Origin of the sequence: Pusillimonas sp., from assembly GCF_029263785.1 — a bacterium.
In the GTDB taxonomy this organism is placed as follows: Bacteria; Pseudomonadota; Gammaproteobacteria; order Burkholderiales; family Burkholderiaceae_B; genus Pusillimonas.
The window spans coordinates 1-54752 of sequence record NZ_JAJUFE010000013.1 but is presented as its reverse complement, the minus strand read 5'-3'; the positions used below and the strand labels follow the sequence as shown (position 1 = coordinate 54752).

The window sequence follows — 54752 nt, the reverse complement described above, 5'->3', positions numbered from 1 at the left end:
TGCGGCCATTGGCGGGCAGTATGCACAACATTCAGTATTCGCACCTGCATTTCCACAATGTCATATACGACCATATAGCTGCTGTGGACGACCAGCTCAAAGGTGTCCGGCACCCTCCCGCCCCGGCCCATTCTTGGGAAATCCCGGAGCACTGCTGTTCTTTCTGCTATCAGGCCATCGAGTGCCAGGGCTGCAAGAGGGTTGTCTTCCTCAATGTAGTCATAAATGTCTTCACGATCCCTGACGGCTTCTGGCGTCCATAGCAGCTCCATCATTCAGGGGCAGCCATGCGAGCGCGGGTCGCTGTGCGGCGAGCGGCAAAGCGGGCTTCAACATCAGACGCAGGAATCAGGTTGCCCGCCTCCGCAGATGCCCGCGACTGCTCGACCTTCTTCGCCAGCCAGGCATCGTATTGCTGGACTTCTTCCTGTTTGGCCACGTAACTACGCATGAAGTCGCGAAGAAGCTGGGCTCCGGTACGGTCATTAGCTTTGGCGGCATTGGCAAACTCAGCCTTCAGGCCGTCATCGACTCGAAAAGTAAAAGTGGCATCACTCATGGCACCATCCTCATGTGTTACACGCAATGTGCAGTGTAGCACTACACCCTGAATGTCTCTATGTAGTTGGTGCTCATACTAGAGTTTGCGCTGTACCGGAATCCGCATGGCCAGCGGTACAGTAGCGGTACATACATCAGGTTTGTCCATCTGCGCATAAATACGCTAAACTACTGATGCACAAGTACTTTATACTTATTTCAATTACGCTCGTATACGCTTGATTTTCCTAGACATAGCGTGTCAGCGGCAAACTCATAATCCGTTGGTGCCGTGTTCGACTCTCGGGGGGGCACCACTATTCATGCGGGTTTCCAGAGAACTGGGAACCCGCATTTCTTTTTGCGCCGTCAGCAAATTGTCAACAAGGTGGCTCTTCCCTAAAGGAGATAGGCACTCAGGCTCGGCTCTTCTCCATAAACGGGTGCCCCAAGTATTACAAATACAGTGCTGCGTAGCTCATCGACTCTAGCCGCAGCCGCGACTCATATTCCGTTGCGTCCGCAAATGCGGCAGCGCTGCCAAGGCGTCAGGCACATGGCTTGCGCACTGCTACCCATTGCAAAGACAAAGGAGCAAATCATGACCAGTAAACAATCTGACGCCCCACCGCCTCACACCAAAGCCAAGACCAGCTCCCAACCTAAGTCCGCCCAAGAAGACGGCCGCGAGTTTCCCAGCGAACAGGGCGATGACCTGGATGCGCGACTCAATGAACCATACGGACCAGGCCAATACCGCTCTGGCATTGAAAGCCCGGAGCAGCCTTCGAAAAAGAACCCCGGTCATACGAATCCTGCCCACAATACACCGGGTCATGAGCGTGGGGATAAGCCGCAGCAAGCACGGCAGTCAACGGCCGGCGGGGAACACGCCAGTTATCCTGGTATCGAGGGAGAAGAAACGCGTCGGATGAAAAGGGAATCCAAACCCCCTGTTGAGCCGGCTTCGGAAAAGCATCCTGAGACGATACATCCCAAAAAACGCGAACTGGATTCGGGGTCCTGATCGCCCTGTACGCAAAAATCCCGCGTGGCCAACGCCCAAAGCGGGATTCTTGTCATCATTCGGTCAACTCGTATTCTGTAATCCTGCACAGATTTTGGGTATCTTCCAGGGTTTCGAAGCGTTCGTCGCGGAACTCGAATCGTAGGTCGTATTGGCAAGCACCCCGCTTGTCTTTGAAGCGCACCTGATAGCGACCACCGGGCGGAATGGCGTCATCACCCAGCAAGTCCTCCTCCCAATCGCTCGCGTCAGTTGGAGATGCGTAAAACTTCTCTACCACACCGGACGTCTTGTTCACAATCGCAAAAGAAAATACTTTGGCGCTCGCAACGGGAGCTGCCCGAATGGGCACCGCAGTGATACCAACTAACGCGTTTTCATTTTTATTCCGGGTCAAAAAGAGCCGGAATAATATCGGAAACGAAATTCGCTGAATAGTGTTGGGCTTGTCACGCACGATGAACGGCGTTCGAATGTCGTCCAGACCTGAAGATGCGCCGCCCCCAGCCAGAATCAGGAGCAGTTTCACATCGCCGGCCGAATATTCTGGTCATCTCAAGAGGCGACTCCACCTCGAGCCGCTCGAGCGTCTCAACAGGCAATTCCACCTCGAGCCGTTCCGGCTCCTCGCGCTTTTCTTGAAACCGCCGTTGCCCGAGCATGACGTGTTCGCCGCGCATCGTGACCCGCGGCACCGGATATACTTGTGGTCCGCCCGAAATACTCTGCTAACGTTGAATCCCGCTGATCTCCAGACCCTGGTCACACTCAAGATGCCATTTGGAAAGTACAAGGGCCGATTATTGGCCGACCTCCCGGGGCCGTATCTTGCATGGTTTGCACGGAAAGGGTTTCCACCCGGCCAGATCGGGCGGCTACTGGAACTGATGTACGAGATCGACCACAACGACTTGCGAAGTTTGCTTGTTCCCCTAAAAAAGACTGAACGTCGTCAGACGGGAAGCTGACGTTCCAGGGTGTCCAGCACCTCGTAGCAAGGAAGGACACTCGCTGCCGAAGAACGAGCTTCGCGACCTTCCCGAATCGCCGCCACAAATTCGCGGTCTTGCAGCTCGACCCCATTTATTGAAACGTCGATGCCACTGACGTCCACTTTCTCGTTCGCGCCTGTGTACAGGTCGTCGTACGATGCAATATAGGTAGCGCTATCGCCGATGTAGCGAAACGTCGTGCCAAGCGGCCCATCGTTGTTGAAGCTCAAGGCCAGGGTACACAACGCCCCGGTACTGCTTTTGAGCTGAATGGACATATCCATGGCAATGCCCAGTTCGGCATGTTGCGGGCCCTGCAAGATATGTGATTGGGTAATAGTGCCTCCGTCCTGATACAGGAAAAGGTCTACAGTGTGCGCAGCGTGATGCCAAAGCAGGTGATCCGTCCAGCTGCGAGCTTGGCCCAATGCGTTGATATTGCTTCGACGGAAGAAATAGGTTTGCGCGACCAGATGCTGCAAGTGGAACTCTCCGGCCTCGATTCGGCGGCGAACGTATTGATGACTTGGGTTATATCGCCGCGTGTGCCCACACATGGCTACCAACCCCTGACGCCTGGCTTCCTCTACAACTTCGCGCGCTTCGTCCAGCCGGTCTGCCAGCGGAATTTCAATCTGTACATGCTTGCCGGCTTTCAGACAAGCCAAGGCCTGTCGCGCATGCATGGGAGTGGGCGTACACAGAATGACCGCGTCCAGGCCTGGCAGGGCCAGAGTCTCAATAAGGTCACTGCTATGGTGAGGCGCTCCAAAACGCATGGCGACATCACGCGCCCTGTCGACTTCTGAATCCACCACAGACAATAGATTGACGCCATCAATCTGGCCCAGGGATTCCAAATGCTTGACGCCGAAAGCTCCGACACCTGCAACGGCTACATTGATGGGTTTCGTCATTGACCTGCTCCTGGATAAGTGCTGTGACGCCGTCCGGGCCACCTGACTATGATAGCGTCACCCGCCACGGCAATAAATGTAAAAACGGGCCCGATGGGGCCCGTTTGGAATTGCAAGGGGAAACTCCCCATCAAGCGACAAGCAACTTAATTGCCCTCGAGGAAGCTCTTGAGCTTGTCGGCACGACTGGGGTGCCGCAGTTTTCGCAGCGCCTTGGCCTCGATCTGGCGTATACGCTCGCGCGTTACATCGAACTGCTTGCCGACCTCTTCGAGAGTCTGGTCGGTGCTCATTTCGATACCGAAACGCATGCGCAACACCTTGGCTTCGCGAGGTGTGAGTGAATCGAGTACCTCTTTGACCACGTCACGCATCGAACCGTGCAAGGCCCACTCTGACGGCGACAACGTACCGGTGTCTTCGATGAAATCGCCCAGGTGGGAATCGTCATCGTCGCCAATGGGAGTTTCCATGGAAATGGGCTCTTTGGCGATTTTAAGGATCTTGCGAACCTTGTCTTCCGGCATATCCATTTTCTGCGCAAGGGTGGCCGGATCGGGTTCGGCTCCGGTTTCCTGCAGAATTTGGCGATTGATGCGATTCATCTTGTTGATGGTTTCAATCATGTGCACCGGAATACGAATGGTGCGGGCCTGGTCTGCAATCGAACGCGTAATAGCCTGACGAATCCACCACGTTGCATAGGTGGAGAACTTGTAGCCGCGACGATATTCAAACTTGTCGACGGCCTTCATCAAACCGATATTGCCTTCCTGAATAAGATCAAGGAACTGCAAGCCGCGGTTGGTGTATTTTTTGGCAATCGAAATGACCAGACGCAGGTTGGCCTCGGTCATTTCGCGCTTGGCCTTGCGAGCCTTTGCTTCGCCAGTGGCCATTCGCTTGTTGACGTCTTTGAGGTCCTTGAGCGGTAGTACGACACTGGCCTGGAGGTCGATGAGCTTTTGCTGCAGCTCTTGAACTGCCGGCACATGGCGCTCGAGAGTTTCAGAGTACGGGTGCCCCGCCGCAACTTCCTGAATGACCCAGTCGAGGTTGGTTTCGTTACCAGGAAAGGCCTTGATGAAATGCGCACGCGGCATGCCGGCGCGATCGACACAGATGTGCAGCACTTCGCGCTCGAGCTGCCGCACCTGGGCAACCTGTTCACGAAGGGTATCAGCGAGGCGTTCAACCATCTTGGCCGTGAAACGCACTCCCATGAGCTCGTCCAAAATGGCTTGCTGAGCCTCTTCGTACTCGGGAGTGTTATAGCCCTTGGTTTCGAAAGCCTTGCGCATTTTTTCGAACCACACAGCAACGTTCTCGAACTTCTTGAGCGCCTTGGTACGCAAATGTTCGAGCTGCTTGCTGCTCATGCCGCCGGCAGGACCGTCTTCGTTGTCGTCATTACCTACGGCTACGCCCGCGCCTGCGTATTCTTCGCCCTCTTCGTCAACCAGACCGTCAACCACCTCGTCGATCTGGGCATGTCCGTCGCGCACACGCTGTACGTAAGCCAGGATTTCATTGACAGTGGTAGGGCAAGCAGCGATGGCCATGACCATGTGCTTGAGGCCGTCTTCGATGCGCTTGGCAATTTCGATTTCGCCTTCGCGTGTCAGAAGTTCGACCGTGCCCATTTCGCGCATGTACATGCGAACGGGATCGGTAGTGCGACCGAAATCCGAGTCGACGGTAGTGAGGGCTGCTTCGGCCTCGTCCTCGACGTCGTCGTCGTTGGAAGCAACAGGCGCGTTGTCGTTGAGCAGAAGCGATTCGGCATCGGGGGCCTGGTCGTACACCGAGATGCCCATGTCGCTGAACGTGCTGATAATGCCATCGATAGCTTCTGCATCGACGAGGTCGTCAGGCAGGTGATCGTTGATTTCCCCGTATGTGAGGTAGCCTCGCTCTTTGCCAAGCTTGATCAAAACCTTGAGACGGTTGCGACGTGCTTCCTGTTCTTCGGGCGTCATCTGGCTGCGTGCAGGGGCATCTTTATCGCCCTTGCCGCGCTTGCCACCACGTTTGGGGGTCGGCTTGAAATCAGGAATGACTTCGAGTTCAACATCATCATCGTTGAAATCGACGGAATCATTGTTGGCTGATTTGGCGGGCCGGCCGGGCCGACGTCCCGAAGGTGCAGCACGGGTAGCCTTGACAGCCGTTTTCGCCGCCTTCTTGGCAGCAGTCTTCTTGACAGCGGCCTTTTTGGCAGCTGTCGTTTTCGCCGCAGCCTTTTTAGCAGCAGCCTTCTTGGCAGGCGCTTTTTTGGCGGCGGTGGATTGAGCCGTAGCTTCGGCCTTGGCATCCGCCTCGACCTTTACAGACGTCTTGGAAGTGCTTTTGGTCGCGGCAGCCGTCTTACGCTTCTTTTCGGCCTGTTCTTCGGCTACCAACGGGTTCTTACCTGTGGCTTTGGTCATAGTCGCTTCCGTAATTGCAAATAGGGCGCGCAGGATAACGGCCCATATTGCATGGCAAAACTACTCTCGCACGTCAGCGGACCAAAGCACTCAAGACCGACCTGTAACTCAGTGCCCATAGCGATAAAATCCTTGTCTTCGTGTGTGCAAGGCCAAAAGGGGCTAACCGGCGTAAGACCGCATCCTGGTGCATTGGCCACTGGGGCAATGCGAAAAACTCTTTATTTTACAACACTCAATGCGCAGAGGCACTATTCAAAAGTGCCAGTCTGCGCGTCAATTTCTGGTATCGCTGGCGAGACGCCTCGTCCTTGAGGCCCTTTGCGATCAATTCAGACTGTTCGGCCTTGATTGCCTCCAGTTCAATGCGATGCATCGCGTCGTTCCACTCAGCCAGCGGGTCAGGCAGATCATCCTGATCCAGCAACTCTGTACTTAGACTATTAAGAACCTGCGTCAGTTCCTCAGCTGGGTCTGCCGCCTGCAGCAGCGCACCCACATGACGGGCACCACTGGTATGGGCTAACGCAATCAGATCTCGTACAAGTACAAGATGGGGCCCTTGTTCAAGAATTTCAAGCTGCTGATCGCCCAAATGGTCAACGAGCTCGGGATGCGCCAGCAACAGCCTCAACAAGCGCTTGGCCATGGGCGTCACGGCGCGCGGCCGTTGAGGCCGGCTCGAACGCGAAGCCACCCGGCCCTGGGGCTCAGGCTCCCAGGGTACCGAAGGCTCATGATCGCCAAACGGGATGTTGTCGAAATGCGGCGGCTCTTCATGCGACGAACCGAATTGCGGTGGAGCTTCTGCTGAAATTGGCTGGTTCGCACGACCGCCCCCAGACGAGTCCGGCGCTGCTTCGAGCATGCTCGCAAGCTCTTCGGGCGTAAGTTTTACCATCTGGGCGAACTCGCGCTCGATCTGCATTCTCAAGGTGCCCGGAGGTATTGCAGCCAGAAGCGGTTTTGCCTCGTGCACACAGGCCGCCCTGCCCTCAGCTTCGTCAAGCGCATGATGCGATGCCAGTTCATCAAGCATGAACCGCGAAAGCGGATCTGCCTCGGCCAGGGAAGCCCTGAACGCTTCTGCACCAAACTCGCGCACATACGAATCCGGATCGTGCTCTGGTGGCAAGAACAGAAACCGTATGGATGCATCGTCCCGCAATAATGGCAGGCAAACCTGAAGTGCCCTCCAGGCCGCGCGGCGCCCCGCCTTGTCACCGTCGAAACTGAATACGACCTTGTCACTGACGCGCAACAATTTCTGAACATGTTCGGGCGTTGTCGCCGTGCCCAGGGTGGCTACTGCGTTCTCGATACCCTGCTGGGCCAGACCCACCACATCCATATAGCCTTCGACCACCAATACGCAGCCTTCAGTGCGCACGGCCGACCTGGCTTCCCACAAGCCATAAAGCTCGCGCCCTTTGGAAAAAACGGCTGTTTCGGGCGAATTGAGGTACTTGGGCTCACCCTTCGCGATCAGTCGACCGCCAAACCCGATGACCAGGCCGCGCGAGTTCCGGATAGGGAACATCACGCGTTCGCGAAACCGGTCGTACCGACGTCCGTCCTCGGACTCGATGACCAGGCCCGATTCCACCAACAATGGGTCTTCGTAGTTGGAAAAGACCGTCGCAAGGCCACGACGGTCGTTGCCGCTCCATCCCAGGCCGAAGCGAGCTGCCACCTGCCCGCTCAAGCCGCGCTGCTTGAGGTAGGCCACGGCAGCCGGAGACCCCTTCAGGGAGCGCTGGTAAAAGGCATTGGCGGCGTCGAGTATCTGCTGGTGACGCGATACTTCTTCCTTGCGACGCTTGGACGCAGCCTGCTGGGCGGGGCTGCGATTTTCTTCGGGCACAACCAGGCCGACCGACGCAGCCAGGCTGCGCACCGCCTCGGGGAAACTGGCCCCGGTGTGCTCCATCAGAAACGATATGGCGCTGCCATGTGCTCCGCAGCCAAAGCAGTGGTAAAACTGTTTGGTGGGGCTGACAGTGAATGAGGGGGATTTTTCGTTATGAAATGGACACAGGCCAAGCAAGTTGGCCCCGCCCTTGCGCAACTGCACATAGCGCCCGACGACGTCGACTACATCTACCCGGGCGAGAAGCTCTTGAACAAAAGAGTCTGGTATCAATAGAGGCGCGGGGGCAATTGTTGGCTGCGGATGCGCTTGTAATGACGCTTGACCGCGGCAGCATGCTTACGCTTGCGCTCGGCGGTGGGCTTTTCATAGAATTCGCGTGAACGCAGCTCGGTCAGCAGGCCGGTTTTTTCGATGGTACGTTTGAAGCGGCGAAGGGCAGCTTCAAATGGCTCGTTTTCTTTAAGACGAACGGTAGGCATGTATCAATAGGCCTCGTAAAAAAGGTGGGCGGTATTTTGTAAAGCATTAGATTCTACCATATTACTTACCGCTTCGCTTTCCTTTGCGCACCCAAGCTTCCAACTGATGCGGGCGCAGGCTGTCGTAATCTTCGAAGGGCTGGTGAATCCAGGGATTGGTCGGAAGCTTCTCGACATAGTAATCGGGAGTGGCCTTGGAGTGGCCTTTCCACCACAATACAGCGCTGCGCATTTCGGTAATGGCCGGGAACTGCTCGCGAAGATGTTCACCGACACGGATGAACGTCAGGCCCGTATCGACCATGTCGTCGACCAGCAGGACACGCCCATCGAGCGTACCTCGAGTGATGGTGATGAACTGGGCAATGTCAAGGCTGCCCTGTTGGGTACCCGCTGCCTCGCGGTAACTGCTGGTTGCCAGTATACCCAGTGGAACGTCATAGATGCGAGACAGCACGTCTCCGACTCGTACGCCACCCCGGGCCAGACAGATAATCTTGTCGAACTGCCAGCCGGATTCATGGATGATCAGGGCAAGTCGATCTATCTGTGCGTGATAGTCATCCCAACTGACCCACAGGTCACGATCGGTACTGGGCGGCAGGCTCATGGTGTACTCCCTGGGTTTGCATGCAAGTAAGGAGCGTAATAATACCCCCCGCCGACGGCCGTTGCAAAACCCTTAATTACCAAAGGGGTGTCGTAACACAATGGTTTCGAGGCGATCCGGACCCGTCGACACCATGTCGATAGGCACGTCACAGACTTCAGCGATACGCTGCAGATAATTACGAGCATTGACCGGCAAGGCGTCGTACTCGGTGATGCCAACGGTGGACTCGTTCCAGCCCGGCATTTCTTCAAGTACCGGTTCGGCCTGGGCCGTGGCATGGGCACCGTTCGGCAGCACATCCAGGAACTCGCCCTTATAACGATAACCAACGCCGATCTTGATGGTTTCCACGCCGTCCAGCACGTCCAGCTTCGTTACGCAAAGGCCCGAAATACCGTTGATCATGACTGCGCGCTTCATGGCGGCGCCGTCGAACCAGCCGCAACGACGCGGGCGACCGGTAACCGAACCAAATTCTTTGCCGACTGTGGCCAGGCGAACCCCGGTATCGTCGAGCAATTCGGTGGGGAATGGCCCGGAACCCACGCGTGTGGTGTATGCCTTGGCGATGCCCAATACGTAATTGAGGCTTTGCGGGCCCACACCCGCACCGGCGGCTGCCGCACCCGCAACGCAATTGCTGCTGGTCACAAATGGGTAGGTACCATGATCGATATCCAGCAGCGAACCTTGCGCACCTTCGAACAGCAGCTTGTGGCCGGCCTTCTGGGCAAGATGCAGGTTGTTGGAGACATCTGCAACCATCGGCTGGATCTGGCCGGCGAATTCCATGGCCTGGTCGCGGACCTGCTGTGCCGATATCGCCTCGGCTCCCAGATACCGGGTTAGCACAAAGTTGTGGTAATCAAGCGCTTCTTCAAGTTTTTCGTCGAAGATTTGGGGATCATAGAGATCCTGGACCCGTAGCGCCCGTCGTGCGATCTTGTCCTCGTAGGCGGGGCCGATACCGCGTCCGGTCGTACCGATCTTGCCTTCGCCCTTGCGCAGCTCGCGGGCCTGGTCCAGCGCCACGTGATACGGAAGGATAAGCGGGCAGGCAGGCGATATCTGCAGTCGCGAGCGAACATCCAGGCCTGCCTGTTCGAGCTCGGCGATTTCCTTGAGCAGGGCCTCGGGCGAAAGGACCACGCCATTGCCAATGTAGCAGGTCAGCCCGGGGTGCATGATTCCCGAAGGGATAAGCCGCAGGATGGTCTTTTGACCGTTGATCCATAGTGTGTGGCCGGCATTGTGACCACCCTGAAATCGCACTACGCCCTGGGCCGATTCTGCCAGCCAGTCGACGATCTTGCCTTTGCCTTCATCACCCCACTGGGTGCCTATCACGACGATGTTCTTGCTCATAACGTTTCGATGTTTGACCCGCCTGGGGCCCTGAATGGTTGAACCGCGAGCCGGCGGGCGGCCGCACGAAGATAAAGAATCAGTTTATAGCCTTGACCTGCCATTTCCCGTCAATTTGAACAAGCTCACGATCAACGGTGAACTCATCCAGATCGTGGGCTTGCCCCGGCAGCGACTGCACCACGATTTCGCCGGAGGCACGCAGCTCGCGCAAGGTTTCCATCAGTGCAGGGTCGGTACCCCACGGCGCGCGGATAGCCTTGGTGAGCGCGGCAGGCGGAAGGCCGGACGACAATTTGCGCAAATCCATGCTGAAGCCTGTTGCCGGCCGTTCTCGTCCAAATACACGACCTATTCCGTCGTACCGGCCGCCCTTGACCAGCGCATCGTGCCAGCCCTGCGCGTAAATTGAAAATATGACGCCAGAGTGATACCCGTAGCCGCTTCCCGCATCAGCCAGATCAATGGAGAATTCATAATCGGGCATCGCCCTGACAAGCGTTTCGAGGTCGGCCAGCGCCTGTTTGATTCGGGGCAAATCAGGCAATACTGATCGTGCCTTTCCCAGGACACCGGCATCGCCGTACAGGGAAGGCAGGGTCAACAGCGCATCAAGGGTTTCCGGCCGTACATCGGGCACCCGGCCTGCAAGCTCTTGAATTCCGGGTATATCTTTGGTGCTGAGCAGGTCGATGACCTCGTCGGCGACCGGGGCCAAGGCAAGATCAGAATCGATAAGACTATGCACGATACCCTGGTGGTTCAGATCGAGACGCGCACCCTGCACACCTGCCCTGTGTACGCTTTCGAGCGCAAGCTGAATGATTTCGATGTCGGCCTCGACGCCGGCATGCCCGAATAGCTCGGCGCCGATCTGCAACAACTCGCGATCTGACAGCAACCCCGCCGGACGCGCGTGCAATACCGAACCGCAATAGCAAAGCCGGGTGACGCCTTCGCGATTGAGCAGGTGCGCGTCAATACGGGCGATTTGCGGGGTGATGTCCGCACGTAAGCCAAGGGTGCGACCCGACAACTGGTCGACCAGCTTGCAGGTACGCAGTGCTAGATCGCTTCCCTTGTCAGACAGGAGCGAATCCAGATACTCGACCAAAGGTGGCGCAACGAGCTCGAATCCATAGGCGCGATACAGGTCCAGAAGCTCTCGCCGCAGTTCTTCGATACGGCGCGCTTCGGCCGGAAGTACGTCTGCCAGGCTTTCTGGCAACAACCAGGTGGAAATCATGCGAGTCGGTATTAAAGCGGTTGGATTGGGTCCAAACAAAAAGCGACCGGGGGCGTAAGCCCGCCAAGTCGCTTGCGGAGTATTTCAACTTACGGCGTATTGTACCGTGATGTGGCGCCATTCCCAAATTGAGGGGAAACGGCCACTGCCGGGTACCATTTGCCGCAAAACTCGGGCTCAGGGCGAAGCCGGTTGTTGTCCACCTTGAACGCCTTCCCAGAAACGGAAGAAATGCGAGTCGGGGCTGATGACAAGCAGGTCGTCTTTGCTGGAGAATGCAGAGCGGTACCCCTCAAGGCTCTTGTAAAAACTGAAGAACTCGGGGTTTTTGCTGTACGCCTCGGCAAAGATGGACGTGGCTTCAGCGTCGCCCTGCCCTCGAATCTCTTGGGCTTGCGCGTAGGCCGAGGCCAGGAGCTCTTGTCGCTGACGATCTGCCTGAGCACGAATCCGCTCGCTATCTGCCGCGCCCGACGCGCGAAGACGGTTGGCTTCTTCTTTACGCTCGGCTTCCATTCGTCGATACACAGACTCAGAGATCTCAGGGGCAAAATCAATACGGCGCAGTCGGACATCGACCACTTCGACACCCAGCGGACGCGCGCGGTTATCGACGGTGGTCAGCATTTCTTTCATGATGTCGCCACGCTGGCTGGACACGACTTCCTTGACGGTACGTACGTTAACCGACGCGTTCAGCGCATCACGAATTTGGGCGCTGAGCCGTTCTTCGGCCGCGCGGGTGTTCGCCCCGAACGTCACGTAGAACTGACGGGGATCGATAATGCGCCATTTGACGAACGAATCGATAAGCAGGTTCTTCTTTTCGGCGGTCTGGATACGCTCGGGATCCTTGCTTTCGATAGTCTGCAGGCGCTTGTCAAGAAACACCACGTTCTGGAATGGCGGCGGCAGCTTGAAGTAAAGACCGGGCTTGGTGATGGTCTCACGCACTTCACCCAGCGCAAAAACGAGCGCCGAATCGCGCTCACGCACGACAAATACACAAGAAGACAAAACGGCCAAAATTATCAGAAGGCCAATGAGGTACGGAAAAAAGCGTTGCATTAGGGCCTCCGGTTAGCGCGAATAAGGATTGGCAAGCGCGCCCGAGGCGCCATTGCTATACGGAGTGTTTCGCGTTCTTGTCGACGACGAACCCTGGGCAGCCGCGCCTGTGGCAGCGGCAGCCGAGGTGCTCGAGTCTGACCCGGAATCCGGAGCCGGCGGAGCCGGACGGGCTGCCTGACCCGTTATCTTGTCCAACGGCAGGTACAGCATATTGTTTTCGCTGGCTGTGTCGACGACGATCTTGGCAGTACTTTCAAGTATGCCCTGCATCGTGCTCAGATACATGCGTTCGCGTGTGATTTCCGGCGCCTTGGAGTACTCGGTTTCCACACTGGCAAACCGTGCTGAATCACCCTGGGCATCACCAATGACCTGTGCACGGTAACCTTCGGCCTCTTGCAGCATGCGGGCAACCTGACCCTGGGCCTCGGGGAGCACTCGGCTGGCATAGGCGTTACCTTCGTTTATCAGGCGTTCGCGATCTTGGCCGGCCTTGACGGCGTCGTCGAATGCTGCCTGCACTTGTTCGGGCGGCTGAACGTTCTGTATGGCGACCGTGCTTACCTGTATGCCAGTTTGATAGCGATCGAGGATCTCTTGGGCAAAGCGTTGCACGCGGGCGGCAATTTCAGTACGGCCCGAATACAGGACTGAATCCATCGGCTGCTGGCCCACTACTTCTCGCATGGCGGTTTCGACGGCCTGGCGTACGGACTCGTCAGGCTGGCTTGTCTTGAACAGGTAGTCGGGCGCGCCTTCGGGATTGAGCCGGTACTGCACCACAAACTGGACATCCACAATATTCTCGTCGGTGGTGAGCATCAGGGATTCGCTCAGGACCTTGTTTCGGGCATTACCGCGAAAACCGACTTCAAATGTACGCAGCTGGGCGATGTTGACAGTTTGGGAATCTTCGATCGGGTACGGCAGTCGCCACTGCAGGCCGGGAGTTAGGGTTTTGGTATAGGCCCCGAAGCGGGTAACGACTGCAACCTGCCCTTCCTGAACGATGGTAAAGCCGCTGGCCAGCCACAAGGCCACCAGTACGACAAGGATCACACCGATGGTTTTAGGAGAACCTTTGGGCAACGAGGGGCCCGAACCACTGCCACCGCCCCCATTGCCGATACCACCACGACGAGGTTTGCGGCCAAACATGGCTCCCAGGCGATTATTGAAATCGCGCCAGACTTCATCGAGATCAGGCGGACCACCACCCTGGTTGGGCCTTCGGGGAGGCTCGGAATCGTTACCGCTTCCGCCACGGCCCCAGCCCGGGTCATTCAGATTGAAGATTTTCGATATTGAACGCATTGCTTCTCGTTGTCTGGCCAGCCTCTACGATTGCCCCACGCAAAGCGTCCAGGCCGGCACGCTTCAGGGCGCTTACAAATACTCGGGCAATGGTACCATGTTCGTCACGCTCCACCCGGGGTTCATAGCCCGTTTCGTCAATTTTGTTATAGACAAGAATGGTGGGAATTTCGTCGGCGTGGATGTCGGCCAACACCTTGCGAACTTCGGCAATTTGTTCGTCGCGCTGATGACTGGACGCGTCCACCACATGCAACAGCAAATCGGCATGAACCGTCTCTTCGAGGGTCGCGCGAAACGCGGCAATCAGCGTTGGCGGCAGGTCGCGAATGAAGCCCACGGTATCCGAAAGAACCACCTGGCCCGTACCTTCAATCCACAACTTGCGGGTCGTTGTATCGAGCGTGGCAAACAGTTGATCTGCTGCGTACGCGTCAGCACGGGTCAGGGCATTGAATAGTGTGGATTTGCCTGCGTTCGTATAACCAACCAGAGACACTGACAGAGTGCTGCTGCGAGCACGCGCGCGCCTTTGGGTAAGGCGCTGTCTCTGCACGCGGTCGAGCCGTTCCTTCAGAAGCTTGACCTTGGCGCCAATCATCCGTCGGTCCATTTCAAGCTGGGACTCGCCCGGACCACGCATGCCGATCCCGCCCTGCTGCCGCTCCAGGTGGGTCCATAAGCGAGTCAATCGGGTAGACAGGTGCTGCAACTGAGCCAGTTCAACCTGCAGCTTTCCCTCATGGCTCTTGGCTCGCAAGGCAAAAATATCCAGAATCAGGGAGACGCGGTCGACTACCCGCCGCTTGAGCACGCGCTCGAGATTTCGCTGTTGGGCCGGACTAAGGGCCTGGTCAAACAGGATGATGTCGGCTTGTCCGGTGTCTGCCATCAGCAAGGCCTCTTCGACTTTGCCCTTGCCTATGAAATGCGCAGCGTCCGGTCGCGCCCGGCGTGCCACGACCGTCCCGACGATTTGCGCACCCGCCCCTTCGGCCAGCATGGCAAATTCTTCGGCATGCGCCTGGTAATCCGGTTCGCCCAGATCGACGCTTACTATCAAAGTCTTCATTCACCGCCTAAAAATGAAACCCGCCGGCGCATGGCACTCGGCGGGCTTTTCCAGCTTGCAATGGCTTCTGACAAATCAGGCTGCAGACTGATCATCCGACTGAAAATTCACCGGGCGTGCGGGCACGACAGTGGAAATCGCGTGTTTGTAGACCATTTGAGTGACTGTGTTGCGCAGCAGAACGACGTATTGGTCGAAAGATTCGATCTGCCCCTGCAGTTTGATTCCGTTGACTAGGTAGATGGATACGGGCACGTGATCCTTACGAAGAGCGTTCAGGAATGGATCTTGTAGTGTTTGCCCTTTATTACTCATTGGCTTAACTCCAATTGTGTTGTTATATGAATGATGCTCAAAGAGATACTTTACAGGGTTTTCCCGCAATGCGCCATGAGACTACGACGCTTTAGTGTATATTTTTGCGCACCTTTTTTACTGTACGTTGCCCAGAATATCCGCCAGGGCCACGCATAAACGTCGACAATCCCGGTCGGTACCGACGGTGATTCTCAGGTATTGATCAATACGGGGCAACCCGAAGTGGCGAACCAGAATGTGCTTTTCGCGAAGCGCTGCGGCAAGCTTGGTGGCGTCGGCAACACGGTGTCGGGCAAAAACAAAATTGGCAGCACTGGGCAATACATCGAAGCCCATGCCCTGCAGATCCAGGCAAAGCTGCTCCCTCGATTGGATGATTGCTTTTCGAGTCTGATCAAAATAGGCCGTATCCTTGATTGCGGCCAATGCTCCTGCCTGTGCCAGCATATCCAGCGGGTAAGAATTGAAGCTGTCCTTGACCCGCCGCAGCCCTTCGATCAGTTCGACGGACCCCATAGCGTAGCCGACCCGCATACCGGCCAGTGAACGCGATTTTGAAAACGTATGAACAACCAGCAGGTTGTCATGCTGATCCAGCAGTGACACAGCCGATTGTGCGCCGAAATCGACATACGCTTCATCAACCACCACAACGGTATCCGGATTGGCGCCGGCAATTTGCGAGATTTCGTCCAGCGTCAGTGCCATGCCGGTCGGAGCATTCGGGTTGGCGAAAATGATTCCCGCCGCGCGCCGCGCCCTTTCGTCCGTGTAATCAGATATCCTCAAGGAAAAATCTTCAGCCAGAGGGACCGTTTCGAAGGGAACGTGGTAAAGCCGGCAATACGTGGGATAAAAGCTGTATGTGATGTCGGGCATCAATACCTGCCGGCCTTCGCGCAGAAACAAGCCATGAAAGATATGCGCCAGCACTTCATCCGAACCGTTTCCGACAAACACCTGCGCAACGTCCACCCGGTAACAGGCCGCGATTTCTGTACGCAGCGCAAGCGCCTCTGGATCGGGATACAGGCGCAGGCGATCATCCAGCATTGCCTTCATGGCCTTGATGGCCAAGGGTGATGGGCCGTAAGGATTCTCGTTGGTATTGAGCTTCAGCAGGTCAATGACCTTGGGCTGCTCACCCGGAACATACGGGACAAGATCAGCAACGTGATCGCTCCAGAAACGACTCACTTGGACTCCTGGATGTAAGGATTGCGGGAAGCCTTGAATTCGATGCGCAAAGGAGTGCCCTCCAGCTTGAACGCCGCCCGGAACCGCGCTTCGAGATAGCGCCTGTAGGAATCTGGAATCGCATCCAGCGCACTGCCGTGCACAATGATGCGCGGAGGGTTTTGGCCCCCCTGGTGAGCGTAGCGCATCTTGGGACGATAAATGCGTTTCCGCGGTGGGGGTTGCTGTTCTACTGCTGCAAGAAGCTCTCGAGTCAGACGAGGTGTGGAAAGCTTGGCGAATGCCGCCGCATGCGCTGCGTTGACGGAACGCAACAGCGCATTGACTCCCTGCCCGTTCATGGCAGAAATCGTATGCATCTTTGCAAATGACAGGAAGCGCAACTTACGATCGAACTCGCGGCGGATCAGCTCTCGGCGCTCGTCATCCAGACCGTCCCACTTGTTGATGGCAACGACCAAAGCGCGTCCTGTTTCAAGCACAAACCCGGCGATATGAGCATCCTGATCGGAAATCTCAGTTGTGGCGTCCAGCATAAGGACAACCACATTGCACGCTTCAATAGCCTGCAATGTCTTGATGACCGAGAACTTTTCAATGGCTTCGAACACCTTGCCCCGCTTGCGCAGGCCGGCTGTGTCAATCAGCGTGTACGACTTGTTTCCGCGGGTGAATTCGATTTCAATGGCGTCACGCGTGGTGCCGGGCATATCGAAGGCGATGACACGCTCTTCGCCCAACAAGGTGTTGATGAGCGTTGATTTACCGACGTTTGGCCGACCCACAATGGCAAGCTTGATACGGTGAGGCGGCTCATTGGCCGAAGCGTCGTCTTCGCCTTCGGGTTCGCTTGCCAGGTCGATGCCCTCTGGCCAGGCGACATCGGCATCGTCGACGGTTTCGTCGTCGGCCTCGAAAGGTGCGTCCACGTGAGCAAGTGCCAGTTCTATGAGATCGGCAACACCATCGCCGTGAGAAGCTGAAATGGCATGCGGCTCGCCCAGGCCCAGTTCGTGAAATTCGGCAGTGACACCCGAGTGACGCATGCCTTCGGCCTTATTGACGGCCAATACCACCTTCTGACCCGACTTTCTGAGCAGGCTGGCAATTTCATGGTCGTGAGCGTTGACACCCGCCCTGGCATCAACCAAAAAAATGACCACATCGGCCTCGGCAATTGCCTGGCGCGTCTGCCTGGCCATCTCGCGCAAAATTCCGTCCTTGGCGACAGGCTCGAATCCACCGGTATCGACGACGAGGAACGGACGGTTGCCCATCCGTCCCTCGCCATAGTGGCGATCACGCGTAAGGCCCGAAAAATCGGCAACCAGTGCCGCCCTGGAACGAGTCAGGCGATTGAACAACGTGGACTTCCCCACGTTGGCCCGGCCCACCAGGGCGACAACCGGCTTGAAAAAAGTAGAGTTCAATTCACACCAACCAAAACCAGATTGCCGTTGCCCGTTTGAACGAGCACGCCGCGATCGCTGCCCACCAGCGGCGAAACCACGGCCCCGCCGCCAACCTGAACGCGGCCAAGCAGCCGGCCGTCAGAACGCGACAGGAAATGCACATAACCTTGGTAGTCTCCTACCGCAACGGCTTGTGGAACGACTGCCGGGCCCGATAAGCGGCGATTGCGCAGGCCGTCCTGCTTCCAGACCTCCTGACCGTTTACCAATCCATAGGCGTAAACCACGTCGCGCTGATTGACCGCGTAAACATGCTGCGGATCGGTGGTCATGCCCGTGGTACTTGAGAAGGGTTGTTCCCATAGGGGTCGACCGCCCTGAGTGATATCAAAGCAGACGATGTGTCCCTGATAGGCTACACCGCACATCAGGGGGCCTTGAATCTGCGGTGCGCCAACGATGTCACTGATACGTTCCAGATCGGTTGCACCACGCGAAACGGTGACAGTGCCTTCCCATTGCACCGCACCGCTGGCGGCATCGATTGCAATGAGCCGGCCATTGGGCAAACCGGAGATCAACATCTCTTCGATGATGACCATCTGCATATTGGTCTTGAGAGCCAGCGCCGGCCCGGGTCTTTGCACGTTCCATAGCGGCTCGCCGGATTGGGCGTCAAACGCCTGAATGCGGTAATCGCTGCTGCGGACAGCCACAATTCCGGCACCCACAGCCGGAGGAATATCTACCTGGCTTGATGCACGCGCCTGCCATTTTTCGCGGCCCTGTTCATCGAAGGCGATGACGGTTCCGTCGCGTGCGGCGACGGCAGTTACGCGACCGTCGGAACCCACGCCTGCAGACAAAGCCTTGCCCGCGTCGGCGCGCCATTGCACGGCTCCGGTGGACAAGCCGACCTTTACCACCGAACCATTGGGGGCCGCCGCATAGGCAGCATCGCCTACCACATGGGGAGCGAAGCCGCTGCCACCATCTCGGCCTACAGATACATTCCAGGCAATGTTGGCAGAGATCCCCGCCGGATACTCGGTTAACGGAACAGGTTCATAACGCGGATTGCTCGGCGAAAACATCGAGCAACCTACAAGAACCGCCGCCCCAAGGCCTGCAGTCGTTAATGTCAAGACACGACGGAAGAAGTTAGCTTGCATGGATCAGGCTCCACCATTTGCATCGATTTTTAGTTGTATGACCTGCACCAGTGGATCGTCCCCGAGCTGGGTGACTGCCGTCTGCCAGGCCTGTACTGCTTCGTCCTTCTTGTTCTGCGCCGCCAGGATATCGCCCCGCCGATCTGCGAACAATCCCTCAAATGCCGGCGGTGCGGCATCTATCTGCGCAAGCGCTTCATCGTATTTTTGCTGTTCAAGCAAGATGCCCGCAAGACGGAGACGAGCCAGGGGAACCAGCGCGGGATCGTCGCCCTGAGCTACCAGCCATTCAAGCTGCTCGCGCGCGCCATCAAGGTCACCCCTGGACTTGAGCGCCGCAGCGGCTATCAATACACCACGCGATGTGTAGCCGGAGTCAGGGAAATCCTTGCGCAAAGTTTCGCTGGCCGCCTTGATACGCGGCAACGAATCCTCTGACTGTTGCACAGCAGCGTTCTCGAGCGCTTCAAAGTAACCCATGGCTTGCGAGGCCTGGTGCCCCTGATACCACTGCCAGGCCCGCACACCGGCAAAAATGAGTACCGCTCCGACGAACACGATGACAATCAATGTTCCGTAACGGTCCCACCAGGCCCGTAGAGCGTCCAGTTTCTCCTGTTCTTCTAAATCGTATGCCATGCTTTAGACCTTTTGTTTCAGTTCTTCTACGAGGCGATCCATGGGGATGACCTCTTGTTGTGCTTGCGTGTCGTCGGTTTGACGCAGCCACTTGACACTAACCTGCCGGTTCTTGAGTTCGTCTTCACCCAGGATGACGGCCACCTGCGCCCCACTTGCGTCGGCCCTCTTGAATTGCGATTTGAAGCTGGCCGATCCGGGATGAACAATAACCTTAAATCCGTCATCACGCAGTGCCTCTGCAAGTTTAGCTGCCTCTCGCTGCGCGTCGTCGGACTGATGCACCATATAGATCTGGCACTCGGGCGGCGCCTGGAAAGGCGCGGTCTGGTCCCACAAATCGAGAAGGCGCTCCATGCCGATGGCAAAGCCCACGGCAGGCGCAGGCTTTCCACCCAGCAACTCAATCAGACCGTCATAACGTCCGCCTCCGCAAACCGTCCCCTGCGCACCAAGCCTGTCTGTAACCCATTCAAAGACAGTCAAGTTGTAATAGTCGAGACCACGAACCAGGCGTGGATTCAACTGATAGGCTATTCCGGCATCGTCCAGACGCTTGCGGACGCCCTCAAAATGAGCAAGAGACTGTTCGCCCAGAAAATCAAACAAGCGCGGAGCACTGTTGGCCATATCCTGCATTGCCGGATTCTTGGTGTCGAGCACCCGCAGGGGATTGGAGTGCATGCGCCGGCGCGCTTCTTCGTCCAGCACATCGATGTGCCGTTCCAGATGTTGCACCAAGGCTTCGCGATGTGCCTTGCGCTCGTCCGCCTGGCCAAGCGAATTGAGCTCGAGCCGGATATCGTTCAGGCCGAGCAGCTTCCATAGCCGGGACAACATGATGATCATCTCGGCATCAATGTCCGGGCCGGCCATGCCAAGCGCTTCGACGTCGATCTGGTGAAACTGCCGATAGCGCCCTCGCTGCGGCTTTTCGTGCCGGAACACAGGACCCAGTGCATATACGCGCTGAGGGCGATCATAGAGCAAATTATGTTCAATGGTGGCGCGCACCATGCCAGCCGTAAACTCGGGACGCATGGTCAGGTGCTCGCCATTCAATGCATCCGTAAACGAATACATTTCTTTTTCGACGATGTCGGTCACTTCGCCAATACCGCGGGCAAACAGGCGGGTATGCTCAAGAACCGGAGTGCGCATATTGCGATAACCATAAGCGGCCAGCCACTTTCGGACGATGTCCTCAAGATGCTCCCATTGGGCGCTGCTATCGGGTAGGGTGTCCTTCATGCCCGTGACGGCATGAACTTTTCTGAACGACTGCGACATAAATACTTTTTAGGAAACTGTTAGGGTCGTTGTGCGCCCGGCACCCCGTAGCGCCGCTCGACATAATTCTCGACAATGGCCTGAAACTCGGTCGCGATGTGGTCGCCCTTGAGGGTGACCGTCCGCTCGCCATCGATATACACAGGCGCCGAGGGAATCTCGCCCGTACCCGGCAAACTGATGCCAATATCGGCGTGCCGGCTTTCGCCCGGCCCATTCACCACACACCCCATCACTGCCACGTTCATGGATTCGACGCCGGGATAACGGGTTCTCCAGACCGGCATCTGCTTGCGCAAATAAGATTGAATGCTATCGGCAAGCTCTTGAAAGACCGTGCTGCTGGTTCTACCGCAACCCGGACATGCAACCACCATGGGCGTAAAGGCACGAAGCCCCATGGTTTGAAGGATTTCCTGCGCAACGACAACTTCACGAGTGCGGTCACCGCCGGGCTCAGGAGTAAGCGAAATGCGTATCGTGTCGCCTATACCTTCTTGCAGCAGTACGCTAAGGGCAGCGGTAGAGGCAACGATTCCCTTGCTTCCCATGCCGGCCTCAGTCAGGCCCAGGTGCAGCGGATAATCGCAACGCGAGGACAGGTCGCGGTATACGGCGATCAGATCTTGTACATGACTGACTTTGCATGAAAGCACGATGGCGTCGCCAGGCAATCCGAGCTCTTCGGCCCGCATTGCATTGCTGATGGCAGACACAACCAGCGCTTCCCGCATGACCGCCTGGGCGGTCCAGGGACGATCTCGCTTGGCGTTTTCATCCATCATGCGGGCCAGGAGCTCGTGATCGAGGCTGCCCCAGTTGACGCCTATACGCACCGGTTTGGCGTTGCGAGCGGCGACCTCGATCATTTGCGCGAAGTTGTCATCGCGTCGCTTGCCCCCTCCCATATTGCCGGGATTGATCCGGTACTTGGATAATGCTTGAGCACACTCGGGGAACTGGCTAAGCAACTTGTGGCCGTTGTAATGAAAATCGCCTACCAGGGGCACCGATACGCCCATGCGGTCGAGTTGTTCACGAATGGCTGGCACCTCGCGAGCGGCCTCTGGCGTATTGACCGTGATGCGCACCAGTTCGGACCCCGCCATAGCCAGTTCCTTGACCTGAATGGCTGTAGCTACCGCATCAGCGGTATCGGTGTTGGTCATCGACTGCACGACGACCGGTGAGTCACCGCCCACCCGCACGGTATTGTCGGCCCAGCTTACGTTTACGCGGCGCGTTTGCCGACGCGGAGCAGGTCCAACCAAAGCGGGAGAGCCAGTGCTTGAACTAAAATTTGACGAATCTGTCATTACCTGAGTGCTTTCAGCCAATCAAAGATCAACCAGGATTCGGGCACCCAACCCCGATTGATCGCATAAACACCGGCAACAACGACAACGGCAACTATTACCAGCAACCAGCCCCACGAGCGGGAGCTGCTTTCAGAATGTAAAGGTAGGTCGGTTTCGCTGAGCCTGGCCCTTTGAACAGGCATTGAGGCGGGTGCGGCAGCCTGGCTTCCCACCTGATTCTCGAGCATGGTCAGCAAAGCCTGCATGTCTGCCTCGAGAAAGCGCGCATAGTTCTTGACGAAGCCACGCAGCAGCATGCCCTGCGGAAGTTCGTCCCAGCGCTCGTTCTCGAGCGCATCGAGTTGACGAACAGAATATTTGAGACGCCCTGAAGCGTCAGAAAGGCTGATACCCCGGGCATTGCGGATCTGGCGCAGCGATGCGCCCAGGCCTTTTGCCTCGTCGGGTTCGGCCAAGGGTTCGGAATTGGAACTGACAGCTCGAAGCAGCGGTTTATTCATTCGCGTTCCTCTATGATGGCTATGGTCGCGCGATCAGGTAGCCGCTCATGGATACGTGTGCGGTCCTGGACGTCGCCGGCAAGCTGCCCGCAAGCAGCTGCGATGTCGTCGCCACGGGTTTTGCGCACAGTCGTAACGACGCCACCATCCATGAGACGTTGCGCGAATAATCGCACGCGAGCCGCAGGAGAGCGCTTTAGCCCCGACTGCGGAAAAGGGTTGAACGGAATCAAATTAAACTTGCATCGGACACGTTTTGCAATAGTTATTAATTCCGCCGCATGCTCATCGCTATCGTTGACGCCATCGAGCATGATGTACTCGAAAGTAATGAAATCGCGTGGCGCATGCTCCAGATAACGATTGCACGCATCGAGCAGTTCAGAAAGCGGGTGCTTGCGATTTAGAGGGACCAGCTTGTCGCGCAGCGCGTCGTTGGGCGCGTGCAAGGACACGGCCAGCGCCACCGGGCAGTCGCGTGCCAGCCGGTCGATCATGGGAACCACCCCCGAAGTAGACACCGTGACCCGGCGTCGGGACAAGCCATAAGCATTGTCATCGAGCATGAGCCGCAAGGCTCCCAGCACCTGGTCGTAATTGAGCAGGGGTTCTCCCATGCCCATCATGACGACATTACTGATGACACGCTGGGGCTGACTGGCCGGCGTGCCATCTGGGCGGGAAATACGGGCACTGGAGGAATCGGCCTCAAGCACGCGCTTTGCATACCAAAGCTGCCCGATGATCTCGGCGGTGGTCAGGTTCCGGTTGAATCCCTGATAGCCCGTCGAACAAAAAGGACAGGCCACCGTGCAGCCGGCCTGACTGGAGATGCACAAGGTACCGCGATCGTCTTCGGGGATGAACACCGTTTCGACAGCATTATTGCGCCCGACATCAAACAGCCACTTGCGCGTACCATCGTTCGACCTTTGTTCGGTCTGGACACTTGGAGCGGCCACGACGCAACTCTGGGCAAGCTGCCGCCGAAAATCGCGGGCCAGGTCGGTCATGTCGTCGAACGAGTCAACGCCACGCTGATGAATCCAGCGCTGCAGTTGCTTGGCACGAAACGGCTTGCACCCCCACTGTGCGACCAGATCGCTCAGTTCGGGGCTGCCAAGGCCAAGAAGGTTTACAGGTTCGGTTTGAGACATGGACAACTTGCCTGCCCGCGTTTGCGGCGTCAGAAATTAACGGCTGTAGATATTGCTTTCGGGGAAGAAGAAAGCGATTTCAACGGCGGCGGTTTCAGGAGCATCAGAACCATGAACGGCGTTGGCGTCGATGCTGTCTGCGAAATCGGCGCGAATCGTGCCGGGCTCGGCCTTCTTGGGATCGGTGGCGCCCATCAGGTCGCGGTTCTTTTGAATCGCGTTTTCACCTTCGAGGACCTGAACAAACACCGGACCCGAAATCATGAATTCCACCAGATCCTTGAAAAAGGGGCGCTCTTTGTGAACCGCATAAAAACCCTCGGCCTCGGCGCGCGACAATTGCTGCAGGCGAGCGGCCACCACCTTGAGGCCTGCCTGTTCAAAACGGGCGACGATTTGTCCGATAACGTTTTTTGCAACGGCATCGGGCTTGATAATGGAAAGAGTGCGTTCAATAGCCATAAAATATCCGAGGAGTGAAAAAAGGAGATTTCGAGCCGCGAGCCCGGACGAGTATGCTTGCGCATAATGGTCCGATCCTTTGACCGGAAACCATAAGGTTTAAAAAAAGCAAATTTGCAAGACAAAACAACGACTTCGGCGCTGTTTTTGCTAACCGTTCATTTTACCATGCCCATGATTCCGCACTCCATCATAAAATGATGGATTACCTGTCGGCCGCGGCATTGCCCACGGCCGACCACGCACACGCTTCACAAGCGTTCCTGCCATACACCCCTCAAGACGGCGCCTGAATACCGGCGCCGACACTTTTTGACGCTTTACTCGCCATGACTTCAAACTCTGCAGCAGACACATCGGCCCAGCTTTCAAAGAGCTTCGAGCCCCAAGAAATCGAATCGCGCTGGTATTCATACTGGGAAGCCCGTAACTATTTCAAGGGCGGTCGCCATGTGGAACCTGCGGCAGGCCATCAAAGCGTACCCTTCGCCGTACAGTTTCCGCCGCCAAACGTCACGGGCACCCTTCATATGGGCCACGCTTTCAACCAGACCGTCATGGACGGGCTGGTTCGCTACCATCGCATGAAGGGAGACGATACCGTCTTCATACCTGGCACCGACCACGCCGGCATCGCCACGCAAATTGTGGTTGAACGTCAACTTGACGCTCAAAATATCTCTCGACACGACCTTGGCCGCGAAAAATTCGTTGAGAAAGTCTGGGAATGGAAGGAAAAGTCCGGCAGCGCCATCACCGAACAGTTCCGCCGCCTTGGATCATCAGCCGACTGGGAGCGAGAGTACTTCACCATGGACGACAACCTGTCACGGGGAGTTGTCGAAACGTTCGTTCGCCTGTACGAGCAAGGGCTTATCTATCGGGGCAAGCGCCTCGTCAACTGGGATCCGGTCCTTGGAACCGCAGTATCCGATCTCGAGGTGGTCAGCGAAGAAGAAGACGGATCGATGTGGGAAATCCGCTACCCGCTTGCCGAACCGGTTTCTGGTGTCTCACATCTGGTTGTAGCCACCACACGCCCGGAGACCATGCTGGGTGACGTCGCGGTGATGGTGCACCCCGAAGACGAGCGCTATGCCCACCTTATCGGCAAGCGCGTAAAGCTGCCATTATGTGACCGCGAAATTCCCATCATTGCCGACGACTATGTAGACCGGGAATTTGGTACCGGTGTTGTCAAGGTCACACCGGCTCACGATTTCAACGACTATGCGGTGGGCCAGCGACACGCGCTTGATCAGATCAGCATCCTGACCCTCGACGCACGAATCAACGAAAATGCCCCAGAAAAATACCGGGGGCTTGATCGATTCGAGGCACGCAAGCAGATTGTGGCCGACCTGGAATCCCAAGGCTTGTTGCAGGCCGTCAAGCCCCACAAGCTGATGGTGCCCCGTGGAGACCGTACCAATACGGTTATCGAGCCCATGCTGACCGACCAATGGTTTGTCGCCATGAGCAAACCGGCTCCCGAAGGCACGTTACACCCGGGCAAAAGCATTACCGAAGTCGCCCTGGAAGTTGTCGCCGACGGCCGCGTGCGCTTTTACCCGGAAAACTGGACGACCACCTACAACCAGTGGCTGGAAAAAATACAGGACTGGTGTATTTCGCGACAGCTTTGGTGGGGACACCAGATTCCCGCATGGTACGCCCCTGATGGCCGCATTTTCGTCGCTCGCACCCAAGAGGAAGCCACACAAATGGCACGGGAAGCCGGTGTTACCGAACCGCTCGTACGCGATCCCGACGTCCTTGACACCTGGTTCTCGTCCGCACTGGTACCGTTCACCGACCTGGGATGGCCTCAAGAAACTCCCGACCTCCAGCGCTACCTGCCTTCAAGCGTGCTGGTCACCGGATTCGACATCATCTTCTTCTGGGTTGCCCGGATGGTAATGATGAGCATGCACCTTACCGGCAAGGTGCCATTTCGCGATGTCTATGTGCACGGCCTCATCTGCGACCTCGAGGGCAAGAAGATGAGCAAGTCCAAGGGCAATACCATCGACCCGGTCGACCTGATCGACGGCATTGGCGTCGAAGAACTGGTGGCCAAGCGCACAACCGGGCTTATGAATCCCCGGCAGGCTGCCAGCATCGAAAAGCGTACCCGCAAGGATTACCCCCAAGGCTTCCCCGCCTATGGCACTGACGCCCTGCGATTCACAATGGCTGCGTACGCGACTTTGGGCCGCAACATCAATTTCGACCTCAAGCGCTGCGAAGGCTACAGAAACTTCTGCAACAAGCTGTGGAATGCCACTCGCTTCGTGCTGATGAACACCGAGGGTCACGACCTTTGGGGCGACAATGATCAACAGCTCTCATTTGCCGATCGCTGGATCGTCAGCCTGCTACAGCGCCTGGAAGCTGATATCGAGCGCGGCTTTAATGAATACCGCTTCGACTACATTGCCAATGCCCTTTACCATTTCGTATGGGACGAATACTGTGATTGGTACGTCGAACTTGCCAAGGTACAGATACAGCAGGGCGATGCGGCGGCACAGCTAGGCACTCGGCGAACGCTCATCCGCGTCCTTGAAACGGTGCTGCGCCTTGCGCACCCTATCATGCCCTTCATTACCGAAGAGTTGTGGCAGAAGGTGTCTGTCGTCGCCGGTCAACGACAGGTCGACACTGAAACCAGTATCTGCGTCCAGCCCTACCCCGTTGCCGACCTGACGAAAATTGATGAAAAGGCCGAGGCCCAGGTGGCTGAGCTCAAGGCCCAGATAGAAGCCGTGCGCGCCTTGCGTGGTGAGATGAATCTGTCGCCGGCCCAGCGTGTTCCACTTATCGCCTTGGGCGACGCGACCACTTTGGCAATCAACAGTCCATATCTTGCGGCATTGGCCAAGCTCGAGAAAGTAGAAATTGTCTCAAGCCTGCCCAGCCTGGGCGCACCCGTCCAGGTGGTCGGTACCACCCAGTTGATGCTGCATGTTGAAATTGATGTGGATGCCGAGCGCGCCCGCCTGGGTAAGGAAATCGAACGCCTCGAGAAAGAAATTGCCAAGGCTCAGGGCAAACTCTCGAATGAAAGTTTCGTTCTGCGGGCACCTGCCCAGGTTGTCGAACAAGAGAAGGCCCGCGTCGAGCAATTTAGTCAGACACTGCAAAAAGTGCAGGAACAATTGCAGCGACTGGTTTAAGCCCGTACCCAACCCGCCCGGATAACACCCGGGCGGGAAAACCCGTTCTAATTCTTGGTCAAAGACGCCAGAAACGCCTCATCAGACTTGCTGAGGCGCCCCGCCTGACGGGCGGACTCAATCAGATCGGGCCGGCGGGCCATGGTAAGTGCCAACGATTGCCTGCGCCGCCACAAAGCAATGTTGGCGTGGTGGCCGGAAAGCAGCTCAGAGGGCACGGCCTGCCCTTGATACACCTCGGGCCGTGTGAAATGCGGGCTGTCAAGCAATCCGGTGAGCGTATCGTGAAAAGAGTCTTGCAAAGCCGACTCCTTGTCGTTCAGAGCGCCCGGCAGCAACCGAACGGCACTGTCCATTATTGCCAGAGCGGGGATCTCTCCCCCTGAAAGCACAAAGTCTCCTATAGAGACCTCATGCGTCACGCAACGATCGATGAAGCGTTGATCGACGCCCTCATAACGGCCACATATCAAAATTGCGCCCGGCCCCAAGGCCAGTTCTTGTGCCATCTTCTGATCGAAGCAGCGCCCTGTCGGACTCATGAGCCAGACGGGCGGGGTCTCATCGGTTCGATCGGCGCGCGCAGCATTGACGGCATCTTCAAGCGGCTGGGCCATCATGACCATCCCGGGGCCGCCGCCATATGGCCGGTCGTCTACCGTACGATGCACGTCTTGTGTGAAATCGCGAGGATTCCACACCTTCAGTTGCCACAAACCCTGGGTGTGTGCACGACCCGTTACACCGTACTTGCAGACTGCTTCGAAAATATCGGGGAACAGAGAGACAACATCGAAGCGCATGGCAGTCAGAAATCTACCGGCCAGTCGCTATCCAGCCGCTTGCCGGCGATATCGACAGTATGCACATGCGCACGCACAAATGGCACCAAGGTTTCGATGTGCCTGCCCTTCTGATTCTGTAGCAGGGTCAACGAGCCGTCGGCCTCGAGCTGCGCGCGCGCAACATGCAATACCGCATGAACGCCGTTATCGGAAACATTGACCACTTTTCCGATGAGCGCAGGACTGCCATCGGAATCGTGTCCGTACAGGACACAACCGATGAGATCGACCCAATAGTATTCGTCAGGATCCTCGGGCGGAAACTGCGCACGAGAAACCCAGATGGTATGCCCCTTTAGCGCTTCAGCAGCGTTGCGATCCGGCGCAAGATCGAGACTTGCCACCACCGTCGCCGAATGCGGACGTGACGCCAGCACTTTCGCTTTTCGAGGAGGCGCAAAAGCGCCCGCCCCGCCGATCTGCGGGACGGGCGCCTTCAACCACCAATCTGAAGTCTGCAAAAGGACTTCGGCCTGAGACGAGTGCGGCTGGATCTTGATCCAGCCGCGCACTCCGTACGCCGAGACAATACGCCCAAGTTCAATGAGATCCTGCGGAGGACCTTCGGAGTACGCGCCGGTCATGCCGACATTGCCCTGATCAGGCCACAAGCCTATCAGGCAGCTGCCTTGGCGGAGTATTCTTTGACCAAACGCGTCACGGCCGGGGACATCTGGGCACCATTGCCCCTCCAGTACTCGACTCGATCCAGAGCCAGGCGCAGATTTTCCTGGCCTTCGCTGGCTACCGGGTTATAAAAACCCAGGCGCTCGATAAAACGGCCATCACGACGATCGCGCGAATCGGCTGCTACAACATTGTAAAACGGACGCTTCTTCGAGCCACCACGGGCTAAACGAATCACCACCATAGGTAATCCTTTGAAAATGATGTGAAAAACAATAGATTCTAGCATCTTTAAGGCTTGCTAAGCAAACTAAAGACGCAAATCTCCCAAGGATAATGCTGCACCTGCGCAAGCGCACGTGGCTTGAGCAGCCAGACAACAACACCTAGCGACGCGACAGATAATGAATTGTCGTTTCGCCACTTTCTATTTGGGCCTGCAAGCCATTGCCCGTCTGTCTGGAAAACGCCTGAAAATCGCGGATGGCATTAGGATCTGTAGTGATAACCCGCAGCACCTGACCGCTTTGGAGTTGCGCCAGGGCTTTCTTTGCCCGCAATATCGGCAACGGACATTTCAGACCCGAGGCATCGACTTCGAGGTCGAATTCCGGATGCGTAGTGGTATCTGCCATGTTTACCCCTGTAGACGGGCAAGCACCCAATCATGCACCTGAGCAATGGCTCCTGGCAACGCAGCGACGTCAGAACCACCACCCATCGCCATGTCAGGGCGTCCACCGCCCTTACCGCCTACCTGACCAGCAACCATACCCACCAGCTCGCCCGCCTTGACCTTTCCTGTCAGATCAGATGTGACCCCAGCAACCAGGCTGATCTTGCCTTCGGCCTCGGTGGCCAACAAGACCACTGCCGATTTGAGTTTATCCTTAAGCTGATCGGCCATGCCGCGCAGGGCTTTGGGGTCGGCCCCGTCGATATTGGCTACAAGCAGTCGGGAATCACCCGGCAAGGCAACTGCCTGCCCCGCCAGATCGTTGCCTGCCGAGGTCGCGAGCTTGCTCTTGGCCTGATCGAGGTCTCGCTCAAGAGACTTCAGCTGCGACTGCAACTGCTGAATTCGGTCGGCAAGGTCAGCGGGCTGCGTCTTGAGCAAGGAAGCGGCATGATTCAGGGTAGCCTGGGTTTCCTGGACCCAGTTCAACGCGTTGACACCCGTCACGGCTTCGATGCGCCGTACACCCGCTGCAACGCCACCCTCGGAGACAATCTTGAACAGCCCGATGTCTCCGGTGCGAGCCACGTGGGTACCCCCACACAGCTCTCGAGAAGAACCAATATCCAGCACGCGGACCACATCACCGTACTTTTCATCGAACAATGCAACGGCACCACCCGCTACGGCTTCGTCGTACGACATGTGATTCACCTGAACCGGGTGGTTCTGCAGAATCTCGTCGTTGACGATACGCTCTATCTCCTTGATTTGCGCTGCAGTAACAGGAGCGTCGTGAGCAAAGTCGAATCGTGTCTTATCGGCGTCTACCAATGATCCGCGCTGCTGCACGTGACCACCCAGCACCTGGCGCAAGGCCTTGTGCATCAAGTGAGTCGCCGAATGATTGCGTATTGTGCGCGCACGGCGCTCAGCATCTACCGACGCCTGAATGGTCTGACCGACCTGAAGGCTTCCTGAGGCCAGAGTGCCATGGTGTCCAAACACATTGGCCTGAACCTTCTGCGTGTCCGAAACCTCGAATCGCGCATCGCCCGATTCAAGCACACCCGCGTCTCCCACCTGGCCGCCCGACTCGGCATAGAACGGCGTGGCGTCCAGGACAATGATGGCTTCGGCGCCGGCGTCAATACGGTCGACCGACGTGCCATCCACGTAGATGGCAGTGATGTTCCCCTGCCCCTGAAGCTGTTCATATCCTTCGAAGCGGGTGTCTACGCCCTGATAACTCAGGCCGCCGGCCGCCTTGAACTTGCCCGCCGCCCTGGCCTGCTCGCGCTGGCGGGACATGGCAACGTCAAACCCGGCCAGATCCACTTCGACATTGCGTTCGCGGCAGATGTCGGCGGTGAGGTCGACCGGGAACCCGTATGTGTCATACAGGGTAAACAGCGTCTGGCCATCCAGTTGGCTTCCCTCGCTCAAGCCAGCCAAGGCGGATTCAAGGATCTTCATGCCGTTTTCAAGCGTTTCACTGAAACGCTCTTCTTCCTGGCGCAGCACCTGTTCGACCCTAGCCTGATTGGCGACCAGCTCGGGATAGGCGTCCCCCATCTGCTCGACCAGATCCTTGACCAGACGGTGGAAGAAAGGCTTGGTCTGCCCCAGCTTGTGACCATGACGCAAGGCCCGACGCACGATTCGGCGCAAGACATAACCCCGACCTTCGTTGCTGGGTATGACACCGTCAACAACCAGAAACCCGCAGGCGCGGATGTGATCGGCAATTACCTTGAGGGAGTTATTGCTCAAATCGGCAGTGCGGGTTTCTCGCGCTGCAGCTGAAATAAGAGCCTGGAAAAGGTCAATTTCGTAGTTGGAATGCACATGCTGCAACACGGCAGCGATGCGCTCAAGGCCCATGCCGGTATCGACACAAGGCTTTGGCAAGGGCAGCATATTGCCCTGTGCATCGCGCTCGAATTGCATGAACACGAGGTTCCAGATCTCGATGTAGCGATCTCCGTCCTCTTCGGGTGACCCGGGAGGCCCGCCCCAGATCTGGGGGCCGTGATCGTAAAAAATCTCGGAACAGGGACCGCATGGCCCCGTGTCTGCCATCTGCCAGAAATTATCAGAGGCGTAACGCCCACCTTTGTTGTCGCCGATGCGAATGATGCGCTCGGCAGGCACCTTGATTTCGTTCAGCCAGATATCGTAGGCCTCGTCATCTTCCTGATACACCGTAATCCACAGCTTTTCGGCGGGCAGGCCATATACCTCGGTAAGGAGTTCCCACGAATAGGCAATGGCCTCGCGCTTGAAATAGTCTCCGAAGCTGAAGTTTCCGAGCATCTCGAAGAAAGTGTGGTGCCGGGCGGTGTAACCCACGTTTTCTAGGTCGTTGTGCTTGCCGCCTGCGCGAACGCATCGTTGCGAGCTGACCGCCCGCTGATACGACCGGCTGTCTTTGCCAGTGAAAACATCCTTGAACTGCACCATGCCTGCATTAGTGAACAGCAGGGTCGGATCGTTAGCTGGAATCAACGACGACGACGGTACGACCGTGTGGCCTTTCGACTCAAAAAAAGACAGGAATTTCTGACGGATCTCGGTGGTTTTCATCGGGGCACAACGCGCAGAATAAAGAGGTAACCAATGATTATAGAGGTTGTTGCGCGTAAAGTGCCCACAGCGGCTCAGGGCTTGCCGGCACCTGCTGTTTCGAACAGCCCGACCAGCTGTGCAGCGACCGACACGGCAATCACACCTGGCACCTTGCTGGACGTCTCGACGACTCCAATAGGACAGGTAACTCGGTCGACCAATGATTCGGGAAACTTGCGCAGCAAGCGCGATCTGAACTTGGCCGACTTGGTTTTTGAGCCAATCAAGCCAAGGTACGAGAATGATTTATGTCGCAGTACCTGCTCGAGTATCTCAAGGTCAAGAGCATGACTGTGCGTCAGCACCAGCCAATATGCATCATCCGGAAAATCCGGAACTTCGTCTGCGCCCCCATTGACGCATTGCACATTATCGGGAAGGTCGGACGGCCATTCGTCTTCGCGGGGATCGAGCCAGGCCACTCTGACCGGTAGTTCGGCCAACACCCGGACCAAAGCCTTGCCGACGTGACCCGCCCCGCATACGACAACCAGCGGTGCGTCTCCTGGTGTAATGTCGACAAGCTCACCAGAGGCTTCCTTCCAACTGGCGTCGGGCTGGGTCACCGCCCTGGCGTCCAGGGCTTCGAGTGAAATGTGGCGCGCCGAAGACGTGGCATCTTTAAAGAGCGTGGGACTGGCTGATGAGTCAGGTGAGAGTCGCCGCGTTCGACGCACGCTGGCTCCGCTATCAAGCAGCGACTGGTATTTTTCGCACCAGTCAATATCGTTTCGATCAAGCTTTTCGAAAGCCAGCCATACGGCGCCTCCGCAACATTGTCCAAGGCTCGGCCCCAGCGAGTAGTGACGCACGTACACGGCCGGCGATGAAGCATCTTCCAACATGGCGCGAGCCGTATCTATGGCTTGCAGCTCGAGATGGCCTCCACCTATGGTGGCATGTGCGCCACCACTGCTTACCCACATGCGCGTACCCGCGTCGCGCGGCGTCGAACCCAACGAGCGTATGACAGTGATCAGTACCATGGAACCCCCACCGCCAATGCAACGCAAGGCGGCTTCCACCCAGCGACCGTGAACGCGCTGAGCCGATGGGGCCAACATCTGACTCATTGTCCCGCCCCACCCTCGGACTCTGTCGTCAGGGCAACCGCCTCGGCAGGGTCGGCCGCCGTCGTGCCCGAGGCCGACAAAAAGCGGTCTGGTGCAACATGGTCGAGTACTCTCAATACTTGCTCGGCGGTCGCAGGCGCATTCAGGGGAATGTCAACCTTGCCATCCGCGACAGAGGCGATGGCATCCCGTATGGCCAGAAATACCGAGATAGCCAACGGCAGGGGCGGCTCGCCCATCGCCTTGGACTGATAGATGTTGTTCTCGGTGTTTCCGTTGTCGAAGAACTGAATATTGAGCTGTTCGGGACAATCTGAGATGGACGGAATCTTGTACGTGGACGGGGCATGCGTTTTGAGTGCGCCGGCATCGTCCCACCATAGCTCTTCGGTGGTAAGCCATCCCATGCCCTGTATGAACCCACCTTCGATCTGGCCCAGATCAACAGCTGGGTTGATGGGCCGGCCGGCATCATAAAGAATATCGGCACGAAGCAGCTTGCTTTCACCCGTCAAGGTATCGACAACGACCTCCGAGCAGGCAGCAGCATAGACAAAGTAGTAAAACGGGCGGCCGGTAAGGGTCTTGAAATCGTAATGTATCTTGGGGGTTTTGTAGAAACCCGACGACCAAAGCACAACTCGCGCCATGTAGGCCTTCTGAACGAAGTCGCGGAAGCTCATGACACGTTCGCCGCAGTAGACCTGGCCATCGCGGAACCGTACTTCTTCGGCATCGCACCCGAATTGGTCTGAGGCGTAGGCCACCAGCGCAGCCTTGATCTTGCGACATGCGTCCTGCGCCGCCTTGCCATTCAAGTCGGTTCCCGTGGATGCCGCGGTAGCAGAGGTGTTTGCGACCTTGGAAGTATCGGTGCCCGACGCCCGAACCTGGCTGATGTCGACTCCGAACTCTTCTGCGACCACCTGGGCGACCTTGGTATTGAGCCCCTGACCCATTTCTGTACCACCATGGTTAACCAGGATGGAGCCATCGGTATAGACATGAACCAGCGCCCCCGCCTGGTTCAGATGTGTAGCAGTGAACGAAATGCCGAACTTGACGGGAACAAGCGCAAGGCCTCTTTTCAACACTTTGCTTGTCGCGTTGAACTGGCGGATTTCTTCGCGGCGACGACGGTACTCACTGCTTTGTTCAAGCTGATCGACCAGCTCGTGAATAACGTTGTCTTCGATCAGCATTTCATAGGGCGTTACGTTGCGTTCGTCACGCCCATAGAAGTTGCGCTTGCGCACGTCAAGCGCGTCAACGCCCAAACGACGGGCAATGTCGTCCAGCACGTACTCGATACACAGGATTCCCTGTGGACCACCAAACCCGCGGAAAGCCGTGTTGGACTGCGTATTGGTTTTTACCCGCAATGAATGAATGTCGAAGGTGGGCAGGTAATAGGCATTGTCGCTATGGAACACCTGGCGATCAGCCACCGCGCCTGAAAGGTCGGCCGAATACCCACAACGCAAGCGCTGCTGAAACGCCACGGCAGTGATCACCCCCTGATCATCGTAGGCAACGTCATAATCGGCCGAAAAGTCGTGCCGCTTGCCCGTGATCATGAAGTCGTCGTCCCGGTCGCACCGCAACTTGACGGGCTTGCCTGTCCGCCAGGCCAGCAAGGCGGCTGACACGGCGAACGGCCATGACTGGCTTTCCTTGCCTCCGAAGCCGCCTCCCATGCGGCGGCATTGCACGCGAACAGTGTGAAATGGCTGCCCAAGCACATGCGAGATCATGCTTTGCATTTCAGAGGGGTGCTGAGTGGAGCTTAATACCAGCATCTCGCCGTCCTCGCCGGGCTGCGCATAAGCAATTTGCCCTTCGAGATAAAACTGCTCTTGCCCGCCGCAATACAGGTATCCCTGATGGCGATGAGGACTTCGCTCAAGTTCACCGGGCACGTCGCCGCGAGAGATACGTACCGGTGGCAATACATATGATTCGCGCTGTGCACCCTCATCGGCCGTCAGGACGGGTTCGAGATCTTCGTACTCAATTTGGGCCAAAAGTGCAGCACGACGCGCCGCCTCGTGAGAAGTGGCTGCTACCGCAAACAAGGGCTGGCCCACATATTGCACCACCCCGTCGGCAAAAACCGGCTCATCGTGCAGGAAGGGCCCCAGGTATTTTTCGCCGGGCACATCATCCAGGCACACAACTGCGACCACACCCGGGGCCTCACGCGCCTTGGACAGATCCATGGAGACAATTTTGGCGTGGGCGCGTCGGGACAACCCCAGCGCTGCGTGCAGGGTTCCGTGTTGCTCGGGGAGGTCGTCGGTATATTGCGCCTGACCCGTCACATGCAATCGCGCACTTTCATGGACTAGCGATTGCCCCACGGTTTGATATGTTTTGGTGTTCATGACGTCTCCTATGGGACGGTGGGCTGCCAATACAAAAAATCGACGCCCTTCTACAGAACTAAACAGCAATTCGGACGTTCGCCTGACCGATGCTTTCGAGATAGAAGCGATACAACAAGTTGCGTGCCGAGGTACGGCGATACTCATCCGACGCCCGCATATCGGTCATGGGTTTGTAGTCTTCGTCAAGCGCCTGCATGGCCGCAGCGACAGTGGCCTCGGACCATTCGCGCCCGAGCAGGGCCTGCTCGGCCTGGTACGCGCGCCTTGAAGTTGCTGCCATGCCTCCGTGAGCGATGCGCACCGACGCAATCTTGTTACCGTCGAGCTTGATGGCATAGGCACTGCATACCGCCGAAATATCCTGGTCGACACGTTTCGAGAGCTTGTAACTCGCCACCAGGCAGTGGGGATCGCGCAAAGGCACTTTTACACTTTCGACGAGTTCGCCAGGTTCGCGATCTTGCTTGCGGTAGTCGAGATACAGGTCTTCCAAAGGCAATTCGCGGCGACGCGAGCCTTTGCGCAATACCACGGTGGAACCCACCGCAATCAGTAGCGGAGCAGTATCGCCAATAGGCGAGCCGTTCGCGAGATTGCCTACCAGAGTGCCGGAGTTGCGGATCGGGGTCGAAGCGAATCGCTTCCAGAGCTCGCGAACTTCGGGGTACTGCCCGGTAATGGCTTCGTAACCGGCATTCAAGGATACCGCCGCGCCAATATGCAGGTAACCATCGCGCGAATCGATGTAGTCGAGTTCGTGCACATCACCCAGATAAATAACGACCGGAAGGTCCTTCAGTTGCTTGGTTACCCATAGTCCCACATCGGTTCCGCCGGCAAGTACGACAGCATCGGGATGGCGATGGAAGAGCTCTGCCAGTTCGTCGGCGGTGGTCGGCGCGAAATAGGCCTTGCCTGCAGCTTCGAAGGCCAGCATGCCCTCGGAACGTTCACGCAAGCCTTGCAGCTGCTTTCGAAGTTGTTCGTGCTCGACCGAAACCGGATCGTACTTGCCCATATTGCACGCTGCGTCGATGATCGGTCGGTAACCGGTACACCGGCACAGGTTTCCCGACAGCGCATCCAGCACCTCTTCGCGCACCGGACGACGCTTGCCGTTCTGGTACATGGTGTACATGGACATAATGAAGCCGGGCGTGCAAAAGCCACATTGCGACCCGTGATAATCGACCATGGCCTGTTGAACCGGGTGCAATGCACCGTTTTGCTCGAGCCCCTCGACAGTCCAGATAGCCTTTCCATCAAGAGTAGGTAAAAACCGGATGCAGGAATTGACCGCCTGGAAGTGGACCTGGCCGTTGGGCCGGAGCACCGCCTCGGTAATCGTGCAGGCTCCGCAGTCGCCTTCGCCGCAACCCTCCTTGGTGCCGATCAATTTACGATCTTCACGCAAATACTGCAGCACAGTTTGCGTGGGCGACCCGGGAGCGACTTCGCAAAGCTCGCCGTTGAGATAAAAGCGAATGACACGTCGAACGTTCATGTTGCCTCCGTAGCCGGCGGCGGCATCAGATGCAGCCGGCTCATTCTTTTACTTTTTATGTCCGTCCCATAGGGACACTATAAACCTAAGCAGACAGACTTCGAAACTGCGCAAACCGCCACAGCACGTCGTCTGGAGTTTGGCTATCTGGCTCAGGGCCCCGATAGCGATATGTCTGCGCTACCCACTTCGAAACTGCCATCCACGATACGTGGCTGCTGAAGGGTGCGCTCATCACAATTTGGAGCTGTGCCGATACGGTCAATGACGATGAAATCGCCTGTGCGGCCAAGCGACATCAAGGGGTGGTGCCAGGTGCCCTGGTGATAATTGACCCCTTGCACACCTTCGACGTAAAAGGCGCGGATTCCAGTTTCATCAGGAAGGTCATTGACCCCGTTTGGTGCCACGACGGCGATAAACGGGGTGCCATTCACGGGAATCCACGCCTGACTGCCTAACGGATGTCTTTCGAGCATGTTGATGGAAAGTGGAAACTCGAACGCATCTCCCCTGGCCATGCTGATGCCACCCTGACCATCATCGCCTGTCACTTGCACACGAGCCTGATCATGGTAACGGCGCGTGGTTCCCCCGTTGATGGGGAACCAGTCGCGGTTGCCTATCTCGATGACATCACCGAAAGGCGCGAAAGACTCTCTGGTCAGACGTTCAAGCTTGAGAATTGACATTCAGACTCCACAAAATCCAGCATTGCTCGCTTAACGGGCCAGACGACCCCAGATACGCACCCGGCTGATCCCGCCATCTGGGAACATATTGACCCTGACATGTGTGACCGGTCCGAGCGCGTTGATCTGGTCACCGGTGTAATAGTGCTGCTTGTGCATTTCGGTCTTTTGTTCACCCAGCAGCTCCGGCCAGAACATGGCCTGAGTCGTGATTGACTGATCGGTACCCTGCTCGACTCGTGCTGCCTGGATGGAAACCTTGTCTGGATAGTTGCCCTTGAAATGCGCGGTGTCGACTTCAATTTTCTCGACGATCGCAGCGTGACCCAGCTCGATTACACACCAGTCAAAGCCCGGATCGCGTCGGCGCCGGGTTTCCCATCCGTCTCCCATGTTGACACCGCGGCCGGGCATGATCAGTCGAAACGGGGTTCCAAAATGCGCATCGCTGTAGCTCACAATGCGTCCGCCCGACGCCAGCGCCGAGACTTCGTACAACGCGTCCGGATCTTTTGAATGCCAGTCACAGAGCGGTTGCCCAAACACACGAAAGCGGGCGACGCCACCATCAGGATAAATGTGCAGGCGTACGTGCGTCCAGGGACGGTCGTCCTGAACGGGCAGGAAATGGTGCGAACCGCCGGACAAGGACGTGGCCGGAAGTATGTCTGTCCAGACGGCATCTTCTGCAGGGTCGGCCCCGTCGGCACAGTAACAGGCCTGAACGGATGCCGCCGGTGGAAAATTACCGGTGAAATGGCTGGTATCGATGTCAAAGCCGCGAATGACGCCCGGAAGACCAAGCCTGACGACCGCGTGGTCGTGGCCTCCGTTACGCCGACGTTGCGTTTCCCAGCCATCGACCCACTTCCCGTGGTCGTCGAATTTTCCAACAATGAAAATGGAATCGGACGATTGCAACATGCGCTCGGCAGCGCCAAAGAACTCATCTGAACACGACACGACACGCGCACCGAAGTCGGCTGAGGCCAGATTGGCGTGGCGAACCGCAAATTCAGGCGGCTCGGCGACAGGTGGTGCATTGATGACGGTTCCGACGGGCAAATTGGGTGCAGCCATGAAAAGTCACTCCAGAAAAATGAGCACGTTCAACCGTTGGACGTGCTGATGAGGTCATCGAGGCGAAAACGCCCGATCTTGTATATTTGCTCGAGGCATTCCGTGATTTCCTCTGCTGGTGTCAGGGCCAGTCGACGCCGAAATTGTTCGATGATGCTACGTCTGTCATGACCCCGCACCGCAAGGATGAACGGGAACCCGAATTTTTCGCGGTAGGCCTGGTTCAACGCCGTCAGCTCGCTATATTCGTCGGGCGAACACTGGTCAAGACCCGCTCCGCGCTGTTCGGAAGTGGATTCCGGTGTCAGCTCACCGCGAATCGCCGCTTTACCCGCCAGCTCGGGATGAGCTCGAATCAAAGCCAACTGAGCCTCTTGTCCGGCGTCGACAATGCGGTCCACCATGGCCTGGTGCAGGTCATCGATACCCTGAAACGGACGCATGCCCGCTACCTGCTCGGCAACCCATGGTGAGTGTTCAAAAATTCCGCCCAGCACGCCGACGAACTGATCGACGGGCATGGTATTGAGTTGGTCAAGCGTTACACGGTTGCTCATGTTGTTCCCTCGGCCGCTTTGGCCTGATACGGATGCCGCTCGATCCAGTGACGAGCGATATCAATGCGACGACATATCCAGACACGCTCGTGACCTTGCACGTAGTCCAGAAAACGCTGCAGGGCGGCGAAGCGTCCCGGGCGCCCAATAAGTCGACAGTGCAGGCCGATGGACATCATCTTGGGGGTGGCTTCACCTTCGGCATACAGCACATCGAACGCATCCTTCAGATAGGTGAAGAAATGGTCACCGGTATTGAAACCCTGAGGCGTGGCAAACCGCATGTCATTGCAATCGAGCGTATACGGAACGATCAGGTGTGGCCTGGAAGCTCCGTCGGAAGTTTGAATCGTTGTCCAGAAAGGCAGGTCGTCGCCGTAGTAATCGGAGTCGTACAAAAAGCAGCCTTGCTCTACCACAAGACGGCGGGTATTGGGGCTGTCTCGACCGGTGTACCAGCCAAGAGGCGTTACACCCGTGACATTCCTGATCGTCTCGAGGCAACGCTGCATATGATCTCTTTCGATATCGGCCGGCACGGATTGGTAATGAATCCAGCGGTACCCATGAGCTGCAATTTCATGGCCCATCTCGACCATCGCCCGCGCGACGTCCGGATTACGCTCGAGCGCCATTCCTATCCCGAACACGGTTAGCGGCAGCTTGCGTCGATCGAATTCATTGAGAATGCGCCACACCCCCACCCGGGAACCGTATTCGTAGATGGATTCCATCGACAGATGACGATCGGGGTATTCGGCCGCGCCGATGATCTCCGACAAAAACTGCTCGGATCCGTCGTCGCCATGCAAGACGCAGCGCTCGCCTCCCTCTTCGTAGTTCAGCACGAACTGCACCGCCACCCTTGATTGGCCGGGCCAGTCGGCAAATGGCGGCTTACGTCCATAACCGATCAGATCGCGAGGATAGATGTCGTTCATGGATGCTCCTTGAGCTTGACGCTGAAGGCAGACCACGGGTCGACCCTACCGGGCTGCGCTTCCAGCATGCGTTCTTCACAATCACTTAAATGGTGCGACATGGCTTGTCGCGCGCCTTCGCGATCGGCCGCTTCGAGCAAATCGAGGATCTGCTCGTGTTCTGCATACGAGCAGGTGCTGCCTGCGGGGGTGTCGCGATAGGCAATGATGAGGGTCGTCCGTGAGCACAGACTGTGCATGAGTTCAGTCAACAGATCGTTGCCGGCAAGCTGGGCCAGCTTCACATGAAACGCATTCGAGAGCCTGAGCCAGCTGATGCGATCGCCGTGCTCGAATGCTTGCCGCTCGTGGCGGACCATATCTCGCAGGGGTTTAAGGCGTGCCGGCAAATCTGGCAATGCGATGAGCTTGTCAATCAGAAGACATTCAATATCGCGCCGCAATTCGAAGACATCTCGCATTTCAGCCTGACTGGGGCGCCAGACGAAGGCACCTCGATTCGGCCTTAGCACCACCAGCTTGTCGTGTGCCAACTGGGCCAGTGCAGCCCGGACAGTGGCTCGTGAGCACGAGAATATTTCGCACAGGGCGGACTCGGTCAGCTTGGCACCGGGCAGTAGACGACGATCCATGACTGCGTCGAAAATCTCGGCGTGGACGCGATCGACCTCGCTGCCGCCCCGGCCGCCTTCCAGTAGTGAAGACGCACGTGGCGCGGCGATGTCGCTACCGGAATCGGCATGTTGGTCCAAACAAAGCATAAAGTCTCCGCATGAGGCGAAAATCGGCCCAGCTGCCTGCAAGGGCCGGATCATTTAGCCAGGTTGCAAAGCAGATTGTGGGCAAACCGCTATTGACAATTATTGGTAGGTAAAACAGAATCGTCAACACAAATTGTTGACAATCCATAGAGACCTCGGGTTTCTACTCATAAGAATCAAGGCTCGGCTCAGGGGCCCCACCGGAGACAACATGGGAAAGCTTTCCACGCACGTACTCGATACCATGCATGGCAAACCCGCAGTTGGCGTACAGCTGGATCTGTACACAGGCCAGGGCGCTGCACGAGTACTCGTCAAACAGACACAGACAAACACCGACGGCCGCTGCGATGAACCCCTGCTGCAAGGCAGCGAACTCAAGCCCGGTCGCTACGAGCTGGTGTTTCACGTAGGGGCCTACTTCGCATCCAAAGGTGTCGCCCTGCCCGACCCCGCGTTTCTCGATCAGGTCACGATCAATTTTGGTGTCGCTGATGCGGGGCAGAACTATCACGTACCTCTCGTCGTCACCCCGTGGTCATACTCCACCTACCGTGGCAGCTAACTATTCAACTTGCGGCACCTGGCTAAGTACTCGTCGCTCGGCACAAGGAAACTAGACACATGGAAGCGTACCTCTTGGAATTCGGCAACCTGCTGCTGCGTTGGCTGCACGTCGTGGCCGCCATTGCCTGGATCGGCGAGTCAATTTATTTCGTCATGCTCGACAACAGCCTGCGTCCGCCCCAATCCGAGCAAGACCGCAAGCGCGGTGTTTTCGGCGAGATGTGGGCGGTTCATGGCGGAGGCTTCTACCACAATCAAAAATTCCTCACCTCTCCATCCGAACTGCCCAAGGACCTGCACTGGGCCTTCTGGAAGGCCTATACAACCTGGCTGAGCGGTTTCGCAATTTTTGCCACGCTTTACCTCAGCAAACCTACGTTCTATCTGGTCAACCCGGGTGCCGACTGGGCGTGGGTTGCCGCACTAGATGGCTGGCAAGCCGGTGTCATTGCGGTCGCATTCTTGCTCGTGGGCTGGATAGTCTACGATCAGCTCTGTCGCCGGATCAGTCCAAATATGGATCACGACGGAATACTCAGCGTGGCAGTCGCCGTGATGATGATCATCGTCTCGTATCTGGCCTGCCAGATCTTCCCGGGCCGTGCCGCGTTTCTTATTACTGGTGCGGTCATGGCTACCTGCATGTCGGCCAATGTGTTCTTCTGGATCATCCCGGGGCAACGCCGCATGGTTGCGGCCCTGAAGGTAGGCCAGGAACCCAATGCCCTTGACGGAAAGCGTGGCAAGCAGCGCTCGGTACACAACACCTATTTCACTTTACCGGTAGTGCTGTTGATGCTTAGCAATCACTACTCGTTCATTTATAGCGGACCAAATGCCTGGATCATCCTCAGCCTGTTCATCATTTCGGGGGCCGCCATTCGGCAATACTTCGTTTTGCGTCATAGCGGCCTGAACAAGCCGGTCTATCCCATCGTTGGCGTGATACTGCTGGTGGTCATCGCATTTCTGGCGGCACCGAAATCAGGCCCGGTTGACCGCAGCGAAGATTCTCCAGGAGTCACCACCGCCCAGGTTATGCAAATAATGGAAGCACGCTGTGTACAGTGTCACGCCGCCAAACCCACCCAGCCCGGGTTTGCCGCTGCGCCAGCGGGCATGGCCCTCGAAACCGAGCAGCAGGTGCTGGCTCAACCAGACCTTATCAAACAGGTCATCGCCAATAACTATATGCCGCTGGGCAACCTTACGAAGATGACGCCAGAAGAGCGAAATGCCATTGCTGCCTGGCCTGGGCGCTAGAATGCAATCCAGTCAACCGACACACAGGTATCCTCGGGTCCTGCCCTCGGCAGGTACCGCCGAGGTACTGTCGGCAATTCTCACCGGCCCATAGCCCGAGGGGCACGAGCAAGTACCTGTAACCGGGTTAAGGCCTGCTGACGAACAGCCGGTCAAACTGTTCATCGAATAGCCGCCTCCTCCTCTTCCCCCTGCACTGACCCATTGCGCCATCCGACAAATCAGCAAACCACCATTCGCTTCCTGCACGATTGCACCCTCGGTTGCGCATGAGGTCTGTGCCAGGGCCACCGTGCCGATCTGCAGATGTTCGCTTACTCGCAATGTTGCGCCGGCGCTGATATCACCTGCAATAGTGGCCGGTCCTTGCAGCTGCGGATCTCGTTGATCCCTGACCTTGAGATAGGCAAGCTGATTCATTTGTTCGGCTGTGATTGCCATGGCGACGGTTCCGACAGGCAGCGTGGCAACGTGCTCATCCGGTGGATTGGGGAAAGAGAACCCTGCACCTCCAATAACGGAAGGGCTGTCATTGAGGACCGCGCCACCATGTCCGGCAGTGGAAATCAACCAGTGTGCAATCAACGACGGATCATGAGAATGTTGCGCGTCCTTGCCCAGGGGGTGGTCACTATAAATCAGCGCCTCCAATCTGCAGCTATCGGAGGGACAATGGTTGCTTGCGACAACGCGTATGCCTGCTGAGGTCCCCCAGGATCCGTGCAGAGGGAAGCCTGGCGACAACATCCCATTCAACCTCAGCTCGGCAACCGTAGGCGCATACGGATCCAGATATCCGTGAATCGCTGGCGCACTACCCTGCTCGGCAAGCGACGCCACATGATGCTCGAGGTAACGCACCGTCGCCTGACGAACAGCAGTCATCCAGACAGCGTGATTTTCAGCAGCATTTTCGTTTACCTTCTGTCTGACCCGGTCGGCTGCAAATACCACCAGCAGGGTAGCGATCAGCACCGCTATTGTCAGTTCCAGAAGTGCAAAGCCCCGAGCAGCAACATTGTCCATTTTGATTGAACGTCCGACCTAGTGGCTGATGGTGAACAGAAAATCATTGGCATCACCGCGAGCACACCGCGATTCCACCATTAGGGCGCTATAAGGCGTGAGGGAGTCCTTGACCACCGTGGCACCGCCCCCTGCCGGCGTGAGCGAGATGGTATTCGACACCCGTTGCAAAATAGACGCCAGAGACGGGCACGCGGCGTGATGGACGCGTGACATTCCGATCGAAAACGCTGCACCTGCACTGACGGGCTGAACGGTTACCTCGCCTTCTGTGCCCAAGCCGTGAAATACCTTTTGAGCAGCCTCCGTTCCCACGACAGAAAAGATGCTCGAATCACGCACCAGAGCAGCGAAATGAGCCGTGCTGATTCCAGCAAAGGGCTGAGCGCTTCCGTTGGGGGCATTGACCTTGGTTTGAAGAATAAATCGGGCAAGCTCTTCGCCCGCCCTCGGCACCTTGTTCTCTACAACATAGCTCCCAATGGCGGGAATCCCGATGATGGCCAACAGCAGCACGATGGCTGTGACCATGGACACTTCCACCAGTGAAAAGCCCTTCTGGCGATCCGCAGATTGATTGAATGTGCTCATGGATATCTCCTTGGTAAAAATTAGACGTGCCCATCTCAGCGGCTCGCGTAAAAAATCATCATCGACCGGCGCAACTCGTCAATAGTGGCGTAGTGCCATAAACCAAGCATCAACATGCCAGCCACACAGGCCAGCAGCAAAGACCAGCGCAAGGTCTGAGCCTGCCGTTCCACCTGGGGCAGCACGCGCTCGTCAAGGCGTTCGCACAGCAAGCCCACACCACCGGCCAGGCCACGCGCATCGATCATGTCCTGCAGATACCAGTAGAGCTCACGCTCCAGCAGGCCGGTATCGAACGTGTCTGCTCCGACAAAGCCGTGATCGATTCGATTGACCATTTCGTCCAGGTGGTCCCTCAGCCAGGGTGAGGCTCCAGCACCAAGCATCGTCAGCGCGGTCCGCAACTGAGTGGAACCTGATTCACGATGCTGCAGCATCACCTTCAGGAAAGACATGAATCCCAGCGCGCCAAGGGATCGATATATGCGCCACAGAAACCAGCGATCCAGAAATCTTCTGAACGGCCCTGTCAGATTCGCCATGGACCAGCAAACCAAAAATGCAACGCCGGCGGTCAAGATGAGGACAGGCAGCCAGACTGCTTCTACCATCGTCGAAAATGAAAAAAGAGCACGGGTCCACGAACCGAAATACTCCGGCGGCAACGAGTCAAACAAACCCGCCAATCTGGGTACCGTCACTGCAGGAATGGCCAAGACCATGCCACACAAGATCAATAAGGACAGCAACGCCGACCATACTGTGCTGCGCAAGATATATCCTGCCTTATGGCTAAGGCCGGCGACATGTGCCAGATCGCGTAAAGTGTCGACCAAGGCGTCATTCCCCGCCAACTGTGCGACTCGCACGAGCGCAAGCTCGCTTGCAGGGACACATCCAGACCAGGTTGCATACAGATCGCCCCCGGATTCCTGGTAAGTCTGGCTCCAGGATGCTGCGAGACGGCCGCGGGGCTGAGTCGCATAACGATGAGCATCCTTGTCAAAAATATCGCGCAGCGAGTGCCGACCCCGCGCACCCTTGATCGACGCCGACAAATAATCGAAATAATCGGCGCGGACCGAACGAAACGAGCGCTTGTCCCAGTAGACAAGAAGTGTTTGGAATATTGCGGCCACGCGCACAAACCATGCGTGCATCATGCGGCAGCCCCATCACCCCATCGGCTTGCCAGACCGCGCCTCCGGTATTGCACGGACAACGGCATGAAAGCGCGTTCCACGTCGCGCACATCCAGCAGGCCTCGGGACGCCTTGTACATGGCGCATTGAACGATGGAGGACATCGACTCCGGTCGATGAATATCGCATGACCTTGCTGCAGGCCTTGAAAGATATTCAAGACTTTCGCCGCGGCCTATCGATTGCAATAAGTCGTGGTCATAGGCCGGCTCAAGATATTCGGCGACAACTGTTCGCCCCATATATCCGGCCAGTTCAAGCGAGCCGGTCTTTTGGCATACTTGGCAGCCGCCGGGCCTGCGCATACGCAAACAGTCGCGATCGATGCCGTACATTTGCCATAGCCATTCGAGCCAGCGCGCCCACGACCCGGCGCCCGATGGCGCGCATTCAACTCCAGCCATCTCTTCGAGGGTCAAACAGCAGTTGGCGCACAATTGCGGCAAAAGCGCCTGATGTACGATGAGCTTGAGCACGCCGGGAGTCGCCAGGAAATCACGAGGTACCCCAATGAAGTCAGAAGCCAGCCTGTCGCCGACAAGAGCCGCAGAAGGGGCGTGGGTAGTCGTGTATACACTTACGCCGGAACCGGCAAGATCCAGAAAGGCGCGTCCGGTTTCTCGATCACGAATCTCGCCAAGCAGCACATCATTCATCGCCGAGCGTTTAAGTGTGCGCAACTTTGCGCCGTAATCATCGTGTGCGGTTTCGCGCAGGGTTCGCACCAGAGAGTTTTGAACCGCATTGGGGATCAGGTATTCGACCGGATCCTCGAGGGTGACTATTTTTCTGTCCGTCGGCACAGCGGACATCAACGCGGCGAGACTGGTGGATTTTCCCGAACCTACGGCACCGGAAAAGATGATGGCGCCTCCGTGCGTCGCCAGCGCAGATTCTATGATTTCGCATTGATGCGGCAGATAGCCCAGCTCGTCAAGCGTTGGCATGTCCAGGCCAGCTTCGCGGGGCAGCAATCGCAAGCAGACACTTGGCCCACGTTCGGCAGCCATTGATGCCCACCGTAGCAGCACCGGCTTTCCATCCACCATTCGAACAAAGCTGCCCTGCTGCTCGGTAAACGTATCAAACACCGCCCCATTGCCACCGCGAATATCCATCCAGATGACGGACAACATGTCCAGAAGCGTACGCGTGGGTATGCCCTGAAAGCGGTCTGGTGCGACATAGCGTCCGGACAAGGTAAACCGGACTTCAGACTCGGCCTCTCGAAGATGAATATTGATATGCAAATCGCTGGCACCGAACCGCACACCCCATTCCACCATTTCCTGGAATGCATCAGATAAGGCTGTACTTGAAGAGACGGGTTCTTTGCCGACCTGGTCATGGTTCGGGTGCATCTGACCGCGCGCCACGGCGAGCAACAACGGGGCTGGCAAGATATATCGTTGAGGCTGAGCCAGCCGGTAACCATGCTGCAACACATGGGCAGCCAAAGCCTCAGCCTGATCTCCGTCGACATGCTCGGCCAATGACAAGATGGCAACGGTACCGTCCTGCAGCTGAACGGGGCAAAGACGGGCTGTCAGGCCCTGCACGTCGAGCTCGCGACCGAGCGGCCTGATGATGGGCGAACTCATATTGAGCAAATCATCCAAGCATTCGAACACGGGTACAGTCGTAACATCGAAATTGGCGTTGCAGGCAGAACCACTTGTCCATCGGTTTGCGTTTCGACGAGTCTGCAAGCTATCCATACTTCAGCCCCCAGTCGGCAGTTGCGCATTCGCACACAGGACACGCTGCTGATCGCCAATGGCAATTTCGACACACCGCTCGGTAAGACTTAACAGCCGCATGCGATGAGATTTTCCCGGTCCGACTGCATTTGTCCGACCGCGCATGAACAACAAGGACGCGCCATCGATACGAACTTCAGCCATCAGCTTGCGCCCTACTCCATAGATTGCAATCAGGCTGGCAGCGTTAAGGTCTGGAGCGGCCCGGTGCGTGTGACGCTCTGTTCCCGCAGAAAGTGATTCCCGATCTGCCCTCAGCCGCTTGAGCGCCTGTGACGTTTCCCAGCGCATCAGTTCACGCACGGACAATTGATCGGCAAGCAAACCATCGCCTTCGCTGGAGTCGATGGCCGGCGTGTTTGAGGCGACGACGGGTGTTTCCATTTTTTCATCGGCAGGCGAGGCCGCCCAACCTGCACAAGCAAAGCAAGTCGCCATCCACATCAATGCCCGGGAAATGGCACGCATCAAGAAACTGGACCGCGATGCATGGACAGTTCCCATGCATTCATGTGTCGACTTCAAGCTGCTCATAAAGCTCTCCATGTAGCGTTACACGCAGCCGGCTGGTTGCAGACGTCGGGATCGTGGGGTGACCGACAACCAGGCTGAAACTCCGCCACCCAATCGATTGGGTGTACGGAAGCAGCAAGCTCAATGAACGCAGTGGACCTTCGATATGGACCGGCCTTCGTGTATACCGCGGCAAGCCCTGCGGAGACGGCAAGGCCCGGCCTGCGTTGTCGAGAGGCGTACGTGTGGCGATTGGGACGTCGCTACCCAGTTCCATGCGATTGAACGCCATCCGTATTCCTTGCAGGGCGCTAAGAAGATGCCGCTTGTTTTGTTGCGGTGAAAATAGACGCTGAGTAGCTGCGGTTTGAACGGACGTGTGAAACTCCCACGTGGCGCTTGCCTTTTCTATCGACGGAAATGACAGTGTCCAGCCCTCCGGCGCACGGCTCATGAGCCCCTTGCTGTTTGCATGCGGATGGCGTCGATCCAGGTCGGCAAGGCAGCGCCACAAGGGGCCTTGTGCGCGACACTCGACACGCGCGAGAGCCCAGCCCGATAGGCGTACCGGAATCTGATAAACCTGGCTCAAGACCGCATGCGTAGCTGCAACACCGTGAAGCGCAATGCTGTGCTCGACTTCGCTGACCGCCACTCGCCACTGTTCGCGGATTTCCGTGCTCGCTACCTGGGAAACGTCGACCGCTTCCTCCGGGACGAACCATGTACGGTATGCCATCACACAGGCCGCGCCAAGCACCAAGAAGGAGAACAAAGCCGAGAGACGACGACTGCGGCGCAACCCGGTGTCTCGCAAGGCTGTACCATGATCGGAAGCGGTAGCAAGCGACGCGAGGGTCAGGCCGATTTGTTCTGGATCAAGAAGTGCCAGTCGAGGGTGGGATTCACGCAGGTTTTCGTATGCGTCGCGTGCCTGTTGCTCTGAATGGAACACGAGATCAGAGCGGGACATCACCGCAGCTTCATGCACTGCCACCAGCCAGTATGAACCAGAGGCCACCGGCAAGATACAAGCAATACTGCCGTTGGGAACCATTCGCGCAAGAATCTGCGCCGCAGAATGCAAGGGACGGCCGCGATTTTCGCCAGCCAGTACAGGCGTCCCGAACGCAAACGATGCCGGCGATTCTCCGTCCATCACCAAGTGGGTCGCCCGCCGTTGTCGCGCAATGCGACGTGCCGTGCTGGCCGCCTTTCCGCTGATCAAGGGTCGCCATTCCAGGCCAAAGACCAGCTGGATGTCCTGAACAGGCAAGGTAAGCAAGTGTCGCATTCCGCCTCCTTCAGCCCTCTTCGAGTTGCGCCGTGACCACCATGATGGTGGTCAGGAACTGACTGGATGCACGATCGTTGCCGCCAAGCAGCATCGGAAAACCGGGATTGAGGCGACGTCCTTCGGTTTCTTCCTGACGACGCTCGAAGCCAGAGATCACTAACGGCTGGCCAGGCCGGAGTGCAACTTGCTGAACAGTACCGTTGCCATCGATGGTGACCTGCTGAAGCTGCAGGGGATTTGCCTTGTCCCCGAAGGTGATGGACTTCAGTGGCTGAGCCACCGTATTGTCATACGCGACAGAAAGCAGGATTTGCCCGTCTTCCTGGGCGTCAGGAACCAGCGTAAGCAGGGAACCCACTGTTTCTTCCCGTTGACTGACGGATACGGTAGGCAGGGCGGCTCCGGCACCATCCGGCAAAGCTGTTGTTTGCACCTGATCGATATACGAAAAGGTTGTACGCACGGCGTGCGACACCGGCCTGCGATTAAGGGTAAGAACCGGCAGACTGCTTCGTCGGACGATGCGCCCGGCCCGGCCCAGGGCCTGCACGATCACGTCTGAACCCGAGAAAGAGCCTTGTTGCAGCCCCAGCGCAAAGCCGCCAGCTTGTTCAATACCGCTGCCGGGCATGAATGCAGACGCAGCAAGTTTCGCGCTGGAAAAAACCAGATTCCAGTCCAGACCCGCCTCACCGGACTCGTGGGTTGCCAGCGTAATTTCATCGACAATCAGACGCACACGCCGCGTTAGAGAACGATTCTCGTGCTCGAGATATCGGGCAATCTGCTTCAGCACGTCGGGTGTATCAGTAACCACTACCATGGAACTTGCGCCCGGTTCGGCGACAACGATGCCCGCCTGCGACAGGAATGGTTCGATACGCTGACGTACGACTTCCATCAGCGCTGTCTTGCCTCCGCTCAGGCGGGTCTTCGAAGCACTGGAGAATCCCTGACCTGAAGTGTCGTTTGCGGCACCAAGAGCCGCTTCTGCATCAGCGTTGAGCGTCAGGGCGCGGACATTGAACAAGCGTGTTTCAGTCCGGTAGAACTCAATTCGGCGGTCAGCGTATCGCCAGCGCACACCAAGTGTGGCCGAAATCCGGTCCAGCAAGGTGCTCAGGGGCCCGGGCTCACCAGCCAGCGTCATGGCCGAGGGGGCTGTTGCCGAGAACGCTGTGCCACCGCCCAGCCGGGGTGCAAAGCGCTCTTGAGGCAATAGGGCATCGGGCCGAACATGGACAGGAATGCCCGTCGCCAAGGTAATGCGTTGAGCGATAGCGGAAAGATCAAGTGCAGCCCCCGGGAACACCATCGTCGTGCGCACATCCGCTCGCAAAGCGGGCGGAAGGGATACCTCGCGAGCAAGTGGCTGGGCCGGCCCTGCCAGCCACGGACGATTGACGTGCCGGGCTGCACGCCGCAGTTTCTCGTTGCTGATGGAGTCTGAAAAAAGACGGCGCTCTTCGGCTACCTGTGCATGCACTGCCTCGGCTGACAGACCGATCTCGCGCAGCTTCTGTTGCAAGGCACATCCGGTCAACAGTGCGAGAGCACCCCCGATCGAGGCAAAGCGCGCTGCACGCGTGCGCCTTGCTTCAGACAGTTGAATGCGGGACCAGGACCTGGCCTTTACTTTGCGCCGGCACATCAGGCATGCTCCCGGGTTGCAGTGGGGTCGCAGCTTTGCGCGTAAGACACCACCCGAAGCACCTTGTTTGCATAGAAACATGGTTGCAGGGGACGTTCCGAGAGCTCAGTTGAAGCAAGCAACTCTTGAACAGCCTCGTCAAACTGCAGGTCGAACTCGGCTGATCCTGCAATAGGAATATCCACCTCTACCGCCCAGTGCTCTGCCTCGAATGTCCACCCGGCTGACCGTGCCCAACGTGCCAGCGCAGTTCGGATGTTCCCGTCATCCGGCGAAACGCGATAAAGCGGCGGGGATCTGAAGGACGGTGGCAACGGGAAAGCAACTGCCTCGGCTGGGAAAGCTGGTGTCTCGGTTGAGAAAGCAACCGCCTCGACCGGGTAAGCTGGTGTCTCGGTTGGGAAAGCAGGTGCCTCAGGCTGCGAAAGTGTGGAATCAGCCTTAAGTGCCGTTGCGGACTCGGGCTCGGCGCCGTCCTTAAGCGATATGACTTCAACATCCCTCGCCAACGCGGGCTTATCGGCCGGCGCCCCGCCCGGCACTTCTGCTTCCGGTCCGAGTCGACGTGCCTGGCTTTCAAGCTCACCAATTCGCAGGACCAATAATGGCCATACTCCGTCCACGATCACGTAGGCTGCAGACCTTTGAGGAGTAAGCAGATGATCTCCGGCATCAGTACGGGCGAAGATGGCAGGTACTGTTTGATCGGATCCGAACTGCAGCCAGGTACTGCGACCATCGTCAAAAACCTGTATTGGCCCGACTCGTGGATCGCCCGTCAATCTCCAGGCGAAGTCGTATCTGGAGGCGAAAGAGCCGGAGTCCGTTCGCAAGGGATCGAACAAAGACCAGTCGGGCAGGCTTGCACATCCCGATACTGAAGCGGCGCATAATCCCAGTACACAGCTTCGCAAGATAGGTAGCGTCATCATCGTCCCGTAGACCCGTCGGTTGACATGGAGCCGATGTTCGCAACACAACACGCGCCTCGCCAGACTGAGATATACGCACGGCGAAATTTATCGCATCTGCCTGCTCCCCTGAAAGTATCCAGCGTGTATTAATTCTCAACAGGTTAACGACAGGACTTAAGAAAGCACTTCAAATTCAGGGGAGCTCGCGCAGGACCATATTCAATTTGTCACACCAAATTCATGCAGGCTCTGGTAACCTACGGTACGCACGAAAGGTACCTATGACAAGCAGGCGGCATCGCCCCAAAACCTTTCTTCCGGCCTACACCCAGGCCTTTTAACCCGACCAGGCAGCATCACGACCTGCATGGCACCGGCACCACAATAACTACACTGCCAGCTCGATACGATAGGTCTGTCGCAAGGCGACAGACGCGATCCATCCGTCGAAAACGGCATCTACTCAGGAGACTAGTCATGAACGAACTCATTGAGCAGTACTGGGCCCGCGCACTCAAGATCACCCGTCAATATGAGTCAGGCGAGGTCAACTTTGCCGACCTGACCGGCTTGGGCGATGAATTCGCAGCATCATTCATCGAAGAACTGAACGACCTTCCCGAACCTGCCCGAGCGCGCTATTGCGCGGGCCTTGAAACCAGACTAAGCACGGCGATTGCCCAAAAAGAACTCGACAGCCAAGCGGCTCAGGCGCTTAACGAACTGCGCGTGTCCATTACCCGTACGCCCATATACTGATTTCATCCCCGGCACGGGCCCTCGGCGCCCGTGCCTTACCTTCTCGCAGTGCTGCAGATGAAACCCGGCGATGCGGATACCGGCCCGTATGGGCCGCCGTTACAATATTCGCCATGAAAATCGGTTTCATCGTACTTAGCATGCTGACCATGGCGTTCACCTTCTGGTGGGCGACACGCCGCCATATGACGCAGTTGCCACTTAGCTGGCGAGACAAAAAACGCATTGCCATTCAAAGCTTACTGGCGGGCATCACCGTCTATTTCGCTCTTTTGCTGGGCGCTGCACTGTATTTGGCAATATCAAGTGGCTGAGCGTTTTTAAACCTCTGATCGGACTTCAATCGCCGCAACAAATAGAATAGAATGTAAAGGACTTTACATTCAGTGCCCGGTTGCGCTGCGCTTGTCCTGGCCTGCCACTTTCCTTATAGAAAATCTGGCGGCTTTCACTGTCACAGAATGCTATGCGTCGCCACACTCCGACACGACAGTTTCTACTGCTGCTCCTCACGTTCGGCATGACCCTGAGCCATGCAGCGGGTGCATCCACAGACTGGCCTTCTGCCCCCTCGCGGCTGGCGCTCGATACGCCCTACGGCACGCTTCAAGTCACAAATAACGAATACATCTACGAATCGCGACTTCGCTTCAATGATGCCGACGTCACGCCCGAAGTGCAGGGCCTGTTGAACATACCGTATGCGTTCAGCCTGCCTTCATCCCAAATCGCCCTGGTGTCAATTCATACGGGCGACGAAAACTGTCCGGTTTCGTATCGGTGGATCGTCCTGCAAAAAGACGGTTATACGCTCTCGCCGGTTTTTGGTTCGTGCTCGGAACAAATAAAGGTAACCGTCAAGGGCAATACATTCCTGGTACAAACTCCCAGTAAGCAAAAGCCGGATAAAATAGACGTCTATGCCTACGATGGTAAAAACATCCGTAAGCGCACCAAACCCTAGTCACTTCAGGCACAAATCTTGTCGAAACCAGAATCTTGGGGCTTTCTGCACCCCGAATGTCATGGCCAGAACGCGCTGCTGTTTTTCAGCTGGGATCTCGCCAAAACTATCGAGCAGCAGTTCAAGCTACATGCTGACTCTCCCGTTTCCACTCAGCTCTTTGAGGCCCAAAAAGCGGTTGACAGGCTGCTGAATCAGTACGTGCAGATTCAAGCCAACCCTAAAGCCTTCGAAGGCCAAAGCATTACCTTGAAGCTGGAACCTGACACGGGCGACGGTCAGGCAACACCGGTGCTGGCTTTACAAACTTCGCCCGAACTGGAAGCGCTTATTCTGGAAATGCAATCGCAGTTGCAAGCCACCCGAAGCGTCAACTGATCGTAAAGCTGCGGGCTAGGTTCCGGCCTTCTCCCGAGAGCAAGGCAATAGCGCCAGCCTGTTGTCTGCGACAGCGACAGCATGCCGGCCCACAACCCCTTCGCGAATCGCGTCGCGTAGAAACTCCAGCAGCTCTTGCTCGCGCCTTTCGACGTACATCGCAGGCACGTATATGGTGTCGTCCCGGCTGAGATAAAGAAGGCAGCCATCACCTTCCTCAAAATATCCTTTTATCCAGCCTTCGATTCCCTTGTTCAACCGCTTTATAAAATCACCGTACGTCATTTTTATTTACGCCGACCAGAGTTTCCTGAACAAGTAAAAAGTGCAGTCGGGGCAAGCTTAGCGACTGTCCAAATTCTTGTGAAGGTGTAGTCGATGTAAACCCTATAGAGGGGTCTTGCGAGCCTGTTCGTTACAGGGTCACCTCATACCCGCGCCTGAGGTAAGCTTGCACAAGCGCACCCGATGCGGTGGCAGTCACGAATACCTGGCAAAAAATAGAACTCCCTG

At 57.1% G+C, this 54752-nt stretch carries 54 protein-coding genes; 9 read left to right on the top strand and 45 right to left on the bottom strand.

What is annotated here, in order from left to right; genetic code table 11:
* A partial coding sequence (locus tag Q1J88_RS05765) for a type II toxin-antitoxin system RelE/ParE family toxin (protein WP_301116619.1) occupies positions 1-275 on the bottom strand: 275 nt, incomplete at its 3' end.
* A complete protein-coding gene (locus Q1J88_RS05760; RefSeq protein ID WP_287110272.1) occupies positions 272-559 on the bottom strand; it encodes a hypothetical protein in 288 nt (95 codons plus the stop codon). The genes Q1J88_RS05765 and Q1J88_RS05760, both read right to left, overlap by 4 nt.
* 582 nt (positions 560-1141) lie before the next feature.
* On the opposite strand from Q1J88_RS05760, the gene Q1J88_RS05755 reads away from it, so the two are divergent.
* The gene (locus tag Q1J88_RS05755; RefSeq protein ID WP_301116618.1) at positions 1142-1567 is read left to right on the top strand and encodes a hypothetical protein; all 426 of its coding nucleotides are present in this window, start codon (positions 1142-1144) and stop codon (positions 1565-1567) included.
* Positions 1568-1622: 55 nt separating this feature from the next.
* On the opposite strand, the gene Q1J88_RS05750 is transcribed toward Q1J88_RS05755, so the two are convergent.
* Positions 1623-2096: a hypothetical protein gene (locus Q1J88_RS05750; protein WP_301116617.1), complete on the bottom strand. Its 474-nt coding sequence runs from the start codon at positions 2094-2096 to the stop codon at positions 1623-1625.
* A gap of 205 nt (positions 2097-2301) precedes the next feature.
* Here Q1J88_RS05750 and Q1J88_RS05745 point away from each other — a divergent pair, with 205 nt between their 5' ends.
* Positions 2302-2535 carry a DUF3820 family protein gene (locus Q1J88_RS05745; protein WP_301116616.1) on the top strand — a complete coding sequence of 78 codons (234 nt, stop codon included), beginning with the start codon at positions 2302-2304 and terminating at the stop codon, positions 2533-2535.
* On the opposite strand, the gene Q1J88_RS05740 is transcribed toward Q1J88_RS05745, so the two are convergent.
* The 20 genes from Q1J88_RS05740 to ndk all read right to left on the bottom strand — a co-directional run bounded on the left by Q1J88_RS05740 (position 2520) and on the right by ndk (position 24404).
* Positions 2520-3476 (bottom strand): Gfo/Idh/MocA family oxidoreductase, encoded by a 957-nt coding sequence (locus Q1J88_RS05740; protein ID WP_301116615.1) that lies wholly within the window; start codon positions 3474-3476, stop codon positions 2520-2522. The genes Q1J88_RS05745 and Q1J88_RS05740 overlap by 16 nt on opposite strands.
* Before the next feature lie 146 nt (positions 3477-3622).
* On the bottom strand, positions 3623-5905 hold the full coding sequence (gene rpoD / locus Q1J88_RS05735) for an RNA polymerase sigma factor RpoD (RefSeq protein WP_301116614.1): 2283 nt from the start codon (positions 5903-5905) through the stop codon (positions 3623-3625).
* 235 nt (positions 5906-6140) lie between these two features.
* The gene (dnaG, locus tag Q1J88_RS05730; RefSeq protein ID WP_301116612.1) at positions 6141-8048 is read right to left on the bottom strand and encodes a DNA primase; all 1908 of its coding nucleotides are present in this window, start codon (positions 8046-8048) and stop codon (positions 6141-6143) included.
* A complete protein-coding gene (gene rpsU / locus Q1J88_RS05725; protein WP_301116611.1) occupies positions 8045-8257 on the bottom strand; it encodes a 30S ribosomal protein S21 in 213 nt (70 codons plus the stop codon). The genes dnaG and rpsU overlap by 4 nt, the downstream gene beginning before the upstream one ends.
* A 61-nt stretch (positions 8258-8318) precedes the next feature.
* Positions 8319-8867, bottom strand: a complete 549-nt coding sequence (locus tag Q1J88_RS05720) for a phosphoribosyltransferase family protein (protein ID WP_301116610.1) — start codon at positions 8865-8867, stop codon at positions 8319-8321.
* 72 nt (positions 8868-8939) lie between these two features.
* Positions 8940-10235 carry an adenylosuccinate synthase gene (locus Q1J88_RS05715; RefSeq protein WP_301116609.1) on the bottom strand — a complete coding sequence of 432 codons (1296 nt, stop codon included), beginning with the start codon at positions 10233-10235 and terminating at the stop codon, positions 8940-8942.
* 79 nt (positions 10236-10314) lie between these two features.
* The gene (locus Q1J88_RS05710) at positions 10315-11478 is read right to left on the bottom strand and encodes an ATP phosphoribosyltransferase regulatory subunit (RefSeq protein ID WP_301116620.1); all 1164 of its coding nucleotides are present in this window, start codon (positions 11476-11478) and stop codon (positions 10315-10317) included.
* 180 nt (positions 11479-11658) lie between these two features.
* Positions 11659-12549, bottom strand: coding sequence for a protease modulator HflC (gene hflC, locus Q1J88_RS05705; protein WP_301116608.1), 891 nt, complete (start codon positions 12547-12549; stop codon positions 11659-11661).
* Positions 12550-12561: 12 nt separating this feature from the next.
* Positions 12562-13866, bottom strand: a complete 1305-nt coding sequence (gene hflK / locus Q1J88_RS05700; RefSeq protein ID WP_301116607.1) for an FtsH protease activity modulator HflK — start codon at positions 13864-13866, stop codon at positions 12562-12564.
* Positions 13832-14938 carry a GTPase HflX gene (hflX, locus tag Q1J88_RS05695; RefSeq protein ID WP_301116606.1) on the bottom strand — a complete coding sequence of 369 codons (1107 nt, stop codon included), beginning with the start codon at positions 14936-14938 and terminating at the stop codon, positions 13832-13834. The genes hflK and hflX overlap by 35 nt, the downstream gene beginning before the upstream one ends.
* A 75-nt stretch (positions 14939-15013) precedes the next feature.
* On the bottom strand, positions 15014-15253 hold the full coding sequence (gene hfq, locus Q1J88_RS05690; protein WP_301116605.1) for an RNA chaperone Hfq: 240 nt from the start codon (positions 15251-15253) through the stop codon (positions 15014-15016).
* A gap of 117 nt (positions 15254-15370) precedes the next feature.
* Entirely contained in the window at positions 15371-16453 is a 1083-nt protein-coding gene (hisC, locus tag Q1J88_RS05685) for a histidinol-phosphate transaminase (protein WP_301116604.1), read from the bottom strand.
* Positions 16450-17883 carry a ribosome biogenesis GTPase Der gene (gene der, locus Q1J88_RS05680; RefSeq protein ID WP_301116603.1) on the bottom strand — a complete coding sequence of 478 codons (1434 nt, stop codon included), beginning with the start codon at positions 17881-17883 and terminating at the stop codon, positions 16450-16452. The genes hisC and der overlap by 4 nt, the downstream gene beginning before the upstream one ends.
* Entirely contained in the window at positions 17880-19037 is a 1158-nt protein-coding gene (gene bamB / locus Q1J88_RS05675) for an outer membrane protein assembly factor BamB (RefSeq protein ID WP_301116602.1), read from the bottom strand. The genes der and bamB overlap by 4 nt, the downstream gene beginning before the upstream one ends.
* A 3-nt stretch (positions 19038-19040) precedes the next feature.
* Positions 19041-19676, bottom strand: a complete 636-nt coding sequence (locus Q1J88_RS05670) for a tetratricopeptide repeat protein (protein WP_301116600.1) — start codon at positions 19674-19676, stop codon at positions 19041-19043.
* A 3-nt stretch (positions 19677-19679) separates the two neighbouring features.
* Positions 19680-20966 (bottom strand): histidine--tRNA ligase, encoded by a 1287-nt coding sequence (hisS, locus tag Q1J88_RS05665; RefSeq protein WP_301116599.1) that lies wholly within the window; start codon positions 20964-20966, stop codon positions 19680-19682.
* Positions 20967-20986: 20 nt separating this feature from the next.
* On the bottom strand, positions 20987-22282 hold the full coding sequence (gene ispG / locus Q1J88_RS05660) for a flavodoxin-dependent (E)-4-hydroxy-3-methylbut-2-enyl-diphosphate synthase (protein WP_301116598.1): 1296 nt from the start codon (positions 22280-22282) through the stop codon (positions 20987-20989).
* Complete coding sequence (locus tag Q1J88_RS05655; RefSeq protein ID WP_301116597.1) at positions 22282-22785, bottom strand: helix-turn-helix transcriptional regulator; 504 nt, start codon at positions 22783-22785, stop codon at positions 22282-22284. The genes ispG and Q1J88_RS05655 overlap by 1 nt, the downstream gene beginning before the upstream one ends.
* Positions 22782-23942, bottom strand: coding sequence for a 23S rRNA (adenine(2503)-C(2))-methyltransferase RlmN (gene rlmN / locus Q1J88_RS05650; RefSeq protein WP_301116596.1), 1161 nt, complete (start codon positions 23940-23942; stop codon positions 22782-22784). Before rlmN ends, Q1J88_RS05655 begins: the two co-directional genes overlap by 4 nt.
* Before the next feature lie 36 nt (positions 23943-23978).
* Positions 23979-24404, bottom strand: a complete 426-nt coding sequence (ndk, locus tag Q1J88_RS05645; protein WP_301116595.1) for a nucleoside-diphosphate kinase — start codon at positions 24402-24404, stop codon at positions 23979-23981.
* Between the two features lie 329 nt (positions 24405-24733).
* Between ndk and Q1J88_RS05640 the strand changes: the two genes are divergently transcribed.
* Positions 24734-27583, top strand: a complete 2850-nt coding sequence (locus Q1J88_RS05640; protein ID WP_301116594.1) for a valine--tRNA ligase — start codon at positions 24734-24736, stop codon at positions 27581-27583.
* Between the two features lie 47 nt (positions 27584-27630).
* On the opposite strand, the gene trmD is transcribed toward Q1J88_RS05640, so the two are convergent.
* From trmD to Q1J88_RS05575, 13 genes are all read right to left on the bottom strand, one after another.
* Positions 27631-28386: a tRNA (guanosine(37)-N1)-methyltransferase TrmD gene (gene trmD, locus Q1J88_RS05635; protein WP_301116593.1), complete on the bottom strand. Its 756-nt coding sequence runs from the start codon at positions 28384-28386 to the stop codon at positions 27631-27633.
* Positions 28387-28391: 5 nt separating this feature from the next.
* On the bottom strand, positions 28392-29012 hold the full coding sequence (rimM, locus tag Q1J88_RS05630) for a ribosome maturation factor RimM (RefSeq protein ID WP_301116592.1): 621 nt from the start codon (positions 29010-29012) through the stop codon (positions 28392-28394).
* 32 nt (positions 29013-29044) lie between these two features.
* Positions 29045-29299 carry a 30S ribosomal protein S16 gene (rpsP, locus tag Q1J88_RS05625; RefSeq protein WP_301116591.1) on the bottom strand — a complete coding sequence of 85 codons (255 nt, stop codon included), beginning with the start codon at positions 29297-29299 and terminating at the stop codon, positions 29045-29047.
* Positions 29300-29441: 142 nt separating this feature from the next.
* Entirely contained in the window at positions 29442-29690 is a 249-nt protein-coding gene (locus Q1J88_RS05620; protein ID WP_301116590.1) for a sulfurtransferase TusA family protein, read from the bottom strand.
* A 2-nt stretch (positions 29691-29692) separates the two neighbouring features.
* The gene (gene alaS, locus Q1J88_RS05615; protein WP_301116589.1) at positions 29693-32317 is read right to left on the bottom strand and encodes an alanine--tRNA ligase; all 2625 of its coding nucleotides are present in this window, start codon (positions 32315-32317) and stop codon (positions 29693-29695) included.
* Positions 32318-32391: 74 nt separating this feature from the next.
* Positions 32392-33432: a xanthine dehydrogenase accessory protein XdhC gene (xdhC, locus tag Q1J88_RS05610; RefSeq protein WP_301116587.1), complete on the bottom strand. Its 1041-nt coding sequence runs from the start codon at positions 33430-33432 to the stop codon at positions 32392-32394.
* Positions 33429-35816, bottom strand: coding sequence for a xanthine dehydrogenase molybdopterin binding subunit (gene xdhB, locus Q1J88_RS05605; protein ID WP_301116586.1), 2388 nt, complete (start codon positions 35814-35816; stop codon positions 33429-33431). The genes xdhC and xdhB overlap by 4 nt, the downstream gene beginning before the upstream one ends.
* Positions 35817-35874: 58 nt before the next feature.
* A complete protein-coding gene (xdhA, locus tag Q1J88_RS05600; protein ID WP_301116585.1) occupies positions 35875-37323 on the bottom strand; it encodes a xanthine dehydrogenase small subunit in 1449 nt (482 codons plus the stop codon).
* Between the two features lie 152 nt (positions 37324-37475).
* Positions 37476-38015, bottom strand: coding sequence for an ureidoglycolate lyase (locus tag Q1J88_RS05595; protein WP_301116584.1), 540 nt, complete (start codon positions 38013-38015; stop codon positions 37476-37478).
* Between the two features lie 30 nt (positions 38016-38045).
* Entirely contained in the window at positions 38046-39095 is a 1050-nt protein-coding gene (alc, locus tag Q1J88_RS05590; protein ID WP_301116583.1) for an allantoicase, read from the bottom strand.
* Positions 39096-39124: 29 nt separating this feature from the next.
* Positions 39125-39652, bottom strand: coding sequence for a 2-oxo-4-hydroxy-4-carboxy-5-ureidoimidazoline decarboxylase (uraD, locus tag Q1J88_RS05585; RefSeq protein WP_301116582.1), 528 nt, complete (start codon positions 39650-39652; stop codon positions 39125-39127).
* Positions 39649-40593, bottom strand: a complete 945-nt coding sequence (gene puuE / locus Q1J88_RS05580) for an allantoinase PuuE (protein WP_301116581.1) — start codon at positions 40591-40593, stop codon at positions 39649-39651. The genes uraD and puuE overlap by 4 nt, the downstream gene beginning before the upstream one ends.
* On the bottom strand, positions 40590-41354 hold the full coding sequence (locus Q1J88_RS05575) for a GntR family transcriptional regulator (RefSeq protein WP_301116580.1): 765 nt from the start codon (positions 41352-41354) through the stop codon (positions 40590-40592). The genes puuE and Q1J88_RS05575 overlap by 4 nt, the downstream gene beginning before the upstream one ends.
* A gap of 211 nt (positions 41355-41565) precedes the next feature.
* Here Q1J88_RS05575 and uraH point away from each other — a divergent pair, with 211 nt between their 5' ends.
* Entirely contained in the window at positions 41566-41919 is a 354-nt protein-coding gene (uraH, locus tag Q1J88_RS05570) for a hydroxyisourate hydrolase (protein ID WP_301116579.1), read from the top strand.
* A 59-nt stretch (positions 41920-41978) separates the two neighbouring features.
* Positions 41979-43184, top strand: coding sequence for a urate hydroxylase PuuD (locus tag Q1J88_RS05565; RefSeq protein WP_301116578.1), 1206 nt, complete (start codon positions 41979-41981; stop codon positions 43182-43184).
* 12 nt (positions 43185-43196) lie between these two features.
* Here Q1J88_RS05565 and Q1J88_RS05560 read toward each other — a convergent pair whose 3' ends face one another.
* From Q1J88_RS05560 to Q1J88_RS05525, 8 genes are all read right to left on the bottom strand, one after another.
* Positions 43197-44210 carry a hypothetical protein gene (locus tag Q1J88_RS05560; RefSeq protein WP_301116577.1) on the bottom strand — a complete coding sequence of 338 codons (1014 nt, stop codon included), beginning with the start codon at positions 44208-44210 and terminating at the stop codon, positions 43197-43199.
* Positions 44211-44228: 18 nt separating this feature from the next.
* The gene (locus Q1J88_RS05555; RefSeq protein ID WP_301116576.1) at positions 44229-44801 is read right to left on the bottom strand and encodes a type 4 pilus major pilin; all 573 of its coding nucleotides are present in this window, start codon (positions 44799-44801) and stop codon (positions 44229-44231) included.
* A gap of 35 nt (positions 44802-44836) precedes the next feature.
* The gene (locus Q1J88_RS05550) at positions 44837-45964 is read right to left on the bottom strand and encodes a general secretion pathway protein (RefSeq protein ID WP_301116575.1); all 1128 of its coding nucleotides are present in this window, start codon (positions 45962-45964) and stop codon (positions 44837-44839) included.
* Positions 45961-47604 carry an ATPase, T2SS/T4P/T4SS family gene (locus tag Q1J88_RS05545; RefSeq protein ID WP_301116574.1) on the bottom strand — a complete coding sequence of 548 codons (1644 nt, stop codon included), beginning with the start codon at positions 47602-47604 and terminating at the stop codon, positions 45961-45963. The genes Q1J88_RS05550 and Q1J88_RS05545 overlap by 4 nt, the downstream gene beginning before the upstream one ends.
* A gap of 120 nt (positions 47605-47724) precedes the next feature.
* A complete protein-coding gene (locus tag Q1J88_RS05540) occupies positions 47725-48297 on the bottom strand; it encodes a hypothetical protein (RefSeq protein WP_301116573.1) in 573 nt (190 codons plus the stop codon).
* Positions 48272-49570, bottom strand: coding sequence for a type 4b pilus protein PilO2 (gene pilO2 / locus Q1J88_RS05535; protein WP_301116572.1), 1299 nt, complete (start codon positions 49568-49570; stop codon positions 48272-48274). Before pilO2 ends, Q1J88_RS05540 begins: the two co-directional genes overlap by 26 nt.
* 10 nt (positions 49571-49580) lie before the next feature.
* Positions 49581-51101 carry a hypothetical protein gene (locus Q1J88_RS05530; RefSeq protein ID WP_301116571.1) on the bottom strand — a complete coding sequence of 507 codons (1521 nt, stop codon included), beginning with the start codon at positions 51099-51101 and terminating at the stop codon, positions 49581-49583.
* A gap of 122 nt (positions 51102-51223) precedes the next feature.
* On the bottom strand, positions 51224-52156 hold the full coding sequence (locus tag Q1J88_RS05525; protein WP_301116570.1) for a TcpQ domain-containing protein: 933 nt from the start codon (positions 52154-52156) through the stop codon (positions 51224-51226).
* Positions 52157-52615: 459 nt separating this feature from the next.
* Here Q1J88_RS05525 and Q1J88_RS05520 point away from each other — a divergent pair, with 459 nt between their 5' ends.
* From Q1J88_RS05520 to Q1J88_RS05505, 4 genes are all read left to right on the top strand, one after another.
* Positions 52616-52897: a hypothetical protein gene (locus tag Q1J88_RS05520; RefSeq protein WP_301116569.1), complete on the top strand. Its 282-nt coding sequence runs from the start codon at positions 52616-52618 to the stop codon at positions 52895-52897.
* Between the two features lie 113 nt (positions 52898-53010).
* Positions 53011-53211 carry a hypothetical protein gene (locus Q1J88_RS05515; protein WP_301116568.1) on the top strand — a complete coding sequence of 67 codons (201 nt, stop codon included), beginning with the start codon at positions 53011-53013 and terminating at the stop codon, positions 53209-53211.
* Between the two features lie 152 nt (positions 53212-53363).
* Positions 53364-53861, top strand: coding sequence for a hypothetical protein (locus Q1J88_RS05510; RefSeq protein ID WP_301116567.1), 498 nt, complete (start codon positions 53364-53366; stop codon positions 53859-53861).
* 18 nt (positions 53862-53879) lie between these two features.
* Positions 53880-54239, top strand: coding sequence for a hypothetical protein (locus Q1J88_RS05505; RefSeq protein ID WP_301116566.1), 360 nt, complete (start codon positions 53880-53882; stop codon positions 54237-54239).
* Positions 54240-54254: 15 nt separating this feature from the next.
* On the opposite strand, the gene Q1J88_RS05500 is transcribed toward Q1J88_RS05505, so the two are convergent.
* On the bottom strand, positions 54255-54524 hold the full coding sequence (locus Q1J88_RS05500) for a hypothetical protein (RefSeq protein WP_301116565.1): 270 nt from the start codon (positions 54522-54524) through the stop codon (positions 54255-54257).
* Between the last annotated feature and the right edge of the window lie 228 nt (positions 54525-54752).

What these genes read in the sequence shown, in the direction of transcription:
- alaS (WP_301116589.1), bottom strand. Translation starts at nt 32,317, where the DNA reads ATGAAAACCACCGAGATCCGTCAGAAATTCCTGTCTTTTTTTGAGTCG.
- ndk (WP_301116595.1), bottom strand. Translation starts at nt 24,404, where the DNA reads ATGGCTATTGAACGCACTCTTTCCATTATCAAGCCCGATGCCGTTGCA.
- Q1J88_RS05740 (WP_301116615.1), bottom strand. Translation starts at nt 3,476, where the DNA reads ATGACGAAACCCATCAATGTAGCCGTTGCAGGTGTCGGAGCTTTCGGC.
- hflK (WP_301116607.1), bottom strand. Translation starts at nt 13,866, where the DNA reads ATGCGTTCAATATCGAAAATCTTCAATCTGAATGACCCGGGCTGGGGC.
- Q1J88_RS05670 (WP_301116600.1), bottom strand. Translation starts at nt 19,676, where the DNA reads ATGGCATACGATTTAGAAGAACAGGAGAAACTGGACGCTCTACGGGCC.
- rpsP (WP_301116591.1), bottom strand. Translation starts at nt 29,299, where the DNA reads ATGGTGGTGATTCGTTTAGCCCGTGGTGGCTCGAAGAAGCGTCCGTTT.
- puuE (WP_301116581.1), bottom strand. Translation starts at nt 40,593, where the DNA reads ATGAACGACATCTATCCTCGCGATCTGATCGGTTATGGACGTAAGCCG.
- Q1J88_RS05560 (WP_301116577.1), bottom strand. Translation starts at nt 44,210, where the DNA reads ATGGACAATGTTGCTGCTCGGGGCTTTGCACTTCTGGAACTGACAATA.
- xdhA (WP_301116585.1), bottom strand. Translation starts at nt 37,323, where the DNA reads ATGAACGTTCGACGTGTCATTCGCTTTTATCTCAACGGCGAGCTTTGC.
- Q1J88_RS05515 (WP_301116568.1), top strand. Translation starts at nt 53,011, where the DNA reads ATGAAAATCGGTTTCATCGTACTTAGCATGCTGACCATGGCGTTCACC.
- Q1J88_RS05760 (WP_287110272.1), bottom strand. Translation starts at nt 559, where the DNA reads ATGAGTGATGCCACTTTTACTTTTCGAGTCGATGACGGCCTGAAGGCT.
- rlmN (WP_301116596.1), bottom strand. Translation starts at nt 23,942, where the DNA reads ATGTCTCAAACCGAACCTGTAAACCTTCTTGGCCTTGGCAGCCCCGAA.
- Q1J88_RS05540 (WP_301116573.1), bottom strand. Translation starts at nt 48,297, where the DNA reads ATGAGCAGCTTGAAGTCGACACATGAATGCATGGGAACTGTCCATGCA.
- Q1J88_RS05500 (WP_301116565.1), bottom strand. Translation starts at nt 54,524, where the DNA reads ATGACGTACGGTGATTTTATAAAGCGGTTGAACAAGGGAATCGAAGGC.
- rpoD (WP_301116614.1), bottom strand. Translation starts at nt 5,905, where the DNA reads ATGACCAAAGCCACAGGTAAGAACCCGTTGGTAGCCGAAGAACAGGCC.
- ispG (WP_301116598.1), bottom strand. Translation starts at nt 22,282, where the DNA reads ATGACAGATTCGTCAAATTTTAGTTCAAGCACTGGCTCTCCCGCTTTG.
- Q1J88_RS05550 (WP_301116575.1), bottom strand. Translation starts at nt 45,964, where the DNA reads ATGATGCACGCATGGTTTGTGCGCGTGGCCGCAATATTCCAAACACTT.
- Q1J88_RS05640 (WP_301116594.1), top strand. Translation starts at nt 24,734, where the DNA reads ATGACTTCAAACTCTGCAGCAGACACATCGGCCCAGCTTTCAAAGAGC.
- Q1J88_RS05555 (WP_301116576.1), bottom strand. Translation starts at nt 44,801, where the DNA reads ATGAGCACATTCAATCAATCTGCGGATCGCCAGAAGGGCTTTTCACTG.
- Q1J88_RS05520 (WP_301116569.1), top strand. Translation starts at nt 52,616, where the DNA reads ATGAACGAACTCATTGAGCAGTACTGGGCCCGCGCACTCAAGATCACC.
- Q1J88_RS05565 (WP_301116578.1), top strand. Translation starts at nt 41,979, where the DNA reads ATGGAAGCGTACCTCTTGGAATTCGGCAACCTGCTGCTGCGTTGGCTG.
- Q1J88_RS05575 (WP_301116580.1), bottom strand. Translation starts at nt 41,354, where the DNA reads ATGCTTTGTTTGGACCAACATGCCGATTCCGGTAGCGACATCGCCGCG.
- Q1J88_RS05715 (WP_301116609.1), bottom strand. Translation starts at nt 10,235, where the DNA reads ATGAGCAAGAACATCGTCGTGATAGGCACCCAGTGGGGTGATGAAGGC.
- alc (WP_301116583.1), bottom strand. Translation starts at nt 39,095, where the DNA reads ATGGCTGCACCCAATTTGCCCGTCGGAACCGTCATCAATGCACCACCT.
- Q1J88_RS05655 (WP_301116597.1), bottom strand. Translation starts at nt 22,785, where the DNA reads ATGAATAAACCGCTGCTTCGAGCTGTCAGTTCCAATTCCGAACCCTTG.
- hfq (WP_301116605.1), bottom strand. Translation starts at nt 15,253, where the DNA reads ATGAGTAATAAAGGGCAAACACTACAAGATCCATTCCTGAACGCTCTT.
- hflC (WP_301116608.1), bottom strand. Translation starts at nt 12,549, where the DNA reads ATGCAACGCTTTTTTCCGTACCTCATTGGCCTTCTGATAATTTTGGCC.
- rimM (WP_301116592.1), bottom strand. Translation starts at nt 29,012, where the DNA reads ATGACCGGCGCGTACTCCGAAGGTCCTCCGCAGGATCTCATTGAACTT.
- hisS (WP_301116599.1), bottom strand. Translation starts at nt 20,966, where the DNA reads ATGTCGCAGTCGTTCAGAAAAGTTCATGCCGTCACGGGCATGAAGGAC.
- hflX (WP_301116606.1), bottom strand. Translation starts at nt 14,938, where the DNA reads ATGAAGACTTTGATAGTAAGCGTCGATCTGGGCGAACCGGATTACCAG.
- Q1J88_RS05755 (WP_301116618.1), top strand. Translation starts at nt 1,142, where the DNA reads ATGACCAGTAAACAATCTGACGCCCCACCGCCTCACACCAAAGCCAAG.
- pilO2 (WP_301116572.1), bottom strand. Translation starts at nt 49,570, where the DNA reads ATGCGACACTTGCTTACCTTGCCTGTTCAGGACATCCAGCTGGTCTTT.
- Q1J88_RS05720 (WP_301116610.1), bottom strand. Translation starts at nt 8,867, where the DNA reads ATGAGCCTGCCGCCCAGTACCGATCGTGACCTGTGGGTCAGTTGGGAT.
- xdhB (WP_301116586.1), bottom strand. Translation starts at nt 35,816, where the DNA reads ATGAACACCAAAACATATCAAACCGTGGGGCAATCGCTAGTCCATGAA.
- trmD (WP_301116593.1), bottom strand. Translation starts at nt 28,386, where the DNA reads ATGCGCTTCGATGTTGTCTCTCTGTTCCCCGATATTTTCGAAGCAGTC.
- Q1J88_RS05620 (WP_301116590.1), bottom strand. Translation starts at nt 29,690, where the DNA reads ATGGCAGATACCACTACGCATCCGGAATTCGACCTCGAAGTCGATGCC.
- Q1J88_RS05595 (WP_301116584.1), bottom strand. Translation starts at nt 38,015, where the DNA reads ATGTCAATTCTCAAGCTTGAACGTCTGACCAGAGAGTCTTTCGCGCCT.
- uraH (WP_301116579.1), top strand. Translation starts at nt 41,566, where the DNA reads ATGGGAAAGCTTTCCACGCACGTACTCGATACCATGCATGGCAAACCC.
- Q1J88_RS05525 (WP_301116570.1), bottom strand. Translation starts at nt 52,156, where the DNA reads ATGATGACGCTACCTATCTTGCGAAGCTGTGTACTGGGATTATGCGCC.
- Q1J88_RS05510 (WP_301116567.1), top strand. Translation starts at nt 53,364, where the DNA reads ATGCGTCGCCACACTCCGACACGACAGTTTCTACTGCTGCTCCTCACG.
- rpsU (WP_301116611.1), bottom strand. Translation starts at nt 8,257, where the DNA reads ATGCCTACCGTTCGTCTTAAAGAAAACGAGCCATTTGAAGCTGCCCTT.
- Q1J88_RS05545 (WP_301116574.1), bottom strand. Translation starts at nt 47,604, where the DNA reads ATGAGTTCGCCCATCATCAGGCCGCTCGGTCGCGAGCTCGACGTGCAG.
- xdhC (WP_301116587.1), bottom strand. Translation starts at nt 33,432, where the DNA reads ATGAGTCAGATGTTGGCCCCATCGGCTCAGCGCGTTCACGGTCGCTGG.
- uraD (WP_301116582.1), bottom strand. Translation starts at nt 39,652, where the DNA reads ATGAGCAACCGTGTAACGCTTGACCAACTCAATACCATGCCCGTCGAT.
- bamB (WP_301116602.1), bottom strand. Translation starts at nt 19,037, where the DNA reads ATGCAAGCTAACTTCTTCCGTCGTGTCTTGACATTAACGACTGCAGGC.